Source organism: Mycetocola miduiensis, from assembly GCF_900115155.1.
Classification (GTDB): domain Bacteria; phylum Actinomycetota; class Actinomycetes; order Actinomycetales; family Microbacteriaceae; genus Mycetocola_A; species Mycetocola_A miduiensis.
Genome location: NZ_FOVM01000006.1, coordinates 110,986 through 168,072, shown reverse-complemented (window position 1 = coordinate 168,072; position 57,087 = coordinate 110,986). Strand labels below are relative to the sequence as shown.

At 66.0% G+C, this 57,087-nt stretch carries 52 protein-coding genes (2 of these 52 cut by a window edge); 28 read left to right on the top strand and 24 right to left on the bottom strand.

Annotated elements, in window-relative coordinates:
- Positions 1-1,223 carry the 5' portion of a TM0106 family RecB-like putative nuclease gene (locus tag BM197_RS11230; RefSeq protein WP_245762504.1) on the bottom strand. 2,284 nt of this gene lie to the left of the window's left edge, so 1,223 of the gene's 3,507 nt are visible here — the first part of the coding sequence; the start codon lies at positions 1,221-1,223; the stop codon falls past the left edge of the window.
- Between the two features lie 99 nt (positions 1,224-1,322).
- On the opposite strand from BM197_RS11230, the gene BM197_RS16320 reads away from it, so the two are divergent.
- The 7 genes from BM197_RS16320 (at position 1,323) to BM197_RS11210 (ending at position 9,457) form a co-directional block, all read left to right on the top strand.
- Complete coding sequence (locus BM197_RS16320) at positions 1,323-1,475, top strand: hypothetical protein (RefSeq protein ID WP_177216815.1); 153 nt, start codon at positions 1,323-1,325, stop codon at positions 1,473-1,475.
- A 73-nt stretch (positions 1,476-1,548) separates the two neighbouring features.
- Positions 1,549-1,722, top strand: coding sequence for a hypothetical protein (locus BM197_RS16315; protein WP_177216814.1), 174 nt, complete (start codon positions 1,549-1,551; stop codon positions 1,720-1,722).
- Positions 1,723-1,996: 274 nt separating this feature from the next.
- Positions 1,997-5,470 carry a DEAD/DEAH box helicase gene (locus tag BM197_RS11225; RefSeq protein WP_090711546.1) on the top strand — a complete coding sequence of 1,158 codons (3,474 nt, stop codon included), beginning with the start codon at positions 1,997-1,999 and terminating at the stop codon, positions 5,468-5,470.
- A 59-nt stretch (positions 5,471-5,529) separates the two neighbouring features.
- The gene (locus tag BM197_RS16730) at positions 5,530-5,655 is read left to right on the top strand and encodes a hypothetical protein (RefSeq protein ID WP_281247431.1); all 126 of its coding nucleotides are present in this window, start codon (positions 5,530-5,532) and stop codon (positions 5,653-5,655) included.
- Positions 5,656-5,821: 166 nt separating this feature from the next.
- A complete protein-coding gene (locus tag BM197_RS11220; protein WP_090711545.1) occupies positions 5,822-6,811 on the top strand; it encodes a Gfo/Idh/MocA family protein in 990 nt (329 codons plus the stop codon).
- A gap of 190 nt (positions 6,812-7,001) precedes the next feature.
- Positions 7,002-8,942 carry a DUF5107 domain-containing protein gene (locus tag BM197_RS11215; RefSeq protein ID WP_177216813.1) on the top strand — a complete coding sequence of 647 codons (1,941 nt, stop codon included), beginning with the start codon at positions 7,002-7,004 and terminating at the stop codon, positions 8,940-8,942.
- A 98-nt stretch (positions 8,943-9,040) separates the two neighbouring features.
- The gene (locus tag BM197_RS11210; protein ID WP_090711541.1) at positions 9,041-9,457 is read left to right on the top strand and encodes a hypothetical protein; all 417 of its coding nucleotides are present in this window, start codon (positions 9,041-9,043) and stop codon (positions 9,455-9,457) included.
- A 151-nt stretch (positions 9,458-9,608) separates the two neighbouring features.
- On the opposite strand, the gene BM197_RS11205 is transcribed toward BM197_RS11210, so the two are convergent.
- The 10 genes from BM197_RS11205 to BM197_RS11160 form a co-directional block, all read right to left on the bottom strand.
- The gene (locus tag BM197_RS11205; protein WP_090711538.1) at positions 9,609-12,170 is read right to left on the bottom strand and encodes an ATP-dependent Clp protease ATP-binding subunit; all 2,562 of its coding nucleotides are present in this window, start codon (positions 12,168-12,170) and stop codon (positions 9,609-9,611) included.
- 188 nt (positions 12,171-12,358) lie between these two features.
- Positions 12,359-13,120 carry an SGNH/GDSL hydrolase family protein gene (locus BM197_RS11200; RefSeq protein ID WP_090711715.1) on the bottom strand — a complete coding sequence of 254 codons (762 nt, stop codon included), beginning with the start codon at positions 13,118-13,120 and terminating at the stop codon, positions 12,359-12,361.
- 82 nt (positions 13,121-13,202) lie between these two features.
- Complete coding sequence (locus tag BM197_RS11195; RefSeq protein WP_090711537.1) at positions 13,203-13,874, bottom strand: NAD(P)H-hydrate epimerase; 672 nt, start codon at positions 13,872-13,874, stop codon at positions 13,203-13,205.
- A gap of 31 nt (positions 13,875-13,905) precedes the next feature.
- Positions 13,906-14,259, bottom strand: a complete 354-nt coding sequence (locus BM197_RS11190; protein ID WP_090711535.1) for a UBP-type zinc finger domain-containing protein — start codon at positions 14,257-14,259, stop codon at positions 13,906-13,908.
- A gap of 93 nt (positions 14,260-14,352) precedes the next feature.
- On the bottom strand, positions 14,353-15,168 hold the full coding sequence (locus BM197_RS11185; RefSeq protein ID WP_090711532.1) for a DUF1206 domain-containing protein: 816 nt from the start codon (positions 15,166-15,168) through the stop codon (positions 14,353-14,355).
- A gap of 175 nt (positions 15,169-15,343) precedes the next feature.
- The gene (locus tag BM197_RS11180; protein ID WP_090711530.1) at positions 15,344-15,640 is read right to left on the bottom strand and encodes an SHOCT domain-containing protein; all 297 of its coding nucleotides are present in this window, start codon (positions 15,638-15,640) and stop codon (positions 15,344-15,346) included.
- Positions 15,641-15,653: 13 nt separating this feature from the next.
- A complete protein-coding gene (locus tag BM197_RS11175; protein WP_245762503.1) occupies positions 15,654-16,088 on the bottom strand; it encodes a DUF6325 family protein in 435 nt (144 codons plus the stop codon).
- A 104-nt stretch (positions 16,089-16,192) separates the two neighbouring features.
- Entirely contained in the window at positions 16,193-16,978 is a 786-nt protein-coding gene (locus tag BM197_RS11170) for an alpha/beta fold hydrolase (RefSeq protein ID WP_090711525.1), read from the bottom strand.
- A 79-nt stretch (positions 16,979-17,057) separates the two neighbouring features.
- Positions 17,058-18,338, bottom strand: coding sequence for a YihY/virulence factor BrkB family protein (locus BM197_RS11165; RefSeq protein ID WP_218151860.1), 1,281 nt, complete (start codon positions 18,336-18,338; stop codon positions 17,058-17,060).
- A gap of 137 nt (positions 18,339-18,475) precedes the next feature.
- On the bottom strand, positions 18,476-19,030 hold the full coding sequence (locus tag BM197_RS11160; RefSeq protein WP_090711523.1) for an SRPBCC family protein: 555 nt from the start codon (positions 19,028-19,030) through the stop codon (positions 18,476-18,478).
- 106 nt (positions 19,031-19,136) lie between these two features.
- Between BM197_RS11160 and BM197_RS11155 the strand changes: the two genes are divergently transcribed.
- Entirely contained in the window at positions 19,137-19,472 is a 336-nt protein-coding gene (locus tag BM197_RS11155; protein WP_090711521.1) for an ArsR/SmtB family transcription factor, read from the top strand.
- 32 nt (positions 19,473-19,504) lie between these two features.
- Positions 19,505-19,975: an SRPBCC family protein gene (locus BM197_RS11150; protein WP_090711519.1), complete on the top strand. Its 471-nt coding sequence runs from the start codon at positions 19,505-19,507 to the stop codon at positions 19,973-19,975.
- A gap of 204 nt (positions 19,976-20,179) precedes the next feature.
- Here BM197_RS11150 and BM197_RS11145 read toward each other — a convergent pair whose 3' ends face one another.
- Positions 20,180-20,557 carry a DUF7715 family protein gene (locus tag BM197_RS11145; RefSeq protein ID WP_143095060.1) on the bottom strand — a complete coding sequence of 126 codons (378 nt, stop codon included), beginning with the start codon at positions 20,555-20,557 and terminating at the stop codon, positions 20,180-20,182.
- Positions 20,558-20,775: 218 nt separating this feature from the next.
- On the opposite strand from BM197_RS11145, the gene BM197_RS11140 reads away from it, so the two are divergent.
- On the top strand, positions 20,776-21,585 hold the full coding sequence (locus BM197_RS11140) for a class II glutamine amidotransferase (RefSeq protein ID WP_090711515.1): 810 nt from the start codon (positions 20,776-20,778) through the stop codon (positions 21,583-21,585).
- A gap of 95 nt (positions 21,586-21,680) precedes the next feature.
- On the opposite strand, the gene BM197_RS11135 is transcribed toward BM197_RS11140, so the two are convergent.
- Positions 21,681-23,015 (bottom strand): MFS transporter, encoded by a 1,335-nt coding sequence (locus BM197_RS11135; protein ID WP_245762502.1) that lies wholly within the window; start codon positions 23,013-23,015, stop codon positions 21,681-21,683.
- Positions 23,016-23,149: 134 nt separating this feature from the next.
- On the opposite strand from BM197_RS11135, the gene BM197_RS11130 reads away from it, so the two are divergent.
- Positions 23,150-24,007, top strand: a complete 858-nt coding sequence (locus BM197_RS11130) for a LysR substrate-binding domain-containing protein (protein WP_090711511.1) — start codon at positions 23,150-23,152, stop codon at positions 24,005-24,007.
- A 146-nt stretch (positions 24,008-24,153) separates the two neighbouring features.
- Here the strand turns inward: BM197_RS11130 and BM197_RS11125 are convergent, their stop codons facing one another.
- The 3 genes from BM197_RS11125 to BM197_RS11115 form a co-directional block, all read right to left on the bottom strand.
- The gene (locus BM197_RS11125; RefSeq protein WP_090711509.1) at positions 24,154-25,917 is read right to left on the bottom strand and encodes a BCCT family transporter; all 1,764 of its coding nucleotides are present in this window, start codon (positions 25,915-25,917) and stop codon (positions 24,154-24,156) included.
- 187 nt (positions 25,918-26,104) lie between these two features.
- A complete protein-coding gene (locus BM197_RS11120; protein ID WP_090711507.1) occupies positions 26,105-26,764 on the bottom strand; it encodes a GntR family transcriptional regulator in 660 nt (219 codons plus the stop codon).
- Between the two features lie 13 nt (positions 26,765-26,777).
- The gene (locus BM197_RS11115) at positions 26,778-27,305 is read right to left on the bottom strand and encodes a VOC family protein (RefSeq protein ID WP_090711505.1); all 528 of its coding nucleotides are present in this window, start codon (positions 27,303-27,305) and stop codon (positions 26,778-26,780) included.
- A 228-nt stretch (positions 27,306-27,533) separates the two neighbouring features.
- Between BM197_RS11115 and BM197_RS11110 the strand changes: the two genes are divergently transcribed.
- The 3 genes from BM197_RS11110 to BM197_RS11100 are packed head-to-tail and all read left to right on the top strand — an operon-like array spanning position 27,534 to position 32,333.
- Positions 27,534-29,726 carry an alpha-ketoacid dehydrogenase subunit alpha/beta gene (locus BM197_RS11110; protein ID WP_245762501.1) on the top strand — a complete coding sequence of 731 codons (2,193 nt, stop codon included), beginning with the start codon at positions 27,534-27,536 and terminating at the stop codon, positions 29,724-29,726.
- Between the two features lie 21 nt (positions 29,727-29,747).
- Complete coding sequence (locus BM197_RS11105) at positions 29,748-31,007, top strand: dihydrolipoamide acetyltransferase family protein (RefSeq protein ID WP_090711501.1); 1,260 nt, start codon at positions 29,748-29,750, stop codon at positions 31,005-31,007.
- An 18-nt stretch (positions 31,008-31,025) separates the two neighbouring features.
- On the top strand, positions 31,026-32,333 hold the full coding sequence (locus BM197_RS11100) for an MFS transporter (RefSeq protein WP_090711499.1): 1,308 nt from the start codon (positions 31,026-31,028) through the stop codon (positions 32,331-32,333).
- 177 nt (positions 32,334-32,510) lie between these two features.
- On the opposite strand, the gene BM197_RS11095 is transcribed toward BM197_RS11100, so the two are convergent.
- From BM197_RS11095 to BM197_RS11080, 4 genes are all read right to left on the bottom strand, one after another.
- Complete coding sequence (locus BM197_RS11095) at positions 32,511-33,482, bottom strand: acetylxylan esterase (RefSeq protein ID WP_090711497.1); 972 nt, start codon at positions 33,480-33,482, stop codon at positions 32,511-32,513.
- 201 nt (positions 33,483-33,683) lie between these two features.
- A complete protein-coding gene (locus BM197_RS11090) occupies positions 33,684-34,574 on the bottom strand; it encodes an SMP-30/gluconolactonase/LRE family protein (RefSeq protein ID WP_090711495.1) in 891 nt (296 codons plus the stop codon).
- A gap of 34 nt (positions 34,575-34,608) precedes the next feature.
- On the bottom strand, positions 34,609-35,658 hold the full coding sequence (locus BM197_RS11085) for an NAD(P)-dependent alcohol dehydrogenase (RefSeq protein WP_090711493.1): 1,050 nt from the start codon (positions 35,656-35,658) through the stop codon (positions 34,609-34,611).
- 251 nt (positions 35,659-35,909) lie between these two features.
- On the bottom strand, positions 35,910-36,833 hold the full coding sequence (locus tag BM197_RS11080) for an aldose 1-epimerase family protein (protein ID WP_090711491.1): 924 nt from the start codon (positions 36,831-36,833) through the stop codon (positions 35,910-35,912).
- 176 nt (positions 36,834-37,009) lie between these two features.
- On the opposite strand from BM197_RS11080, the gene BM197_RS11075 reads away from it, so the two are divergent.
- The 6 genes from BM197_RS11075 to BM197_RS11050 are packed head-to-tail and all read left to right on the top strand — an operon-like array spanning position 37,010 to position 44,768.
- A complete protein-coding gene (locus BM197_RS11075) occupies positions 37,010-38,365 on the top strand; it encodes a purine-cytosine permease family protein (protein WP_090711489.1) in 1,356 nt (451 codons plus the stop codon).
- Between the two features lie 34 nt (positions 38,366-38,399).
- Positions 38,400-39,953, top strand: a complete 1,554-nt coding sequence (locus tag BM197_RS11070) for a hydantoinase/oxoprolinase N-terminal domain-containing protein (RefSeq protein WP_090711487.1) — start codon at positions 38,400-38,402, stop codon at positions 39,951-39,953.
- Positions 39,950-41,050 (top strand): S-methyl thiohydantoin desulfurase family protein, encoded by a 1,101-nt coding sequence (locus BM197_RS11065; protein ID WP_090711485.1) that lies wholly within the window; start codon positions 39,950-39,952, stop codon positions 41,048-41,050. Before BM197_RS11070 ends, BM197_RS11065 begins: the two co-directional genes overlap by 4 nt.
- Positions 41,047-42,216: an S-methyl thiohydantoin desulfurase family protein gene (locus tag BM197_RS11060; protein ID WP_090711483.1), complete on the top strand. Its 1,170-nt coding sequence runs from the start codon at positions 41,047-41,049 to the stop codon at positions 42,214-42,216. The genes BM197_RS11065 and BM197_RS11060 overlap by 4 nt, the downstream gene beginning before the upstream one ends.
- 9 nt (positions 42,217-42,225) lie before the next feature.
- Positions 42,226-43,263, top strand: a complete 1,038-nt coding sequence (locus tag BM197_RS11055; protein WP_090711481.1) for an S-methyl thiohydantoin desulfurase domain-containing protein — start codon at positions 42,226-42,228, stop codon at positions 43,261-43,263.
- 14 nt (positions 43,264-43,277) lie between these two features.
- Positions 43,278-44,768: a PucR family transcriptional regulator gene (locus BM197_RS11050; RefSeq protein WP_245762500.1), complete on the top strand. Its 1,491-nt coding sequence runs from the start codon at positions 43,278-43,280 to the stop codon at positions 44,766-44,768.
- A gap of 122 nt (positions 44,769-44,890) precedes the next feature.
- Here the strand turns inward: BM197_RS11050 and BM197_RS11045 are convergent, their stop codons facing one another.
- From BM197_RS11045 to BM197_RS11035, 3 genes are read right to left on the bottom strand one after another with little or no spacing between them, the layout of a single operon-like run.
- Positions 44,891-45,907 carry an L-idonate 5-dehydrogenase gene (locus tag BM197_RS11045; protein ID WP_090711477.1) on the bottom strand — a complete coding sequence of 339 codons (1,017 nt, stop codon included), beginning with the start codon at positions 45,905-45,907 and terminating at the stop codon, positions 44,891-44,893.
- 13 nt (positions 45,908-45,920) lie between these two features.
- Positions 45,921-46,685: an SDR family oxidoreductase gene (locus BM197_RS11040; protein WP_090711475.1), complete on the bottom strand. Its 765-nt coding sequence runs from the start codon at positions 46,683-46,685 to the stop codon at positions 45,921-45,923.
- A 13-nt stretch (positions 46,686-46,698) separates the two neighbouring features.
- Positions 46,699-48,081 (bottom strand): GntP family permease, encoded by a 1,383-nt coding sequence (locus BM197_RS11035; protein ID WP_090711473.1) that lies wholly within the window; start codon positions 48,079-48,081, stop codon positions 46,699-46,701.
- Between the two features lie 118 nt (positions 48,082-48,199).
- Between BM197_RS11035 and BM197_RS11030 the strand changes: the two genes are divergently transcribed.
- The 4 genes from BM197_RS11030 (at position 48,200) to BM197_RS11015 (ending at position 52,204) form a co-directional block, all read left to right on the top strand.
- Positions 48,200-48,901, top strand: a complete 702-nt coding sequence (locus tag BM197_RS11030; protein ID WP_090711471.1) for a FadR/GntR family transcriptional regulator — start codon at positions 48,200-48,202, stop codon at positions 48,899-48,901.
- A 160-nt stretch (positions 48,902-49,061) separates the two neighbouring features.
- Complete coding sequence (locus BM197_RS11025) at positions 49,062-50,537, top strand: 3-hydroxyacyl-CoA dehydrogenase (protein ID WP_177216812.1); 1,476 nt, start codon at positions 49,062-49,064, stop codon at positions 50,535-50,537.
- Between the two features lie 37 nt (positions 50,538-50,574).
- Positions 50,575-51,384 (top strand): enoyl-CoA hydratase/isomerase family protein, encoded by an 810-nt coding sequence (locus tag BM197_RS11020; RefSeq protein WP_218151859.1) that lies wholly within the window; start codon positions 50,575-50,577, stop codon positions 51,382-51,384.
- A 1-nt stretch (position 51,385) separates the two neighbouring features.
- Positions 51,386-52,204 (top strand): enoyl-CoA hydratase-related protein, encoded by an 819-nt coding sequence (locus BM197_RS11015; protein WP_090711465.1) that lies wholly within the window; start codon positions 51,386-51,388, stop codon positions 52,202-52,204.
- Positions 52,205-52,216: 12 nt separating this feature from the next.
- Here the strand turns inward: BM197_RS11015 and BM197_RS11010 are convergent, their stop codons facing one another.
- Positions 52,217-52,951 (bottom strand): IclR family transcriptional regulator, encoded by a 735-nt coding sequence (locus tag BM197_RS11010; RefSeq protein WP_177216811.1) that lies wholly within the window; start codon positions 52,949-52,951, stop codon positions 52,217-52,219.
- 163 nt (positions 52,952-53,114) lie between these two features.
- Here BM197_RS11010 and BM197_RS11005 point away from each other — a divergent pair, with 163 nt between their 5' ends.
- The 4 genes in view from BM197_RS11005 to BM197_RS10990 are tightly spaced (at most 44 nt apart) and all read left to right on the top strand, a layout consistent with a single transcriptional unit that may run on beyond the window.
- The gene (locus BM197_RS11005) at positions 53,115-54,518 is read left to right on the top strand and encodes a TIGR00366 family protein (RefSeq protein ID WP_090711460.1); all 1,404 of its coding nucleotides are present in this window, start codon (positions 53,115-53,117) and stop codon (positions 54,516-54,518) included.
- Positions 54,519-54,562: 44 nt separating this feature from the next.
- Positions 54,563-55,978: a phenylacetate--CoA ligase family protein gene (locus BM197_RS11000; protein WP_090711457.1), complete on the top strand. Its 1,416-nt coding sequence runs from the start codon at positions 54,563-54,565 to the stop codon at positions 55,976-55,978.
- Positions 55,975-57,057, top strand: a complete 1,083-nt coding sequence (locus BM197_RS10995) for a zinc-binding dehydrogenase (protein ID WP_090711454.1) — start codon at positions 55,975-55,977, stop codon at positions 57,055-57,057. The genes BM197_RS11000 and BM197_RS10995 overlap by 4 nt, the downstream gene beginning before the upstream one ends.
- Positions 57,054-57,087: the beginning of a thiolase family protein gene (locus BM197_RS10990; RefSeq protein WP_090711452.1), read on the top strand. 1,190 nt of this gene lie beyond the right edge of the window; the window shows 34 of its 1,224 coding nt (coding positions 1-34); its start codon is at positions 57,054-57,056; its stop codon lies beyond the right edge, outside the window. The genes BM197_RS10995 and BM197_RS10990 overlap by 4 nt, the downstream gene beginning before the upstream one ends.

The window sequence follows — 57,087 nt, the reverse complement described above, 5'->3', positions numbered from 1 at the left end:
GTGCGCTCATATGACGCGTAGTGATAGATATGCAGGTTCGGGAATGTTCGCCGACGCTCGGCGACGAAGTCGAGGAAGGTGCGCAGGGCGACCCGTTCCTCGGCGAAGGAATGTGCCCAGAACGCGGTGAAGGTCTCGGAGACATCGACGAGACCGAAGAGGTAGTCGAGTCCCCACGAACGCCCATCGCCTTCGGTGTAGAGCGGGTCACCCTCGAAGTCGAAGAAGATGTCGCCCGGGTCTGGTTCGGGCAGCGCGGCCAGAGCCTGCGCGTTGAACACGCGCACGGGCGGCGGCGTGTGGTCCTCAGGCGAGGTCGGCCCTTCGAGCTGCAGCTTGGCCTGCAGCCGCAGACCGGCCAGAGTGGTTCCGCCGATACCGTCGACGTCGACGGTCGAGTCAGCAAGGTCCTCGATCGTGGTGATGCCGGCATCCGCCAGCCGCGTTCGTTGGGTGACGCGCAGCCCGCCGACAAGGAGCACGTCGCGGGTGGCCTGGATCTCGGCTTCGCACGTCTCACAGCGCCCGCAGATCGCGTACCGCGGATCACGCCATTGGACGACGTCGTCGTTCGGGTCGTCGAGTCGCTCGTTGATGATCCGTTGCAGGCGCTGCTCGCGCTTGAGGTAGACGGGCAGGATATCGCTCACCCGGTGCTCGCTCGTCATCCCGTTGCCGAGAAGGAGCTGCACCGTGTCGGCGGGTTCGACGCCGAGCTGGCGCAACTGCTGCACATATGCGGCCAGCTGGAGGAGCGCCGTGACCTTCGCAGAGCGGGCGAGCTTGGTGTCCTGGACCAGGTAGCGGCCGTCTGGTTGCCGCACGATGAAGTCCGCGAAACCGACGAAGCGTCCGTCGAAGAACGTGGCCTGGAAGACGACGTCTGCACCGCGGTCGAACGCGCGTTTCGTCGCGGTCACTGCGTCGGCGAGCGCCTCGCGGGTCATCTCGTCTGGGCGTTCGATCTCGGCGACGCCCGCCCCGAACTGCGCCCGGTATGCAGCCAGAACGCGGGCCTCGTGCTCATCGCCGAGTCGCCCCGTGCGGGCGAGCATTGCATCGACGACCTCGTCGACCCGCTCGGTGCGCCCCAGCTTCGCGTCGAGTTTGCGGAGAAAGGCGAATTCGCACTTCGAAGCCGTGGTGAGATCGCTTGCGCTCGTCACGAGCGAGCGGGTGGTGACCAGCGCACCGCCGAGAACAGGGTCGTCGAGGAAGAACAAGGGAACTCCAATGGTCGGGCAATTCGAGGCTAGCGCCAGCCGCTGACAGTGGGCCGTTTTACCCTTCCGACGACGTCGAATCGGGCGTACCGTTAAGGCATGAACACCAGCGACAACGCCGTCGTCGAAGCGACCGGAACGCCTTTACCGAAGCGGCGCGGCCAGCCGGCAGACGGCATCCCCGATGGGTCCGGATCCGACGGGCACCCGGACTCCGACGACGACACCGCGTCCGGCGGACCAGCACGCTGAACCCGGTTAGCACATCCGACCGGATGCCGCCCCGCTCTATCGCGAGCGCCGCCCAGCCGCGTACGGTGGGGCCATGACTGACAACGAGCAGACCGAAAACCCGAAGCCCCGCGACCGTTCACAGCACGACGACACCACAAACCGACCGGGCCAATCGGCCGAGGGCATCCCTGACGGATCAGGCACCAACACTGAGGCGGGCGACGACACCGCCGAGGACACCGCGTCTGGCGGCCCAGCGGACTGACCAGGAGGCGGGCGGCAAAGCCGTTCACGATGGAATGCTGACGTAACTGTCAGCCGCCGCGCCCGCTTCGTTGAGGCATGCGGCGCAGCCGCAGCCCGCCCCCGGTTCCTTGAGGGATGCGGCGCAGCCGCAGCCCGCGCCCGGTTCCTTGAGGGATGCGGCGCAGCCGCAGCCCGCCCCCGGTTCCTTGAGGGATGCGGCGCAGCCGCAGCCCGCGCCCGGTTCCTTGAGGGATGCGGCGCAGCCGCAGCCCGAAGGATGAGAACATAGAAGGATGTCGCCTGCCGCCGCACCCCTGGTGGATGTCACCGACATCATCCGCCTCGTCGGCAACGGCGCGTTCAATCGCGCCACCGCCTACGCCCGCACCGGGGCCGTCACCGCCATCGACTGGGACGAGGAGTCGAGGAGCCTCACCGCTGAGGTTCACGGAACATCTCCGCGCCCGTATCGCTGCCAGGTCAGCCTCGCGCCGGCGCGCAAGGACTTCAGCAGGCCGACCTCGTCGAGCTGTACCTGCCCGGTGCACCTTGACTGCAAGCACGTCGCAGCGACCCTCCTCGCCAGCAACGCGCTCGCGGTGAAGAGCATCGCATTGCCGCCGTCCGGTCTGACGGATGCCGGCGGGAACGATCGCGCCTGGATCGACCGCCAGATGCACGCCGCGGACGAATGGTACGAGGGCGAGACGACCTGGCCGAGCGCGACCAGGTCTGCCAACGAGCCGAACGACGATGCCGCGCAGCCCGCATGGAAATCGGCCGTCGGGGCCCTGACCGGACAGCCGTCGGCATCCGGAACCGTGCCGACTCCGATGGGTCTGCAGTTCGAACTCCGCGAGCAGACACCCCGCTCGAAGCACCGCTGGAACGGCCCTACCGCCCGCACCGCCAAGTCGACCTCGGATGCCGGCGAATACCGGCTCGGCGTGCGGCCGGTGATCCGCAACGACAAAGGCAACTGGGTTCGCACGAACGTCGGCTGGAACACCTTTAGCTACCAGGTCAACCGGCTTGGTCTCGACCCGGCCCAGCACCGCTGGTTCAGCCAGTTCGCCGCCCTCCACCGGGCAGCCCGCAACGTCTACACCGTCGGCCAGGACCTTGACTGGCTTTACCTCGACGACTTCAACAGCCCGCTGCTCTGGAACCTTCTCGCCGAAGCGACCTCTCTCGGGATCGAACTCGTCGCCAGCCGCAAGGACGGCATCGTCACCATCGGAGCCGACGCCTCGGTCGGTCTCGACGCCACCGCTGACCCCGACCTGCGTCTCGACGCCACGCTCACGATCGACGGCGTGCTGCACCCCGCGGAATCGGCCGGGCTCCTCGGCGACCACGGCATCTATGCGTACTCCCTCGAACCGGCCGCCCATTTCACCCTCGCTCCCACCGGCAAGCGCCTGACCGATGAGCAGAAACGACTCGTCGGTCGCGCCAGCAGCCTCGTCGTTCCCGCCGCAGACATCGACGAGTTCCTCACCGGCTTTTATCCCCGACTGCGCCACAGCATCCCGATCACGTCGACGGATGCCTCGGTCGAGTTCCCGCCCGCCGTGCCGCCGGTCCTCGTGCTCTCCGCGATCTTCTCCGCCAAGCACACCCTCGCCCTGGCGTGGGACTGGGAGTACACCGAAGGAGCCAGGAAGACGCGGATGCCGCTCTACGCGACAGCGCACGACTCGGGTCTCCGCGACCTGCAACTCGAGCACGCCATCGCTGAACGGGCGCGGGCGATCACCCCGCTTGAAGCGCAGACCCTGGTCGGCCTCGACGCTGCCGAGTTCACCGACAAGATCCTGCCGGCGATCGAGTCGACCGAGGGGGTCCGCGTCGACGTGACAGGCACGCGCCCGGACTACCGGGAACTGACCGAGGCGCCGAAGCTCAAGATCACCACGGTGGAAACCGACCAGCGTGACTGGTTCGACCTCGGCGTCGTGGTGACGATCGAAGGGCAGAAGATCCCGTTCGGGCCGCTGTTCAAGGCCCTGTCGAAGGGGCAGACGAAGCTGCTCCTCGTCGACAACAGCTACCTGTCTCTTGAACACCCGGCGTTTGAACAGTTGCACGACCTCATTGAGGAAGCCCGGTCGCTCGCCGAATGGGATACCGGCATGCGGATCAGCCGGTACCAGTCGAGCCTCTGGGAAGACCTCGAGGACCTCGCCGACGAATCAGAACAGGCGGCATCATGGCAGGCGGCCGTGAGTGGCCTGCGCCAACTCACCACCGTCGAGTCCACCCCACTGCCTGAAGGCATCCAGGCAACCCTCCGCCCGTACCAGCTCGACGGGTTCGCCTGGCTCGCGTTCCTGTGGAAGCACCAGCTCGGCGGTATCCTCGCCGACGACATGGGGCTCGGAAAAACCCTGCAGGCCATCGCACTCATGAGCCATGCGAAAGAGGTGACCGCGCCGGAGAAGCGACGCCCGTTCCTCGTCGTCGCGCCGACATCCGTCGTCTCGAACTGGCACATCGAAGCCCAGCGTTTCGCCCCTGACCTCGACGTGCGCACCATCACGGCTACCAGGGCCAAAAGCGGACCGGTCGTCGACGTCGGCAACGTGGATGTCGTGATCACCTCGTACACGCTCTTCCGGCTCGACTTCGACGCCTACAACGAGCACGAGTGGGCCGGGCTCATCCTGGACGAAGCGCAGTTCGTGAAAAACCGCACGGCGAAGATCCACCAGTCGGTGCGCGATCTGAACGCTCCGTTCAAACTCGCCATCACCGGAACCCCGATGGAGAACAACCTGCTCGAGTTGTGGTCGCTCTTCGCGATCGTCGCTCCTGGACTGTTCCCTTCCGCACGCAAGTTCCTCGACGAGTACGCCAAACCGATCGAGGCCGGCGACCGGCCGGAGCTCCTCACCCGGCTGCGGCGTCGCATCCGCCCGCTGATGATGCGCCGCACAAAGGAACTCGTCGCCACCGACCTGCCCGCGAAGCAGGAGCAGGTGCTCACCATCGACCTCAACCCGAAGCACAAGAAGCTCTACGACACCTTCCTGCAGCGGGAACGGCAGAAACTGCTCGGCCTGATCGACGACCTCGACAAGAACCGGTTCATCGTGTTCCGTTCGCTGACCCTGTTGCGGATGCTCAGCCTCGACGCCTCCCTCGTCGATGAGTCGTACGGGAACGTGCCGTCGTCGAAGCTAGACGCCCTGTTCGAACAGCTAGACGATGTGCTCGCTGAGGGCCACCGGGCGCTGATTTTCAGCCAGTTCACGTCGTTCCTCGGCAAGGCGGCAGCCCGCCTCGACGCCGCCGGCATCCCGTACGCCTACCTCGACGGGTCGACGACGAAACGAGCGGATGTCATAGCCAGGTTTAAGGAGGGCGTCGCCCCGATCTTCCTCATCAGCCTCAAGGCGGGTGGTTTCGGGCTCAATCTCACCGAAGCGGATTACGTGTTCCTGCTCGACCCGTGGTGGAACCCGGCGACCGAGGCCCAGGCGGTCGACCGCACCCACCGGATCGGTCAGACCAAGAACGTGATGGTCTACCGGATGGTCGCCAACGGCACCATCGAGGAGAAGGTGATGGCGCTCAAAGCGCAGAAGGCGAAACTGTTCAACGCGGTCATGGACGATGACGCGGTCTTCAGCTCTGCGCTGACCGCCGACGACATTCGTGGCCTGCTCGAAGAGCCCGAGGCGCCGACGGCGATCGAGAGCGCTACGGCCGATTTCGCCGCGGCGGATGCCGCCAAACGGTCACGCTGGACGGCGGCCGACTGAGCCCGTGTCGCCCCTGTTGGGGTAGAGACAGGCGGCGCGTGCTTTCTTACACTTGACGGATGATGACGGCGACGGCAATGGAACGAGCGGACGACCGCTGGTACGACGAGTTCCACCTCGACTATGACCCGACGTTCGCCGGCGAGTCGAGCTTTACGGCTGAGGACTATCCGTCTCCTCGCTGATCCACCTCCCGCTGATCGAGTAGCCCGCTGATCGCACTTCGGCAAGCTCAGCAACCGGCGACGACGGAGCGTGTGCCGATACCCACGAACCTTCCCGGCACTCCCCGCGAACCGACACAATGGAGTCCACGACCCGCATCGACGCGGGCCTGCCCGAGAGGATCCCATGACCACCATCGCAATTCTCGGCGCCGGGTACATGGGGCGGACGCACGCGGCGGCATTCACAGCACTCGGGCACGACATCCGTTACATCTACGCCCGGCACTCCGGCGAGACGTTCGCCGGGGCCCCGGGCGCCCGTCTCGTCACCGATGTGACCACCGTGCTCGCCGATCCCGATGTCGACGTCGTGTCGATCTGCACGCCGACGACAACGCACCGTGACCTCGCGGTCCGAGCGCTCAACGCGGGTAAGCACGTCTTGCTCGAGAAGCCGGTCGCCCTGACCATCGCCGACGCCCTCGCCATCTCTGCGGCGGCATCCGCCAGCGACCGCACTGTCATGGTCGCCCACGTCGTGCGTTTCTTCGAGGGTTACCGCCGTGCCCGGGCGGATGTGGAGGCCGGCCGGATCGGATCGGTCGTGTCGGCCCGCGCGCGCCGGCTGATCACCAAGCCGGAGTCCGCCTGGTGGTACGACGAGGACGAGTCCGGCGGCGTCGTCGTCGACGTCGGCATCCATGACTTCGACCAGATGAACCTGTTTCTTGGCACCCCGGTGACCGTCACAAGCACATCGAACGACCCTCTCGGCCCGATCGAGACGACGATCGAATACCGTTCAGGAGCGATCGGCCAGGTGCTTACCTTCGCCGGTGTTCCGGCGGGAGCCCCGTTCACCACCTCGCTGAACCTGGTCGGCACCTTGGGGCTCCTCGACTACGAATTCGCAGCGGATGCTCCCACCGCGACGGGCGGACCATCGGGCGTCAACACGTACCGGCTCGCAACGGCGGGCGGAAGCGAGGCCGAGACGCTGTCGTCGCTTGATCATTATGAACGGCAGATCGAGTACTTTCTGGAGTGTGTGCGGACCGGGGCCGACCCTGTTTTCTGCCCGATGGCATCCGCTGTTCGCGCCCTCGAGGTGGCACTTGCCGCGCGCCAGTCGCTCGTGACCGGCGAGACCGTGCCGCTCGAGGAACGCGCCTGAACCGGAGATTTTGCCCACCACGCCGTCGAGCGCGGCGGGCAACCGGCGTGTCGGCAAAGACCTCCGCTTGACCCAACACTGGACGCCGCCACCACGCGCACTCCAGACTCAACAGGAGGGTGGGATGCCACCCGCCCACCGCAGAACACTCACCACCGAAGATCCACCACGCGCACTGAGAGGACCCACATTGACGTCGATCCGCCGAGGCACCCTGACCATCCCGACATCGACGTGGGGCCCATCGAATCCCCTGCCTGACATTTTCGGCAGCGGCGACATCCATGCCCAGTCGGGTTTCGAGGACGCCGAGGACATCGACGGCGAAGGCGTGGACGAACGCTCGAGCCGGGCGCAGACCGCTCTGCCCTACCTCGACCAGGACGGGTACCTGGCCGAAGAAGAACCGCAGGAGCATGCCACCGTCGTGCTCGAGAACGATCACCTGACGGCGACGTTCCTGCCCGGGCTCGGCGGGCGGCTGTGGTCCCTTCTCGACCGGGCCACCGGCCGCGAGTTGCTGCACCAGAACGAGGCGATCCGTTTCCGTAACCTCGCGCTCCGCAACGCGTGGTTCGCCGGCGGCGTGGAGTGGAACATCGGCATGATCGGGCATTCCCCGTTCACGAGTTCACCCGTGCACACCGCAGCGCTGAGCGGCCCGGACGGTGAAGTGGGGCTCCGCTTCTTCGAGTACGAACGCATCCGCAACGTGAGTTTCCGCGTCGACGCGTGGCTGCCGGAGGATTCGCACGAGCTGTTGATCCGCGGCACGATCGTCAACGATTCACCGCACGCGACGCCAATGTACTGGTGGTCGAACATGGCTGTTCCGCAACTCGAGGCAACACGGGTGCTCGCCCCAGCGGCATCCGCCTGGAAATACGGGCACGAACGGGTGCTCAGCACGGTTCCGGTGCCGGCCGTGGATGGCGGCGACATCACCTGGCCGGCGCGCACCCTCGAAACGGTGGACTACTTCTTCGACACGGCAGGCACGCGGATGCCGTGGGTCACCGCCGTGGACGGCACCGGTTTCGGTCTCGTCCAGGCATCGACCGCGAACCTGGTCGGGCGCAAACTGTTCCTCTGGGGCCAGGACGCGGGCGGCCGGCACTGGCAGGAGTGGGTGTCGGGCGCCGGTTCGTACTGCGAGATCCAGGCGGGGCTCGCGCGCACCCAACTGGAATACCTGCGGATGCCCGCCGAGACGGAGTGGTCGTGGGTGGAAGCGTACGGCGCGCTGCAGGTCGACGTCGCCACGGCCCAGTCGGAGGACTGGTCGGCGGCAACCGGCGCCGTGGCCGAGAACCTGGCGAGCCGTGATCTTCCCGGCCGACTGGAAGCGCTCCGGGATCGCGACCAGTCCATTGAGCTGCTCGTCGAGGTGCTTCCGGACGGCTCCGGGTGGGGCGCCGTCGAGAACGCGTTGCGCGAGTACCTCGGGCAGGGCGCGATCGACGCCGAACGCACTCCGTTCCCAGCGGATGCCGTCGGTCCGGCCGAGGAATACTGGCTCCGTCTGCTGCGCGGAGAGCCCGCCACAGCGACCGAACTGGATCCGCAGCATCCGCCGCTCTCCTACCAGATCGACCCGCGCTGGGTTCGGGTGCTGCAACACCACGACGACTGGCTGGCGCTCCTGCACCTCGGCGTGATCGCCGCCGCGCAGGGGTCGTTCGCCGAGGCCGGGGAGTTCTGGCAGGCATCGGTCGACCGCACCCGGAACGCGTGGGCGCTGCGCAACCTCGGGGCGCTGGCCGCCGACCGCGGCAACACGGCTGAGGCCGTGGTGTTCTACCGTTCTGCCCACGAGCTCGCGCCCGAATTGCTGCCGCTGACCCGCGAACTGCTCGGGGTGCTGCACGACGACGGACGCCCCGCCGACGTGCTCGAGCTGGTTCAGTCTCTTCCCGCCGACCAGCGCGACGACGGCCGGGTTCTCATCGCGGAGGCGCGCGCGGCGCTTGCGACCGGGGATCTCGACCGGTGCCGCGGCGTCCTCGACCGGAACCTCGAGGTGCTGGACCTGCGGGAGGGCGATTCGCTGCTCGAGGAGTTGTGGAACGAGTACCAGGCGGCGGCAGGTTCAACTGACCCCCTGCCCTCGCGGTACGACTTCCGAATGTGACGCGAGTTGCTGCCTTTGAGGGGGTACCGGGCTCGTAGAACCGCCTCAAACCCAGCAACTCGCGGAGGATTCCCACCCACGAGTGCGAGCATGAACTCATGACCGTCACGACATCCAGACCGCTGGCCCAGCGGCTGCGCGAAGCCGGACTCGGCTGGATCCCCGAATCGGGCGACCAGTTCTGCCTGGACACCGCCGAGTTCGAGGGCGAAGTGTTCACCGTCAGTGACATGACGATCGAACCGCACGACTATGACACCGGAACGATCCTCGGTTTCAACGGCACCACCGAGTGGGCGCTCGACTCGGTGGCGCTGGAGAAGACGTTGTGGCTGCCGCGCGAGGACCAGCTCCGTGAGCTTCTCGGCTCCACATTCAGCTTTCTGCTCCACGTCGATTACATGTGGGTGGTTGAGATCGATCTCGGCGGGCACAAGCTGCGTTTCGATGCCACGACGGCTCCGGATGCCTACGCTCTCGCTGTTCTCGGAGTGCTGAGCGCGCAGACGGCCTGACCTCCCGTCCGCAACTTCGGAGATTTCTCGAGAGCGGCGCTCTATGCACCCGTTCGAGCGCATGCGGAGCAGAATCTCCGAAGTTGGGGAACGCCACCCCGACACGCAAAAGGACCGCCACCGCTAAGCGGTGACGGCCCTTTTTCGCGAGCTATGCAGCCAGAGACGGCTCCAGCACGTGAGACTCGACGAGCAGCTCATCGCCCACGACGGACACCGCGATCGACGAACCCGCCGAGAGTTCCGTGTCGACCATGAGCCCGGCAATCCGATCCTCGACCTCACGCTGGATCACCCGGCGCAGCGGGCGCGCTCCGTACTCGGGTTCGTAACCGCTCGTCGCGATCCAGTCGACGGCAGCATCCGAAACGTTGAGCTCAACACCCTGCGCGTGAAGCCGCGATGCCGTGCGGGTGAGCAGCAGCCGCACGATGTCGTGCAGCTGCGCCTGCTCCAGCTTGCGGAACAGCACAACCTCGTCGATCCGGTTGAGGAACTCGGGGCGCATTGCTTCACGCAGCTTGCCCATCACCCGGTCGCGAAGCGCCTTCTCCGAACCGAACCCGCTGCCGTCAGCGGAATCGGCAACGAAGCCGAGCGCACCGCTGCGGCTGGCGAGGAACTCGGAGCCGATATTCGAGGTCATGATGACCACCGTGTTGCGGAAGTCGACAGTGCGACCCTGACCATCGGTCAGACGACCGTCGTCGAGCACCTGCAGCAGCAGGTTGAACACGTCGGGGTGGGCCTTCTCGATCTCGTCGAGCAGGATCACCGAGTACGGGTTCCGGCGCACGCGCTCGGTCAGCTGCCCGGCCTCGTCGTAGCCGACGTAGCCGGGAGGGGCACCGACGAGGCGCGACACCGTGTGCCGTTCGCCGAACTCGCTCATGTCGAACCTCAGCATCGCGCTGTCGTCTCCGAAGAGCGACGACGCGAGCGCCTTCGCCAGCTCGGTCTTGCCGACACCGGTGGGGCCGAGGAACAGGAAGCTGCCGACCGGACGGTTGGGGTCACCCATGCCGGTCCGGTTGCGGCGCACGGCTTTCGCGATCGATTCAACAGCGTCGTGCTGGCCGATCACCCGTTCGTGCAGTTCGGCCTCGAGCGAACCCAGCCGCTGCCGGTCGCCCTGGGTGAGCCGAGTCGCGGGGATGCCGGTGGCACGCGAGATGATCTCAGCGATCTCCGCCTCCCCGACGATCGCGGGAACCGAAGCGGATGCTGCGGCATCCATCGACTCCACTGCCGCGATCTGAGCGGTCAGCGCTTCGATCTCGTCGCGCAGGCGTGACGCTTCTTCGTAGCGTTCAGCGACAACCGCCGCATCCTTCGACGCTTCGAGGGTGGCGACGTGCTCGCGGAGCTCGGTGGTGTCGATCTTCGCGACCTGGCGGAGGCGCAACCGGGCACCGGCCTGGTCGAGCAGGTCGATGGCCTTGTCGGGCAGGAACCGGTCGGTCACGTACCGTGCAGACAGGTCCACGGCGGCGCGGAGTGCCTCGTCGGTGTAGCTGACGTCGTGGAACTCCTCGTAGCGCTCGCGGAGTCCGCGCAGGATGATCTCGGCGTCGTCGACGCTCGGTTCGTTCACGTTCACCGGCTGGAACCGGCGCTCGAGGGCGGCATCCTTCTCGATCCGTCGGTATTCCTTGAGCGTTGTTGCGCCGACGACGTGCAGCTCGCCGCGGGCCAGGCGTGGTTTGAGGATGTTTCCGGCGTCCATGCCGCCGCTTTCCCCGCCGCCACCGGCGCCGACGACCGTGTGCAGTTCGTCGACGAAGACGATCAGCTCACCCTGGTGGGTGGAGATCTCGTCGAGCAGCTTGGTCAGCCGCTCCTCGAAGTCGCCGCGGTATCGGGTGCCGCCGACCATCGAGGCGAGGTCGAGCGCGATCACGCGCTTGCCGCGCAGCAGGTGCGGCACATCCTCGTCGACGATGGCTTGGGCGAGTCCTTCGACGACAGCCGTCTTGCCGACGCCTGCCTCACCGATCAGCACCGGGTTGTTCTTCGTGCGGCGGGAGAGGATTTCGATCGTCTGTGCGATCTCGTCGGCACGGCCGATGACCGGGTCGAGCTTGCCGTCGCGGGCGCGGGCGGTGAGGTCGGTGCCGAACTGGTCGAGCATCGGGGTGGCGGATGCTGTCGATTGGCCGGGCGCCTCACCCGCGGCTTGCGCGGCGCGAGCGGATTCGTATCCCGCCTGGAGCGACTGCGGCGTGATGCCGAAGTGAGCGAGCAGTTGACCGGCGGGCATCTCTTGGTTGGCCACGAAGGCGAAGAAGAGATGCTCGGGGTCGATGTAGGTTGAGCCGAACGCCCGGGCGACCTGGTATGCGTCCATCAGGGCACGCTGGGTCGAAGACGTGAGCGAGGCAGACTGGACGTTCCGGTCCGCCTTCTCCGGCAGTCGTTGCTCGACTGCCTCAGCGAGCGCCTCGGGGTCAGCCCCGAGCGATTGGATGGCATCCGCGACCGGAGCCTTTTCAAGAAGCACCCGAAGCACGTGCAGCGCGTCGACCTCGGAGTGGCCGTGCTCCACGGCGAACCGGGCAGCGTCGGCAAGCACCTCCTGGGTGCGGCGGCTGAGCAGCCGGGTGATGTCGATCGTCCGCCCGGACTGCGCGGCGCGCTGTCCTTGTAGGTAGCGGGCGAGGAATTCGTCGAACGATTCGCTTTCCGAACCGGTCGGACCGAAGAATGGGGGCATGTGTCCTCCTGGAACTTGAGTGCCTTCGACTCAACTCAACGGCAGCACCCTAGCGTCTATTCCCGCTCGATTCCAAAACCTGAGCCTCGGCGGCTCAACTCCGTTTCACGTCGGGCATAATTTCACCTGTTTCGGACGGATTCACGCGGCGCAGCGGGTGAACCAAACCGGAACGAATGTATAGGTGCTCAGTCCACCGGCAGCAGCGTTGGCCGCTTCGGCTCCCGCCCATCGCCTGAAGACCGCCCGGTGACCCGGCGCCCGATCCAAGGCAGCACGAACTCGCGGTAGTACGCTGCGGTATTACGGGAACGCGACCCAGAGCCCGCCGACGCTACTTCCTCCACACCCCACTCCTCCGGCACCGGAACACCCAATGCGGTGAGCACGTTCGACGCGACCCGGGCGTGGCCAAGCGCGTTGAGGTGCAGCTTGTCGACGGACCAGTAACGGATGTCGGTGAGCGTCTCGTCCGCCCAGTTATTGACGAGCGTGACCGGGGTCGGTTTCAGGGCGGTGAGGACGGCATCCGCCAGCAGGTCGCCGCGCTTCTGCATCAGGGCGCCCATCGGGAGGTGCCGCGACGGGTTCGCGCCGGCGAGGACGACGACGTGGAGACCGGGCTGTTCGAGGGCACGGTCAACGAGCTTCACGGTTTCGTCGACAACCCAGCTGATGGCCACCCGGGGGCGCATGATGTCGTTGCCGCCGCCGTTGAAGGTGAGCAGGTCGGGGCTCAACGCGAGGGCGGGTTCGAGTTGCTCGGCGATGATCGGTCCGAGCTTGCGCCCGCGGATTGCGAGGTTCGCGTACCCGATCGGCTCGTCGGCTGCTGCCTGCAGCCCCAGCGCCACGAAATCCGCCCACCCGCGCAGGCGCCCGTCGGGCAGTTCGTCGCCGACACCCTCGGTGAAGCTGTCGCCGAGCGCAACGTAACGCGAGACGGTCATGTCGTGATCCTCCGAACGGATGCCGCCGGCTGGCCGGATGCCTGCAGGCAGCACCCTCCATTATGGGGGTGTCACGACAGGATCAGCCCCCTGACGCGACGCGGTCGAGTTCCGGTCCGAGCCCGATATCGACCACGACAAGCCGGCCCACGTAGTCGACCGCGGGGGCGATGAGCAGCCCGGTCTTGCATGCGCCGAACGTCACCGTCACGTCGGCCGGCAGCACGGTCGGATCGGGCACGGACCCGTCGTCGGGGTGCACGCCGCTCGGAAGGTCGACGGCAACGACGACCGGCGGATGCTCCTCCGCCAACACCGGAAGGATCGCGGCGACGATCTCACGCGCCCGTCCGCGCAGGGCCGGCGTGGCGCCCGTTCCGGTGCCCAGGATGCCGTCGACGACCACGTCGGATCCCCGCCCGAGGGACGCCACCGCATCCGTGTCGGTGTCAGCCGGTAGCATCCGCACGCCGGCGTCGATCGCGGCCACACGACCTCCCTCATGCATACGGTCGGAGGTGGGGACGACGGTGACGGTGTTGCCGAGCGCGGCGAGCTCAGCGCCCGCGAAGAGGGCGTCGCCGCCGTTGTTGCCGGGGCCGACGAGCAGCAAAATCTCGCCGGGAGCGTCGGGAGCCAGGAGCAGCCGGATCTCACGGGCGAGCGCGGCCGCGGCGCGGGCCATCAAGGGAACCCCAGCGGCGAGCAGCGGTTCCTCGGCAGCCCGGATCTGGGCAGCTGTGTACGCCTCCATCAGGTGAACGCTTTCATCTGGAACGCCCGCATCAGTGCGGGTGGGTCAGGTCGCGCCAGTTGTCCGGCACCCGCCCGGTCGGCCCGGGCGACGGCTGGTCAAGGGGGCGACTGCGCGGTTCAGCGAGCTTCGGCCCGAAAAACCTCAACTTTCTGCGGTAGTCCCAGAACCAGTCCTCACCGGGTTCGAAACTCTGCACCACCGGATGCCCCGTCTCGGCGAAATGCGCCGCCGCGTGTTTCGATGGCGAACTGTCGCAGCATCCGATGCGGGCACACAGCGCGCACCGACGCAGGTGCACCCACCACCCGTCGATGGCTTCACAATCTAGGCAGATGGTGGTGACCGGCACAGCCTTCGGGTTGATGTCCTCATTCTCGGTCATGCTTCCCCTCCCGGTGAGTGGGAGCATACTCCGGGCGCGCCGAGGACGAAACGCCGCGCTTGAGGTCGACCAGGCGCTGAGGACGGTTCGGGCCTACAGCCGCGCGAACTTGGCCCGAGCGAAGCAGTACACCCCGTAAGAGATCAGGCCCAGCGCGACCAGGGTGAGCAGCACAACGCCGAGCGGAAGGGCGACGAGCGCTTTGAGAGCGCCGTCCAGACCGGTGGCTTCGCTGGCATCCGAGGTGAATGCGGCGACACAGAAGAGGATGCCGACGACAACGATCGCGACGCCCTTGGCGATGTACCCGACTCGGCCGAGCACGGTAACGGCACGACCGGTCGCGACCGAGGGCAGGTTGATGTCCTCGAGGAACTTCTTCTTCGCCCCCTTCACGATGAAGTAGACGCCAACGCCGATAACGCCCAGGCCGAGAACTGCGACGAGGAACACGCCGCCGGGTGTCGCGAGAAGCTTGGCGGTGAGGCTTTGCGTCTGGCCGGAGCTGTCGGCCGACCCGCCCATCGCGATGCTGGCTGCCGAGAGGCCGATCGCGAGGTATGCGACCGCCTTGCCGCCTTCCTTGCCGCGGTCGGCCCACGCGTCCTTGTTGTTCCCCCGCACGAGGAACGTCTCGAGCCCCTGGAAGAGCCCGAGCGCAAAGAGCCCGATGGCGACGGCCCATAGCAAGAACAGCCCGCCTGGACTCGACGCGAGTTGCCCGAGCGCTCCGCCCTGGTCCGCCTCACCTCCGGAACCGAACGCGACGCCGAGGGCGATACCGCCGATCAGGATGTGCAGGAGGCCGTTGACGGCGAACCCGACGCGCACCATGAGCTGGAAGGCGTGGTTGTCCTGCAGGCGAGTGGCGGCAGATCGCGCGGATGCCGTGGAAGATACGTGTGACATGCAAATCACATTAGAGCCGCGCAGCCACGACAGGCAGGTTTATCAGCACCCCTTGCGCGCGCGAGGCTGATCGTGCTGTTGCGGCTACGAGCCGAGCGACCGTGCTTTTCATGACGGAGCGGCCCGCACCATCCGGTGGGGCCGCCTGATCCGGTCGAGTATTCCGAAGCGGTTCTCAGCCGGCGAGAATTTTCGCCTTCTGCGCCTCGAACTCGGCGTCGGTCAGCACCCCCTGCGCCTTCAGCTCGCCGAGACTCTTGAGCTGTTCCAGTCGCTCGGTGTCCGGGTCCGCTTGCGGCATTGGTGCGTCGTAGGCCGGTTGGGCGTACTGCTGCTGGGCGTACGCCTCCTGCTGCGCCTGCTGTTCCTGCGAAGACCACCGCGCCTGTTGACGGCGCTGAACACGACCACTTACCGCGGTTGCCGTGCCCGCGACGACCGCCGTTCGAGCCACTCCTCGTAACAGTCCCATGTCTGGTTCCTCCTCAACTTCTCAATGCGGCTTCTGCCGCGTCGAGCGCGGCCATGATGTCCTGGGCCGGGATTCGCGCGCTTGCGATCACGTCGCCACCGGCTTCGCGCGCGGCCGCAATGAAGGGAATCGCCCAGACGTTCTCGTAAATGAGCAGCGCTGCGACGGTCCCGGGGTTCATCGCGTCAGCGGCTGAGGCAATGTCGTCATCATCGAGCAATCCAGACTGCACGGACGCCAGCGAGGCGAACCCCTCCAGCTCGACGCTGGCTTCTTCGGACCATTCGATGCCGGCCACCGAGCCGTCCTCGTCCTTAGCGATGATCAACAGGTCGTAGACCCAGATCACTCTCCGCTCAACCAGATCCATCAAAGCTTCGGCGGTCTTGCCTGTCGCTTTCTGGTCCAGTGGAAATTCGATCAACACGAAGTCGATCGGGCCGTGCACATCCGTCGTTGCCACGAGACATCACCTCTACACTTTTGTCGGCTAGGAACCTGACCAGTGTCTGTCCCCCCATAGGCGCAGTCCTCACCCAGCCCGGATGATCTTCAGTGCGCGGGCTGCAGGAACTCCAGTGCCGCCGCCCGGAGGTCCTTCGACGTCGGGGCGTTGAAGTGATTGCGGCCGGGGATTTCGTAGAAGGTCCCGCGCGGCGCTGCGCTGGCCAGGGCCCGCGACTTCTCGAGGATCGCGTCCTCCGTCCCCGTCGCGAACAACACCGGCTGTTGCGGCGGGTTGGCCGGGTCCGGCTGGGCGCCTCCGCGCATGCCTTCGACGAGCGAGATCAGCGCCGCAAGATCGTTGCCACGGATGCCGCTGGCCATCTTCACGTAGGCAGCGGTCAGTTTGTCAGTGGGAACGTTGCCCGTCTCAAGGAACTCGCGGGCCTGGTCGACACGGAACCGGGTGAGCGGGTCCCCGTCTGGAATGCCGCCGAGTACAGCGCGGGTGATCCGGTGAGGCAAGTCCAGGCAGGCCTGCCAGCCGACACGGGCGCCGAGCGAGTAACCCACGAATAACGTCTCGTCGAGCAGGAAGGTGTCGAGCACGTCGAGCAGGTCGTCGACGAGCAGCGGCATCGTGTACGCCTCAGGTGTGTGTGGTTTACTGCTCGCACCGTGCCCCCGCTGATCGATGGCGATTACTCGGAATCCGGCCCGGCTCAACACACGGGTCCAGCCCGAGTGGTGCCAGTTCAGCAGCCCTGCCGACGCGAAGCCGTGGACGAGAACGACCGGTTGCCCGCTGGGATCCCCGAACTCATAGGTCGCGATACGGATGTTGTCCCGCGTGAGAACGAATCGGGGGTCAGGCGAATCAGGAACCAGGGGCATGGTCCCATTATTGCGGCGGACATGCGACGTGCGCCCCACCGGTCGGCGGGGCGCACGTTCGTGGCGTCAGGAACAGCGGTCAGCGCTGGGCGTCGTCCGCGGCCTTTCGTGCCTCGGCCTCGCGCTCCTCGGCTTCGCGACGCTCCGCGTTACGGAGCCTCTCGGCCTTGCGACCTTCAGCGGTCTTGCCTTCAGGGTGACCGGCCTGCGCGGTGCCACCGGGGTCGCCGGCATCCGTGCCGTCATCGGAGTCGCGGTCAGTCGCGTACTCCTCAGGTTTGCGTGACTCACCTTCGGACTCGCGCAGCTGGCGACCGCTGTCGACGATCTCCTCTTCTTTCTTCTGCTTCTTCTCGCTTCCCTTCGTGTCGCGGGGTGGAAGCTGCAGGGTTTCCTCGGCTTCGATCCCGCCCTGAAGCTGGCGACCGCGCTCCATTTCAGCGTCGAACTCGGCACCGAAGAGCAGCGACAGGTTCACGATCCAGAGCCACAGAAGAACCACGATGACACCGGCGATGCTGCCGTACGTCTTCTGGTAGTTCGAGAAGTTCGCCACGTAGAAGAAGAAAGCGAGAGACGCGAGAGCCATCACGACGAGGGCGATGAGGGCGCCGAGTGACATCCAGCGGAACTTCGGCTGTTTCACGTTCGGCGTTCCGTAGTACAGCACCGCCACCATGAGCACCGCGAGGAAGGCGACGATCGGCCACTTGGCGATGTTCCACACGGTCAACGCCGCGTCACCAAGTCCGATGACGTTACCGATGGCCTCCGCAATCGGTCCGGAGATGATGAGCAGCAGCACGATGGCCACCGCGATGACGAGCAGCACGACGGTGAGAAGCACGACGGCGGGGCGCAGCTTCCAGAACGGCCGCCCCTCGTCCACTTCGTAGACCGTGTTCATAGCCTGGCTGAACGCGCTCACGTAGCCGGATGCCGACCAGATCGCGCCCAGGAGACCGACGACGAGTGCGAGTCCTGCCCCCTGCGAACTGGCGAGTTGCTCGATGGGCTGCCGCAGGGTTTCTGCCGTGGACGCGTCTCCCAGACTTTCGACGACCTGGAGGAGCATTTGCGTGGTCTGCTCAGCCTGGCCGAAGAGCCCGATGAGCGACAACAGCGCGAGCATCGCGGGGAAAATCGCCAGGACCGAGTAGTACGTCAGCGCTGCCGCCAGGGTTGTGCACTTATCGCTGCCGAACTCGTGCAGCGTGCGCTTGAGCACGTATCCCCATGACGGCTTCTTCACATCGGTGGGATCGTCCGGCTTGCGCGGATCCTCCGGGCTGGGCGCATTCTGCGCCTTCGCCACGCTGTCTTCACGACCCTTGTCGTCGGTTTTCTGATCCGTGCTCATGGTCGTCCCTCCGAATGTTCCCGGCCTTAATGGGAGCTTCAAGGTTGACGGTACGGTTCGAATGAGGCCAGAGGGTCGACGGATGCCACCGGCGTAGCTATAGTGCGGCGCGCTCCTCGAGCTCGCCCCCCGTTCTCCTAACGTGCGGCGGGCTCGGCCCGTTCGGCCCGTTCGGCCTGTTCGGCGTGCTTGGCCTGCTTGGCCTGTTCGGCGGCGTCCACGAGCCGGTCGAGCGTCTGGCTCCAGCCGTCGCGTGGGCCGTCTGTCTCCCACGATCGGACGCGATCCGGAGACCAGGAATCCGGGAACGCGAGGGTGAAAACCATGTCGGTCCGCTGCCCGCTGTCGCCCAGCACCACCGTCGCGAGCGGAGCGTCCTCAAGACGCGCACGGTCGATCTCGGGCCATCCTCCGACCGCGCCCCAGTAGAAGGCGAGCCGACTCGGCCGCGAGATTTCACTGTAGATGCCGCCGGTGAGGTAGCTCGTCGCCGGGTCGATCACCATCCGCTGTCGCCACGCGCCTCCGACGGCAAGGTCGACCTCGATCGGCTCTGACGGTGTCGGCTGGGACGGGTTGAAGAACCAGTCGAGGTGGGCGGGATCGGTCCAGGAACGGAAGACGCTCTGGCGGGGGGCATCGATGGATCGGGTCAGGGTGAATCCCCGGTGCAGATCGTAGGTCGCGGTCATCGGTACAGTTCACCTGCCCAACCGCCACGCGTCAACCGTTCACCGTTCACCGTTCACCGAAACTGCAGCATTGAACTTTTAGGTTCAGTGATCTACACTGAACCACATGGTTCATGATGTGGTCCTCGACCGGGTTTTCTCAGCGCTGTCGGATGCTACGCGGCGCGCGATCATCACCCGTCTTGGCGAAGGTCCCGCGACGATCGGTGAACTTGCTGAGCCTGCAGGCATGACGCTGACCGGCATGAAGAAGCACGTTCAGGTGCTTGAGGACGCCGGCCTCGTGGTCACCGAGAAGGTCGGCCGGTCGAGGCAATGCCGGATCGGCGCCGAACGGCTGGACGACGCCATGGCGTGGATCAGCTTCTATCAGCGGCTCTGGGAGCGTCGACTCGACGGCCTGGACGCCTACTTCACGCTCCAGAAGGGACGAGAGAAATAACTGAGCAGTCCAGCAAGACCGACACTCTCGAGATGCGGATGACACGGCTCCTCCCCGCGACACCCGATGAGGTTTTCGACGCCTATACCGATGCCGAGAAGCAGAAGATCTGGTTCAGCATCCTCGATGAAAAGCCCGGTGTCGTGGAGATCAACGTCGACCTGCGGGTCGGTGGCACCCAGACGGCGGTCTGGGGTCAGGATGCCGACACCCTTTTCCACGAGACGCAGACCTTCCTCGAGATCGACCGTCCACACCGCCTCGTCACCGAATCGACCGGCGGAGGCCCCGACGGATCGTCAATGACCACACGCATTGAGGTCACCTTGACCACACGCATTGAGGTCACCTTCGAAGCGCACCGCGACGGATGCCTCGTCACGATCGTGCAGAGCGGTTTCCCCGCCGTCGAGGTCCGTGACTTCTTCAGCACCCAGGTCTGGGTCGGCGCGTTGGACCGCATCGAGGCGTTCCTGACCCGAGGAGCCCGCGATGTCCGGTAAGGCGACTGCCGGCAAACCCACCTCTCAACCGGACGCGAACTCGGCCCGCCACCAAGGCAGCAGCCACCGTTGACGACTACATCGACGGGTTCCCACCTGCACAGCAGGCCGCGCTCCACCGCGTCCGCGACGCCATCCACCGCGGCGATCGTAGCGAATCGACCGCCGGCCGACACGACCGGCTGAGCTCCGATGTCGGCCCGTTCATGTCCCGCGCCCGAGGGTCTGCACGAACGCGTACCCTGCGCTGCGGCCGATGACTGAACCAACCGGCCAGCGGTTGGCGGTGGCACGTGAGAGGCGCATCATTTTCGCGGCGTTGCCGTTGCGCGCGCATTCGCGACAGCATCCGTCGACCACCATCTTCCAGAGATCCTTGATCTCGACGAACGGCAGGTCGGCGACCACCGCCTGCGTGGTCAGCTGCCCGGATGCCATGCCGATGAACGAGTACCCAGCCTCACAATCGGCGACGTCGCACGGGCAGGGGCCGGGATCGATGACGAGTTCGCCCTCAACCGCCAGGGAGTTGATGCAGCCCTCGTCGTCCTCGACGACGGCTGGTGCCACGAGTACCTTCATGATGTCCTCCATCGATATTGATATGTTCGTCCGGCACATCTCAGGTATACGACGACCCTCCGACATTGCCCGCAGCGAGAGTTCAGGATGCACAAACGGCTCCCAGCGATGCCCAAAGGTGCTTTTGCGCATCCTGAACGGTGAAGCCGCTCGAGCGGGTTGCCCCTGCGGAAGCAAGCGAGAAAACTGAACACGAAGAGTCGTAAGGGGGTCGCACAGTGTGTCGACTACTCGGCTATGTCGCCAGCCGCCCCCTCGCCGCCGTCGACGTGCTCGGGTCATCCGGATTGAAGGCATTCACGTCGCTCGCCTCGCTGCATGGTGACGGCTGGGGCCTGGCCTGGCGTGGCGCTGACCAACTCACGCATGCGGTTTCGCGTCCGGATTCCGCGGCGACGGATCCGCTCTATGCGGAACTCACCGGACAACCGCTCGGCCCCGCCGGTCTCGTGCACTTGCGCCGGGCGACCGGAGGACTTCCTGTAGTGCCGGAGAACACGCATCCGTTCACCGACGGCGACTACGCGTTCGCGCACAACGGCAACATCACGCCGATCGCGCGACTCGAAGAGCTGCTCACGCCGGCCTCGATGGCGAAGCTCAGGGGCGACACCGACAGCGAGCGGTATTTCCGATTCGTTCTGCAATGCATCGCCGAGAGCGACACCGAGGCAGACGGGGTGACGCGCGCGCTGCACACGTTGGTGCAGGAGTTCCCGAACGTGAGCCTCAACGCGCTGCTGCTGACGCCGACTGCCCTGTTCGCGATCCACATGAACAGCGGGGCGACCTCACCGCCGCGCGCGCTCAGCGAGCTGTATCCATCGGATGCCGACATGCCGCACCGGCACGCGACTGAGTATTACGCGATGTACTACCGCGTCACGCCCGACGCCGTGCACGTGATCTCGAGCGGCCTCGACGAGCCGGGCTGGATGCACGTGCCGCCCGACTCGGCTGCCATGATCGACCTTCGCACCCGCGAGTTGACGCGGCTCGCATTGCTGCCGGTGAGCCCGGGTGCCTGAACCCTGCGCGCCCCGATCCGGCCGCGTCATCCGTTCCGGTCAGAACCACCCGGCGCAGCGCATGAGCGGGTCCGGGACGAGTGACCTCGCGCCCGTCAACCCAGCGGCGGCCGCGTCGCGATACTCACCGACGGTACGAAACGGCGCAACCGCACCTGCAACCGCAGCTGCCTGCGCCGGGCCAGTACGAGCGCGACGATCACGGCGGCGAGCGCCGGCACCCCACCTGAGACGACCATGCCGGCGTGGGCACCGAACTTTTCGATGATCACACCCATGAGGGGGCCTCCGATGGCCTGGCCGCCAAGCAGCACGAGAACGTAGAGCGACATCACCCGGCCGCGGATGCCGATGTTGCTCGACATCTGTACCAGCGAGTTGGATGCCGTCAAAAACAGCAGGCAGGCCACCCCGACCGCGACGAGGCACGCCGAGAACAGCGCGATCGTCGGCATCAGCCCTGCCACGGCTTGCAGCAGCCCGGTCAGGCCGACGCTGATCACGATCGTCCGGAGCCGGATCGACGAACGCCGGGTGGAGAGCAGTGCTCCGGTCAGCGCGCCGAGGGCGACCATTGAGTTGAACAGCCCGTAGCCGCCGGGTCCGACCGCGAACACGTCATCGGCATACGAAGCGAGGAGCACGGGCATTGTCAGCCCGAACACCGCAAAGACGGCGATGAGGATCACCGGGTAGAGGATCGTGGGCTTGGCGACGGCGTAACGCAGCCCTTCCCTGAGCTGGCCTTTCGCGCGCGGTGACGGCGCGACCCTCGACATCTGTGCGGTGCGGAGCATCCCGAGCATGACAATGACGAAGAGGCAGGCGATGCCGTTGAGCAGGAACGCCGGGCCGGCGCCGACGGTCAGCAACAGAACACCGGCGATCGCGGGGCCGATCATGCCCGCCAGTTGGAACACCGACGAGTTGATGCTGATCGCGTTGCGCAGATTCCGGTGCCCGACGAGCTCGGTGACGATCACCTGGCGGGCCGGGTTGTCGACGACGGTCACGAGTCCGGTCGCGAAGGCGATCGCGAACACGTGCCAGGCCTCAACCACACCGAGAAGCGTCAGCACAGCCAGGCCGATACTCAAGACCGCGAAGAGTGCCTGCGTGATGATCAGGAGCATCCGTTTGCTGTGCCGGTCGACGAGAACACCACCGAGCAGACCGAAGAAGAGCATCGGGGCGAACTGCATGGCCACCGTGATGCCGACCGCCGTCGCGCTGCCGGTGAGTTCCAGGACGAGCCAGTCCTGCGCGATGCGCTGCGTCCAGCCCCCGGTCATGGCGAGGAGGTTGCCGACCGTCCAGATTCGGAAGTTCGGCACACCGAGCGCGATGAACGTCTTGCGCCAGGGCAGGCGGCCGGTCTGAAGCGAGAGCGGTTCGGTGGGCGGGAAGGCGGTCGAGTGCGCGGAGGCCACGGATGTTCTCCTGAAACGTTGGAATGCGGATGCCACTGGCAACGCTAGCGAGGAGACCAACATTCGGACCCCCAATGCGTACTATTAGTGCCATTGGTCTGTCGAATGACGCTGTTCGATGAAGGGGAGGGTCCGTGTACGACCCGGTGCTGTTGAAAACGTTCCTCGTGGTCGCGGAGACCCACAGTTTCACCGCGGCGGCGCAGCGGCTGGGCATCAGCCAGCCGACGGTGAGCCAGCAGATGGGCAAGCTCGAGAAGGCGGCGGGACGGATGCTCATCATCCGCGACACGAGGGAGGTGCGGCTCACCGACAACGGCGATGCGATGGCTGGCTTCGCACGGACGATCCTCGCAGCGCACGCCGCTGCGGAGAGCTACTTCAACGGTTCTGCGATGCGCGGACGGTTGCGGTTCGGAACCGCCGACGACCTGGCCATCACGCAGCTGCCGAAGATCCTGCGGCACTTCCGGCAGCTGTACCCCGAGATCAACCTCGAGCTGACGGTCAACCAGAGCGGCCCGTTGCGCCGGCGGCTGGAAGCAGGTCACCTCGACCTGATCTTTGTGAAGCAAAGCTCAGGTGAGGCGACCGCGGGCACCCGGGTCGCGAAGGACACCATGGTGTGGATCGGGCAGGAGACCCTCACACTTCGCGAGCGCGCTCCGGTCCCGCTGATCGCATACCAGGCGCCCAGCCTCAGCAGGCAGCTGGCAATCGATGCGTTGGAAGCCGCCGGGCGCACCTGGCGAATCACCTGCAACACTCGCGACGTCAACGGCGTACTTGCCGCGGTCCGCGCCGGTATCGGGGTGGCGGTGTTCCCGCATTCATTGATCCCATCGGACCTCGTCAAGGTCAGCGACCGGTTCGAACTGCCCGAGCTGGGCGACGTCGACTATGTTCTCGAGGCGAACCCCTCAGCGGCGAAGGAACCGGTGCAGGCACTGATGTCGGCGATCGTGAGCCGTGGAGTGCGCCGGGAGGCGTGAGTACGGCGGGCCCAGCGTGGGTACGTTTTCACCCGATCCGGACCGGTACACCCGGCGCACCGCGTGCATCCGTCTGGAGCGCGTGAAAACGCCCTCGCCCGCTCGCTTGAGGGAGCCAAGGGATCGAAGCGTGCGGGCGGCGCGCCCTACAACACCCCGGTCGGCGGTTCGGCCCGCTCCGCCGACTCAGCCGACTCCGCGGCCGGCGTCCCCGTAGAAGTTGTTGCGGACGTCGCTGGCCCCCGGTGTTGGCGCCGGCGGAAGATCGACATCCGCCTCGCGCCCGGAGCCGGTGCCGGAGCCTCATCCGTGTCGAGCCCATAGTGGTCGCCGATGTGCTCGAGAAGGGCAGCTCGCTGAGCTCTCTCGAAGGCTCGATGCTCCCGGCCGAAGGCGAGCCCCGTCGCCCAGCAGATCAAGAGCATCACGACGCTGAACGGCAGGGCGATGATGATCGCGGCCGTCTGCAACGCCTGCAGCCCTCCGGCGATCAGCAGCGCGATCGCGAGAGCGGATGTCACGCAGGCGAAGAACGCGCGGATCCAGCGCTTGGGCTCCACCTGGCCGCCGCTGGCGAACATGCTCATCACGAGCGCGCCGGAGTCGGCCGATGTCACAAAGAAGATGGCAATGAGGATGATCGCGCCGATGGTGAGAACCGAGCCTGCTGGCAGCTGGTCGAACATTGCGAACAGTGCGCCTTCAACGTTGACCGTGCCGTCTTCGCCGACCAGCCCGCCCGGGCCGTTGAGTTCGGAGTACAGCGCGGTTCCGCCCAAAACGCTGAACCAGAGGAAGGTGATCAGGGTCGGGACGAGGAGAACCCCGGTGACGAACTGGCGCACGGTGCGGCCGCGCGAAATGCGGGCGATGAACACGCCGACGAAGGGTGCCCACGAGATCCACCAGCCCCAGTAGAACGTCGTCCAGGTTGCCTGCCAGGCTTCGCCCTCGGCACCGGTGAACGCTCCGACGCTGAACGACAGCCCGACGAAGCCCTGCAGGTACGCGCCGATCGACTGCACGAAGTCGCGCAGGAGGAACTGTGTGGGGCCGACGACGAGGAGGAATAGCACGATCAGCCCGGCGAGGACGAGGTTGATGTTCGACAGCCATTTCATGCCCTTGGCCACACCCGACAGCACCGAGAACAGCACACCGCCGGTGATGATCAGGATGAGGATGATGTTGCCGAACTCGGACGCCGTGATGATTCCGGCGCTCTCCAGCCCGGCGCTGATCTGAACCACGCCGAGTCCGAGTGAGGTGGCGACACCGAACAGGGTGCCGACGAGGGCGATCACGTCGATGAGGTTGCCCCATCCACCCCGGACCCGTTTACCGAGCAGCGGCTCGAGAGCCCAGCGAATCGATACCGACCGGCCCTTGCGGTGGATCGCGTAGGCGAGGGCGAGCCCGATGACAACGTAGATCGACCAGGCGTGAACTCCCCAGTGCAGGTAGGTCTGCGACAGCGCCTGCGAGGCAAGCTGGTTCGCGGTGCCTTCGACACCCGGGCGCGGGTTGGCGAAGTGGCTGAGCGGTTCACCGACACCGTAGAAGACCAGGCCGATCCCCATGCCCGCCGCGAAAAGAAGCGAGAACCAGGAACCCATCGAGAACTCGGGCTCGTCATCGTCTTTGCCGAGCTTGATGTCACCGAACCGGCTGAAGCCCACCCACAGGCTGAAGACGACGAAAAAGGCCGCGATCAACACGTAGTACCAGTTGAAATTGCTGACGATGCTCGACTGGATGCCGGCGAACAGCGCCTCAGCCGACTCCGGGAGCAGGATCGCAAAAGCGACGAATAAAAGGACCACGATCGCTGCAGGCCAGAAGACCCACGTCGCAACTTCCGGGGTTTTGGTGCTTGTCGTGCTCGGGCCGTTACTGGTTTCCGTCGGCATAGCGCCAGCCTACGACCGGGCACGAGGCCCCTCAAGCTGTGGTAGTGCTGCGACCGCTTCACGCCGTCCGGACCCGACTGCCCGCTCACCGTGCGCGGCTTCACGCAGTCCGGCCGAGAACCCCCGTTGTGCCGGATGCTTCGGTCCGGTACGAGTGACACGTCGGTGAACTGGCGGACCCGAGGGCCTACAAGAAGAGGTCGCTTCGGCCCTCCAGCTCGATACGAGTTCGTCGGATGTGGCCAAGGATGGTCCGCTCCGCCTCGTCGACGTCACGTCGTTTGATGGCTTCCATCAGCAATTTATGCTCGGCGTGGATCATCCAGTTGCGTTCGCTCCCGATCGCAATCGAGAACGCGCGGCGGTAGGGCTGTGTCGTGTTCCACAGCCGCTCAATCAGTTGGTTCAGCGAGTCCATCCGTGACTCGGAGTACGTCAGAAGATGGAACTCTCGGTCGAGCACCAGAAAGTTCTCGACATCCGTGCCTGCTTCCATGGCGTCAACCAGTTCGGCGAGCCTCTCGAGTTGTTGGGTTCCGAGGCGGGGGATGCTCTCGGCGAGAGCGAGCGGTTCGATTCGTTCACGGATCTTATAAGCGTGGACGCACTCGTCGAGGTCCAGCTTGGACACCCACGCGCCACTGTTGGCGACTATGCTCACCAGACCTTCTGCTTCGAGGATCCGAATCGCTTCCCGGACCGGCAGGCGGCTGGCGCGGTACCGCGTGGCGAGTTCTTCCTGCAGGATGCGCTCGCCGGGGGCGAGCGAGCCATCCAGAATCGCCCCCCGCAATTCGTCCGCGATGCGCTGGCTCGCTATGGCCGTCCTGGGCTCCGTCGTTGTCATGCGAATATCTCCCTCAGTCCTTGGGGTGCCACAACAACGTCGTCGCAGTCGCCTCGTAGTGCTTGCCGCCGGGGAAACTCACCAACTCGAACTGCATCCCCCATGGGGACAGAAAGTAGATCCAACGCTGGCCCGCACTTGGCCCTCCGCTGCTCGTCGGCTTCCCGAGGACCTCAACCCCGGGGACGCTTCGCAGATACTCCACGGCCACGTCCAGATCGTCGACGTAGAACGCCACGTGGTGGCCGCCGATGTCACTATTGCGTGGCTGCGCAGGGTTCTGGTCTTCAGCTTCGAACTGAAAGACCTCGAAGTTGGTCCCGTTCCCGCAGCGGAAGAATCGCAACTCACGCATCACCGAGCTGTTCGCGATGTTGAGGTGCGTCGACATCCATTCACCGTTCGGCTCGAACGGGCCGACGGAGTAGACCAACTCGCAACCGATCACGTTCACGAAGAACTCCGTTGCCTGCTCCAAATCGGGCACCGTGAACCCAATGTGCTCTGGGCCAGCGAGACCGGGAATTCCGCGTTTCACCATGCCACCACCTCTCCGACCGCCGTCCCGGCACGACGCCGGGCTGTCACGAGGCTATCCCAATTGGATCCGATGGCAGAGCTGATTCTCCGGAATGTATCCAATGAGACCGAAAACAGGCCTGTATACGACCGTTTAGGACGGTTGTGGCGACGCTCACGTTGCAAATGTATCCAACCAACGGTTACGATCCTGACAACACCAATGCCGAACAATCAACGGAGATCGTCAGTGCCTCGTAAGCAAACGCTCAAGCCCAGCACGCCCCTCGTCGAGTTGACGGCCACGCCGAGCGACTGGGATTCCGCCGACGCGTCACTGCTTGAGACGATGCTCGTGCAGTTGCACCTGATCCGCGCCTTCGAAGAGCGGGTGCTCGAGCTCGCCGCCGATGGGCTCGTTCACGGGCCTGCTCACAGCAGCATCGGTCAGGAGGGAGGGGCAGTCGGCTCCGTTCTGGCCCTCGACGAAGGCGACGTCATCAATGGCTCACACCGGGGCCACCACCAGTTCCTCGCGAAGGCGCTTCAGCACGTGCAACGCGAGGGATTCACTGTCGAAGGCCCCATCTCCACCGCCGTCGGTGAAGTGATCACCAGCACAATGGCTGAGATCCTCGGGCTGAGTACCGGCTACTGCAAAGGCCGTGGCGGTTCGATGCACCTTCAGTGGATGGAAGCGGGCGCGATGGGGACCAACGCGATCGTCGGCGGAGGCGTGCCTCAGGCTGCAGGATTCGCCTGGGCGAGCAAGAAGGCCGGCACCGAAAACATCTCCGTCACCTACTTCGGGGACGGTGCAGTCAACATCGGCTCGGTACTCGAAACCATGAACCTGGCGGCAGCGTGGAAAACACCGGTCTGCTTCTTCATCGAGAACAACCGCTACGCGGTGTCTACCCATGTCAGCGAGGTGACGGCGGAGCCTCGGCTTGCCGCACGAGGCCTGGGATTCGGCATCCCCTCCTGGCGCGTCGACGGCATGGACCCGCTTGCCGTCCATCTCGCAATGGAAGCTGCGGCCGAGCACATGCGAGCCGGCAACGGCCCGACGATCATCGAAGTTGATGTCTACCGGTTCTTCCACCAGAACGGTCCGTTCCCTGGTAGCGCATTCGGATACCGAACCAAGGAAGAAGAGCAGGAGTGGCGCACGCGTGACCCGCTCGACATGGTCGCCGGCGAACTCCTCCGGCGCGGCATCGTCAACGCCGATGCCATTGAGTCGCTCCGCGATCGGGCACGTGCGCTCATGACGGACGTCAGTCTGGGCCTGATCGAGCCGGACCCTGACAAGGGCGGCGACAAAATGCGAATCCGCCCGGAACTCTGGCCCAGTCCGGACTTTCGCGACGTCGGCGTGCGCGGTGACCTCAGCGAATTCGCTGGCGCTCGCTACGCGGAGCAGGCGACCTTCACCGGCGCAACGAAGCAACGCAAGTTCGTCGACAGCGTCGCCGATGTGATGAATCGACGGATGTCGGAGGACCCATCAATTGTCGTCATGGGCGAAGACATCCACCGGTTCAACGGCGGGACCAACGGTGCAACCCGTGACCTTGCAGCAAACTTCCCCGATCGAACGCTTGGCACGCCGATCAGTGAGAACGCCTTCACGGGGCTCGCATGCGGACTAGCCCTCGACGGCCGATACCGGCCGGTGGTCGAGTTCATGTACCCGGACTTCATGTGGGTCGCAGCCGACCAGGTGTTCAACCAAATCGGCAAGGCCCGCCACATGTTCGGCGGGCAATCCGCTGTGCCCCTCGTTCTGCGTACCAAAATCGCCATGGGGAGCGGCTACGGCTCGCAACACCTCATGGACCCGGCCGGCATTTTCGCCACTGCGCCCGGATGGCGGATCGTCGCACCTTCCAACAACTTCGACTACGTCGGCCTGATGAACGCTGCCCTGCGCTGCAACGACCCGGTTCTCGTCATCGAACACGTCGACCTTTACCAGCAGCGCGACGAAGCCCCCACCGACGACCTGGACTACTGCATCGAGGTCGGCAAAGCATCCCTGCGCCGGGAGGGCGCTGCACTCACCGTTCTCACCTATCTGAACATGGTGCAGCACACGCTTGACGCGGTAGAACAGACCGGCGTCGACGCGGAGGTCGTTGACCTTCGCTGGCTCGACCAGGCGAGCATTGACTGGGACCTCATCGGTGAGAGCATCCGCAAGACGAACAACGTACTGATCGTCGAACAGGGGGCCAGGGGCACCTCGTATGGTGCGTGGCTGAGCGACGAGATCCAGCGACGCTACTTCGACCACCTCGACCAGCCCATCCAACGCGTCACGGGCGGTGAGGCGTCGCCCAGCATCTCCAAGGTCCTGGAACGTGCCGCAATCGCCGGAACGGATGAGATCGCCGACGCTCTGAGGACCGTCAACGCCAACCAAGGCGTACGGGACTAGCGGACGCCGGAAGGATTCACCATGCCTATTACTGTTCGAATGCCTGAAGTGTCGGCGAACGCAACCCACGCGGTACTCCAAACGTGGGAGAAAAGGGTCGGCGACGCGGTATGTGTCGGCGATGTGCTCGCGTCGATAGAGACGGAGAAGGCGGCTGTCGACTTGACGGCCGACGCCGACGGCACGTTGGCCGCGGTTTTCGTCGATGACGACTCCGAGGTGGAAATCGGGGCCCCACTGGCCCGCATCGACCTTCCCGGCGAGGACGCGTCCGCGGGAGCGTCGACGGCCGCGGGAACTCCCGCGCCGGCCAACCCGCCGAAATCAGAACCCACCGCTGAGCCATCCGCCCCGGCCGCGACCGCGCCTGTTACTCGGTCTTCCGGCTCTCGGCTGTTCGCGAGCCCCATCGCCCGCAAGCGTGCCCGCGAGGCTGGCGTGGATCTCGCCGGCCTCACCGGCACCGGTCCTGCCGGTCGAATCGTGCGAGCCGACGTCGAGCGCGTCATCTCGGCCCCCGTGCCGACATCTGACCTGGCTGCTCCGGCTGACGGCACCGGACCTGTTCCCACTGACCCCGCGCCCTCGGCGGGTTCGGAGTACACGGACATCCCGCACAGCCCCATGCGTCGGGCAATCGCCCGCCGGCTCACCGAGAGCAAGCAGTCCGTGCCGCATTTCTACATCACCATCGATGCCGCCGTGGACGATCTACTCGCCCTGCGCTCTGAACTCAACGAGGCGGTGCCGGAGGGCGACAAGATCTCCATCAACGACCTCGTCGTGAAGGCCTGTGCCATCGCCCTCCAGCAAGAGCCGGCAATGAACGTCATCTGGACCGACGACGCAACCCGGCAGTTCGCGGCATCCGACATCTCGCTGGCTGTGGCGACCGACACCGGACTGCTGACCCCTGTCCTGCGGGGAGTGGAAGCCCTGTCGATCGTGGAATTGAGCCGGCGTACCCGATCGGCCGCACAACGCGCCAAGGGCGGCCAGCTCCGGATGGCCGACCTCGAGGGCGGCACCTTCACCGTCACAAGCCTCGGCATGTTCGGGGTGAGTGAGTTCTCGGCCATCATCAATCCGCCACAAGCGGGGATCCTGGCTGTCGGCGCGGTGAAGCCGGCCGTGGTCGCTGTCGACGGCCGTCCGGAAGTGCGGAGCGTCATGCGCTGCACCTTATCGGTCGATCACCGGGCCGTCGACGGAGCTCCCGCGGCGCGCTGGGCCGCAGCCTTGCAGCAACTACTTGAAAATCCTGTCCGTATCCTTATCTAGAGCGAAGGAGCTCTCACATTGACTACGCCCACCATCACGCCTGAGACATCTATCTCGAGGCCATCACTCGCGTCCCGAGTGAAATCGCTCTTCGCGAGTACCGCCGGCAACCTGCTCGAATGGTACGAGTGGAGCGCATATGCGGTCTTCTCGCCGTTCATCGCAGCGGCGATGTTCGAGCCAACCGACCCTGGCTCGGCCCTTCTGGCGACGTTCGCCGTCTTCGCTGTGGGCTTCCTCATGCGGCCGATCGGCGGCTGGGTCTTCGGCCTCATCGGTGATCGACGCGGTCGCAAGTTCGTCCTCCTGATAACCATGCTGATGATGGCCGCGGCGTGCTTCCTGATCGGCCTCACGCCCGGATACTCCGAAATCGGGGTTTGGGCATCCGTTCTCCTGCTCGTGCTCCGCTGCCTGCAGGGCTTCGCCCACGGTGGTGAATCGGCGGCGTCGACGACCTATGTGGCAGAGATCGCTCCGAAGGAGAAGCGCGGCCTGTGGACCTCTGCCGTGTTCATCGCCATCACCGGTGGAAGCGTCCTCGCATTCCTCATCGGGGCCATCATCACGAGCATCTTTGGTTCTGAAGCCGTCGGCGAATGGGCGTGGCGCGTGCCCTTCATTCTCGGCGGCCTTCTCGCATTGGTCGTGCTGTGGCTCCGCCGCAACATGAACGAGAGCGACGTGTTCGAAGAGGATGTGGCCGATTCGGCCCTGAACGCGACGCCTCCAACGACGCGGGCTCAGAATGTGCGCATCGCCCTGAAGATGATCTTCTTCACTGCCGGCGTTACAGCGGTCAACTACACGTGGGGTTCGTACATGACGACCTTCGCCATCACCCAGCGCGGCATGGACCCGAGCACGGCGTACTGGATGAGCGTTATCGCGCAGTTGATCTGCTGCATCTCGATGCCGTTCTGGGGCATGCTCTCAGACCGGTTCGGTCGCAAGCCCATGATCTTCATGTTCGCGGTCGCGTCCATCGCCCTGACCATCCCGCTGACCAGCCTCATCAGTGACCAGGGGTGGACGTTGCTGGTTGCCGTCGGAATCGCGCTCACGCTCTGGGCGATCCCGGGATCGATCTACTCGGCCGTGCTGGCGGAGAACTTCCCGACCCGCGTCCGTACCAGGGGTATCGGCATCGCTTACGCCCTGTCGGTTGCGCTGTTCGGCGGAACCGCGCCGTACCTGAACCAGTTGTTCGTGTCATTCGACCTGGGCTGGATGTTCAGCGTGTACATCATGTTCCTCTGCGTGCTCACGATCGTCGCGACATTGTTCATGAAAGAAACGAAGGGCATCGACCTCAAGGACGCCTAGTCCCGCCAATTGATGAAGGTCCCCGGCGGATTCGCCGGGGACCTTCATCGTTTCGGAAGATGATGCGTGAGTGCGGGGTCGACCGCACATTTTCACTCGCTCCGGACGAAAGCATCCGCCGCACCGGGTGTTCCGGTCCGCAGCGCGTGAATCGGCGCGGAAGAACGCAGGCAGCTCCTACCTCAACATCCCCGCCAGCGCCTCGGTCGCCATCACCTCGTCGAGCACTCCCCCGCCCTCGTGGCCGTTGTACGGCCAGACGGCGATCTCCTTCGGTCCCGCGTACTCGTGATACGCCCCGAACACGGTCGATGGCGGGCACGTCGGGTCCATCAGCGCGGCCGAGAACCAGGCCGGTGCACTCGCGCGCCGGGCAAAGTTCACCCCGTCGAAGTACGAGAGCGTTTCATGCACGGCAGCACTCGCTTCGCGGTGCACGGCGAGGTACCGCCCGATCTCCTTGTACGGGTCCCGGTCGGTGATCACCGTCGCCCGGGGGAAGTCGCAAAGGAAGGGGACGTACGCAACGAGAGCAGCGACATCCGGCACCAGCGCCGACACGGCGAGCGCGATTCCGCCGCCCTGGCTCCCGCCGAGCACGGCCAACCGTGCACCGTCGACGACCGGCAGCGACCGTGCCGCCTCGACCGCCCGCACGGCGTCGGTGTAGACCCGCCGGTAGTAATAGCTCTCCGGGCTCTCGATCCCGCGGGTCATCACGCCAGAGGTCGCCGGTCCCGAACCGACCGGGTCGGGCGTCGAGCCGGTGCTCCAGCCGGAGCCCTGGCCGCGGGTGTCCATGATCAGGTGCGCGTAGCCGGCGCTCGCCCACAGCAGGTTCTCGAACTCGTGACCGCGCCCGCCGCCGTATCCGACGAACTGCACCACCGTAGGAAGGGACCGGCCGGATGCCACGGTGCCGGCCGGGACCCGCAGCCACGCTTTGACCGGATGCCCGTCGAACCCGGCGAAGGTGACGTCGTACAGGTCGATCGTGACCAGCCGTGAGTCGACCTGCTCCAGTTTCACGCCCAGGTCATGAACGCGGGAGCCTTCGAGCGTCCGCGCCCAGAAGTCGTCGAAGTCGGTCGGGTCGGTCTGTGCGCTGCGGTACTGCCGCAGTTCGCCCTCGGGAAGGTCGGTGTACATAGGCCTAGCCTTTCAGACCGCTCTGCGCGAGGCCCTCCACGAACTGCTTTTGCGCCACAACTGGGTGTCCGCTGCCCCGCTGCGAGGGCTTCGATCGGCGCAAATGGCGCTCCAGCCCGCGCGTGAGGCGCTTTTGCGCATACTGAAATGTTCAGAGAACCGGCCGACCTACGCGCCGCGGGGATGCTCAGCGCAGGCCGATCAGCCCACCGGCCACCTGGCATCCGTCACCGTCGTCCGGATCCGGTACAGGCTCGACGTCGCCGTCAGGTAGAGCTCGGTGCCGTCCGGGCCTCCGAAGCTCACGTTCGAGACCACCTCAGGCACCGGCAGCTCGAGCACCAGCTCTCCGTCGGCGCTGAGCACCTGCAGGGCCTCGCCCGACGACGTCCAGATACGGCCGGCGGCGTCCACGCGCAGTCCGTCAGCTGTGCCGGAGGTCGTGGCGAACAGGCGCCCGCTCCCGGAGCTCACAGCGTGAGCATCGACGCCATAGGCACGAATGTGCCCGGCGTCTTTGTCCAGGCCGGTGTCGGTGACGTAGAGCAGGCTCTGATCCGGCGAGAACGCCAGGCCGTTTGGGAAGACCATGTCGGTGATCACCGGTTGTGCGACACCGGTTGTGGGATCGAAGCGGAAGACGAAGCATCCGCCGTACTCCTGCTCGCCCGGATGCCCCTCACGACCACTCTCCTGGATTCCGTAGGGCGGGTCGGTGAACCAGATCGCCCCGTCGGATGCCACGACGACGTCGTTCGGGGAGTTGAATCGTCCGCCGTCCCACCGGTCGCACAGCACCTCGACCACGCCGTCGACCTCACGCTCGATGGCCCGGCGGCCGTGGCTGCACTGAACGACGCGACCCTCGAGGTCGAGGGTGCGGCCGTTGGTGTACTCGACATCGGTGCGGTGAACGCGGGTATCCCCGGTGGCGCGGTCGAAGTCGAGAATGCGGTTGTTCGGGATGTCGCTGAACCTCAGCGACATCCCGGCGGGGACCCACTGCGGACCCTCCAGCCATTCCCCTCCGGTCCAGAGCTTCTCGAGCTCGCCGGCGAGCAGTCCATGGGGGTCAGGTGTGGTGGCGTCCATGGCATCCATCATGGGTCCCCGCTCGCGTTGAGCTCTACCCCGCGATCGTCGCCGTGTCGATGACGAACCGGTACCGCACGTCGCTCTTGACGACCCGCTCGTATGCTTCGTCGACCTGGTCGGCATCGATCACCTCGATGTCGGCACCGAGGCCGTGCTCGGCACAGAAGTCGAGCATTTCCTGCGTCTCACGGATGCCGCCGATGTTGGAGCCGGCGAGGCTGCGGCGTCCGCCGACGAGGGAGAAGACCCGGAACTCCTGCGCGTTCTCCGGCAGGCCCACGAACACCATCGACCCGTTGAGGGTGAGCATCGACAGGTACTTGTCAATCGGAAGGTCCGCCGACACCGTGTTCAGAATCAGGTCGAAGCGCTTGGCGTTCTTCTTGAACGTCTCCGGGTCGCTCGTGGCGAAGTAGTCGGTCGCGCCGAGCTTCAGGCCGTCCTCCTGCTTCGAGAGGGTCTGGCTGAGCACCGTCACCTCGGCGCCGAGCGCGGCGGCGATTTTGACGCCCATGTGGCCGAGCCCGCCCATCCCGACGATGGCGACCTTCTTGCCGGGCCCGGCGCCCCAGTGCTTGAGCGGCGAGTAGGTGGTGATGCCGGCGCAGAGCAGCGGAGCGGCGACGTCGAGGCCGATGCCCTCGGGGATGCTCAGAACATAGTTCTCGTCGGCGACGATCTGGGTGCTGTAGCCGCCGTAGGTGTCCTCACCGGAGTACTCGCGCCCGTTGTAGGTGGCGACGTTGCCCTTGAGGCAGAACTGTTCTTCACCGGCGAGGCAGTTCTCGCATTCGCGGCAGGAGTCGACGAAGCATCCGATGCCGACGCGGTCGCCGACCTGGTGCTTCGTGACATCCGCGCCGACGGCGCTGACGATGCCGGCGATCTCGTGCCCGGGCACCATCGGGAAGATGCCAGCGCCCCACTCGGCGCGGGCCTGGTGGATGTCGGAGTGGCAGATTCCGGCGTAGGCGATGTCGATCTGCACGTCGTTCGGGCCGACGTCGCGGCGTTCGATGGTGGAACGCTCGAAGGACGCTCCGGCGGATGCTGCGACGAGGGCGGGCACGGTGGTGGACATTCGGTACCTCCGGGAAGTGTGGTGGGCGGCCGCATCTGCGCTGCCGTCGTTCAATCTACAACGGAACGCCCGAAGAACCCCAAGCCTTGACGCGCCCAACCGGCCCAGTCGCTCTCGCCGGTCCCGAGAGCACCACTTCCGGTCGCGGGCTCCCCGCGCGCCTGATGCCCTCGACCGGAACCGATGACTTGGGCTACCTCTGTGCGCCACCCGCGCCTCGCCTCTCTGGCGCTCCCTCCAGCTAGCGGGCACTACAACGCCGCGATGCTCCACGACGCGAAGGTGACGCCGCCCGGCTGCAGCACGAGCAGATCCTCCCCCGAGTTGAACGCGTCGGGCGGGCACGTCATCGGTTCGACGGCGAGGCCGATGCGGCTGGGCTTCGGGGCTTCCTGGTCAGCGGTGTGCACCTGCACCCACTTGCACGACGAGTCCCAGCGCATCCGAACGCCGGTTCCGGATGCCGCGGTGACCTGCACCTCAGCGGTCCGGTTCTCGTCGCGAACAAGTCCGGTGAACGCGTGGTCGATGAAGGTGTCACCGATGACGCGGGGGGTGCGGAAGTCGAACGTCCCGCCTGACTCGGTGGCGACATCCGCCAGCCCGATCGGAATCAGCCGGTCCTCGGTCACCGTGAGCACCTGCTCGGCCGGGAGGAGGAGGGTCCAGTCGTCGACGGTTCCCTCGCCGGCGACGAGGTACGGGTGGGGGCCGGTGCCGAATGGCGCGGGCACGTTGCCGGTGTTGCGGGCGGCGACGGTGGTGTGCAGGCCGTCCGCGTCGAGCTGGAATTCGACCCGCACCTGCACGCGGAACGGGTAGCCGTCCTGGGCCTCGATCGTCGTGGCGAGCAGCACCCGGTCGTCGGCCTCGTCGAGCGCGATGAAGTCGTGCCAGGCGACGAGACCGTGCAGGGCGTGCCCGCGCTTCGGCTCGGTGAGGGCAAGCTCGTAGTCCCTGCCCTCGAAGCTGTACTTGCCGTCGACGATACGGTTCGGCCACGGCGCGAGGGTCGCGCCCCGAAACGCCGGACGCACCTCGTCGGCGTCGAACGGCACGACAAGCTCACGACCGTCATACTGCAGCGAGCGCAGCGAAGCGCCGACACTGGCGATGGTGGCGGTGTATGCGCCACTGGTGAGCTCGAACTGCGTTCCGGAAAGAGGGATGGTCATCCCCATATTCTGCCCGGAGTTGCGCTCCGCCGGCTTCACTCCACCGGCGGCGCCACGTGGTCACCGCATGTGCACAGTGCTGGTTGACGCGCCCAAATGCTGCACAATGCACATTTGCCTCCCGTATCGCCCGCCGTATGGTGGCTGAAACCCCTACCCCTCTTTTGGAGATTCCCATGGCCCGCATGGCACACGCAGACGACTTTGCTCTCAGCCGAGTCCGTCCCGACGCGCAGAAACCCTGGTTCGGCATCGCAGTTCAGCGGTTCGGCCAGGTGTCGGCTCTCTCGCAATTCCTTCTGGGAGCCACCCTTGGCTACAGCATGACTTTCGGTGAGGCCTTCCTTGCGCTCCTGCTGGGCTCCATCATTCTCGAAGTGATCATGTGCATTGTCGGCATCATCGGGCAAAAAGAAGGGTTGAACACCGCTCTTCTCGCGCGCTGGACCGGCTTCGGCGAGATCGGCGCCTCCCTCGTCGGACTCGCGATCGGCATCAGCCTCATCGGCTGGTTCGGCATCCAGAGTGCGATTTCAGCGGAATCGCTGGACGCCCTCATGCCCGGCATCATGCCCGCCTGGGCCTGGAGCCTGCTCTTCGGCCTCGCCGTGACAGCGATCGTCGCCGTCGGCTTCAAGGGAATGCAGTGGCTCGCCAACATCACCGTGCCACTCTTCCTCGTCCTTGTCGGCTGGTCCATCATCAGCGAGCTCAGCAACCATGACATCGGCGAACTCCTCACCGGCCCGGCCCCCGGCCCGGCGATGAGCGTGTGGCAGGGAACCGGCATCGTGGCGGGAGGCCTGATCGTCGGTGCCATCATCACCGCCGACATGACCCGGTTCAACCGCTCGCGGGCCGACGTGATCAAGCAGACGGTGGTCGGCGTATCCCTCGGCGAGTTCGTCATCGGCCTCGCCGGTGTGCTCCTCGCTCACGCGGCAGCATCCGGCAACATCGTCGCCATCGTCACCTCCTCGGTCGGCTTCGTCGGACTCATCATCGTCATCACCGGCACGCTCAAGATCAACGACTGGAACCTGTACTCGTCGACACTCGGCCTCGTCAACTTCATCTCGACCGCGTTCGGCAAGAACCTCCACCGGGTGACCACCACGATCGTCCTGGGCGTCGTCGGCTCCGTGCTCGCCGCGGCCGGCATCCTGGGCCAGTTCGCCGACTTCCTGATCATCCTGGGCGTGGCGTTCCCGCCGATCGCCGGCATCATGGTCGCCGAGTACTTCATCGTGAAGCGGTGGCGGTCGGAACTCGACGCCACCCGCGAGAGCGGCCGGCTGCCAGCGACCGCCCCACGCATCGTCCCGGTGACCATCGTGATCTGGGCTGTCTCCGCGGTCACCGGCTACGTCATCACCTGGGGTATCCCGCCGGTGCTCTCTCTCATTCTCTCCATGGTGCTGTACGTGATCGCAGGCAAGCTCGGCCTGGTCCGCGGCGTGGGCACCGCCAAAACCGCTCAGGCGGATGAAGTCACGGCCGATCCCCGCACCGCTGACACCATCGCCAACTGAATCCCTGCACCAACCGAAAGCGAATATCACCTCTATGCATATCGGCATCGACGTCGGCGGAACCAACACCGACGCAGTTCTCATGGACGACACCCGCACCCTCGCGGCCGTCAAGCACGCAACCACCCCGGATGTCACGACCGGCATCGTTCAGGCGATCGGCGACCTGCGCGCCGGTCACCACTTCGACGGCAGTGAGATCACCGCCGTCATGATCGGCACGACGCACTTCATCAACGCGCTCGTGCAGGCCAAGCGACTTGCACCGACCGCCGCGCTCCGGCTCGGTCTGCCGGCAACGCAGGCGCTCCCACCGCTGGTGGACTGGCCCGCCGAACTCGTCGAAGCGATCAGTGCGAGAAGCTATCTCGCGCACGGCGGCTACGAGTTCGACGGCCGCCCGATCTCGCCGCTCGATCCAGAGGAACTGCGGGCGCATGCCGCAGACATGCGGGCGAATGGCATCCGTTCGGTCGCTATCTCGTCTGTGTTCAGCCCGGTCAACCACGACCTCGAGGTCGAAGCGGCGCGTATCGTCGCCGAAGAGCTCGGACCGGACGTTGCCATCTCGCTCTCCCACGAGATCGGCCGGATCGGCCTCCTCGAGCGCGAGAACGCCACGATCATCAATGCGGCGCTGCGTGAGCTGGCGTCGGAGATCGTCGACGGACTCACCGCGGCGGTGCGCAAGCAGGGCATTGAAGCGCCCATTTTCCTGAGCCAGAACGACGGCACGCTCATGGATGAGGAATACGTTCGCCTCTACCCCGTCGCGACCTTCGCGTCGGGGCCGACGAACTCGATGCGTGGCGCCGCCATGACGAGCGGTCTCGACACCTGCGCCGTCGTCGACATCGGCGGCACCACGTCAGACGTCGGCCTGCTCATCAACGGCTTTCCGCGCGAAACGTCGAACGAGGTCAAAGTCGCCGGCATTCGCACCAACTTCAGGATGCCCGACGTACTGTCGATCGGGATCGGCGGCGGGAGCATCGTGAATCTGGAGACCGCGGAGGTCGGCCCGGAGTCGGTCGGCTACCGTCTGATGACGGAGGCGCTCGTCTTCGGAGGATCCACCCTCACCGCCACGGACGTCGCCGTCGCGGCCGGGCGCGCCGACATCGGCGACGCCTCGAAGGTGGCCCACCTTGACCCGGAGTTCGTCGAGCGGGTTCTCTCTCGCATCGCCGACCGGGTCGCTGAAGCGGTCGACCGGATGCGCACCTCTCCTGAGCCGATTCCGGTTGTCGCCGTCGGCGGTGGCTCGGTTCTCCTCTCTGATGAGCTGCCGCTCTTCGGATCGGTGCACCGTCCCGAGAACTTCGCGGTCGCGAACGCGATCGGCGCATCCATCGCACAGGTGGGTGGCGAGATCGACAAGGTGTACGCGATCGAGCCCGGCCGCCGGGAAGCAGCGATCGCTGAGGTGCGCGCCGAAGCCGTCGACAAGGCGATCGCCGCGGGGGCCTCCCCCGGCTCGGTGAGCATCGTCGACTTCGATGAGATCCCGATCCCGTACCTGCCCGGCAACGCGACGCGCATCCGGGTGAAGGCCGTCGGCGACCTCGACATGGCGGTTGTGCGATGAGCTGGACAATCACCCCTGACCTCATTCCCGGACTCGCCCGTGGCGCTGCGGTGCTCGGAACCGGCGGAGGCGGCGACCCGTACATCGGTGGCCTGCTGGCCGCGCAGGCGCTCCGGCAGCATGGCGACGTGACGGTTGTCCCGCTCCGGGACGTACCCGACGATGCCGTCGTGCTGACGGTGGCGATGATGGGTGCGCCCACCGTCATGGTGGAGAAGCTTCCGAGCCTCGATGAAGTGGTCGCTCCCGTCCACGCACTCGAAGCGTCTCTGGGCCGTGCTGTCACGCACATCGCCTGCGCCGAGGTCGGAGGCGTCAACTCGACCATCCCGATCGCCGCCGCGGCCGCTCTCGGGCTCCCGCTCATCGACGGCGACGGCATGGGGCGCGCCTTCCCGGAGCTCCAGATGGTGTTGCCGACCCTGTATGGCATCAACGCGTCCCCCCTCGCTTTCAGCGACGAAAAGGGCAACGTCGGCGTCCTGAACACCATCGACAACAGCTGGACCGAACGAATTGCCCGGGTCGCCTGCGTGGAGATGGGCTGCTCGGTGATGATCTCCGGTTTCGCTATGTCCGGGTCGCAGGCGCGAGAGGCCCTTGTCGGCGACTCGCTATCCCTGTGCAGTGAGATCGGCGAGGGCATCGCCGCGGCACGGGAGGCGAAGGCCGACCCGGTCGCTGACACGGTGCGACTGCTCGGCGGGCGAGAATTCTTCGCGGGCAAAGTCGTCGATGTGCAGCGCGCGACGACGACGGGCTTCGCCCGCGGCCGGGCCCGCGTCGAGGGCGCCGACACAACCCTCGAACTCTTGTTCCAGAACGAGCACCTCGTCGCAGAAGTAGACGGCAACCCCGTCGTGACCACGCCGGACCTGATCATCGTGCTGGAGCACGACTCCGGCGAGCCCATCACCACCGAGGGGCTGCGCTATGGCCAGCGGGTGCGTGTCATCGCGGCACCGAGCGACGAACGCTGGCACAGCGCGCAGGCGCTCGCCATGGTCGGCCCGGGGTACTTCGGCTACGACACCCCATCCCACCGCTTCGACGGCAGCGTCGATGCGGTCGAACCCTCCGACGAAGCTGCAGCATGAGCTGGAAACTGACAGCCGCCGATCTATCCGACCTTGCCCGCGGCGCCACCCTGCTGGGCACCGGCGGTGGCGGCGACCCATACATCGGCAAGATGCTCGTCGAGCAGGTGCTCGGCACGGGGTCGATCACCATCCTCGACCCGGACGACCTGGCTGACGATCTCTTCGTCATCCCCACCGCCCAGATGGGCGCGCCGACGGTGATGATCGAGAAGATCCCCGCCGGCTTCGAAGCGACGCTGGCCCTGCGCACGCTCGAGGACCACCTGGGGCGAAAGGCTGACGCCACCATGCCGATCGAATGCGGTGGCATCAACTCGATGATCCCTCTTCTGGTTGCCGCCGAGACCGGACTGCCCGTCGTGGATGGCGACGGCATGGGCCGCGCCTTCCCGGAACTCTCGATGGAGACGTTCGCGGTCTACGGGGTGCACGGCTCGCCTCTCGCCCTCGCCGGCGAACGCGGAGAACGCGTGATCATCGACACCGGCGACGACGATCGACAGATGGAATGGCTGGCGCGCGGCATCACCATCCGTCTTGGCGGCGTAGGCCACATCGCCGAGTACGCAATGAGCGGAGCCGATGTGAAACGCACCGCTGTTCCGCGCACCATCTCGATGGCACTCGCCCTCGGGCGCGCCATCCGCCTCGCCCGTGAAGCACACAGTTCACCATTCGAGGCCATCGCGGAGACCCTGTCGACCACCCTGTACTCGCACGTCCGCGAGCTGTTCGTCGGCAAGGTGGCGGATGTCGAGCGCCGCACGACCGACGGCTTCGCCAAGGGGCGCGCCGTCATTCTGCCGCTCGACCCATCGAGCGATGACCGGTTCGAGATCGCCTTCCAGAACGAGAACCTCATCGCTCATCACAACGGCGACGTGGTCGCGATCGTGCCCGATCTCATCTGCGTGGTCGACCACGAAACCGCGGAGCCAATCACCACGGAAGGGCTCCGATACGGCCAGCGGGTGCGCGTGCTCGGCATTTCGACGCCGGCAATGATGCGCACCCAGGCCGCCCTGCAGGCGTTCGGACCGACGGCGTTCGGCCTGACCGAGCCGTTCATGCCGGTGGAGGGCGAAACCGCCGCCGCGGAGGCGGCGCTCGAGTTCGCCGCGACGGCTCGCGGGGTCGGCGTCGCCGAGGAGGCGCACGCTTAAGCTGGGACCATGCCGACCATCCTCGAGCTCGCCAGCCTGCCCGCGCTCGCGACCGGGTTCGGGCTGCTCGGCTCTGGTGGCGGCGGGGCCACCACGATGCTCGAGCTCGCGCTGCGGAGGTCGCCGGACTGGCCGATGACCGTGCACGACGTCGACGAGCTCGACCCCTCGACGCCGTGCCTTGGCGCCGCGTTCGTGGGTTCGACCATGCTGCTCACGGAACGGCTGCCCGGGTCAGCACCATTTGCGCCGCTCATCGCGGCGGCGGAGCGTTGGCTCGGTCACCACGTGCCGGTGGTGTGCTCGCTCGAAGGAGGTGGCCTCAATGGTCTCGCTCCGTTCACCCTCGCCGGTGACCGAAAGATCGTCGACGCCGATCTCACCGGACGCGCGGTTCCTGGACTCGATCAGATGTCGCTCCTCGTCGACGGCGTGCCGGGCATCGTCGTGACCTGTGACACCGGAGCCGGCGGGGTGGCACTCGTGCAAACCGATCGCGCCCTCGACATCGAGCGCGTCGTCCGGGCGTCGACGATCCAGGCGGGCGGTGCCGGCGGCTTGGTCTTCGCCGGCTTCACCGTGGGGGATCTGCGGGAGCACGCTATCGTCGGCAACGCCGCCCGCGCCCTGAGCATCGGCACCGCCTACCTCGAGGCCCGCTCCGGGCCGCTCGAAGGACTCGCAGCTGCCCTTGGAGGGCGGCTTCTCGCCGAGGGCAGGATCACCGCGATCGATCCGGATGCCGTCGACCAGCACGTGACCGCGTTCGGCATCACCGGAAGCGCCGGGGAGGTGCACAGGCTGGTGGCGCGCTCGGAGAACCTCGCCTTGATGACCGACGGGCGCCTCGAGGCCGCCGCGCCGGATCTGATCGTCGTTCTCGACGCCATCTCGCGTGACATCCTCGAGGTGACCGATCTGTCGAGGGCGCGGCATGTCGCCGTGATCAAACTCGACGGGCCCGCCTGGTGGTCGCGCTCTCCTCACCGCACGCGGTACGTGACGCCGTCGGCGTACGGGTTGGACGGATTGGACGGCGCCGCATGACCGACAGTCTTCGAATGAGCGCCCTTCTCGCGCATCCGCAGAACGGCGGTGTCCGTGCGATCGCCGGCCCGGAAGACGCCGAGTGGACGGGAGTCGTCGTCGAGACGAACGAAGACGCGCTGCCCGCCGACGGAGGTGGCCGGCTGGCGATCCTCACCGAACTGCCGCCAACGCGACCGTGGCAGCAGGATGCTCTGGTTCGCCGCACCCGCGACCGCGGCTTTCGCGCCCTGGCCATCCCGCACGGCGACAACTTCGGCACCGGCACGCGTGCCCTCGCCGACCGGCTCGGGCTCACCCTCCTGCACGCCGATCGGCCGATGCTGCTCGCGAAAGCGTGCTGGCAACTCGTCGAAGCGCAGGACGCGCTCACTCTCGGCTACGTCCGCAAGGTTGCCCAGTCGATCGAGTATCACGCCAACGATCTCACTGACCTGTTGCGTCATCTGTCGTCGAGCGTCGGGCACGGCGTTGCCCTGATCGACGCTGAAGGCGTGCTACTCGAGGTCGGAGGGCAGCTCGCACCCGAGGTGCACGCGGCGATCGACTTCGCACCCTGGGTCGATCTCACCCGGATGCCGGCCGGAACGGCAGCGTCGGTGCGGGTCGACAGCCCCAGCCGCGAGGGCCTCCGCCTCGCCTTCTTCGGCGCGGGCCTCGACGAGCGGCAGGTGAGCGCCCTCGCTGTGGCCGCCGAGGTGGCCATGCCCGCGGTCGCCGCGCGCATCCTCATCGATGAGGTTGCCGAGGTGAGCGACGCGTCCGTGTCATCCGGGGTGCTCCGCGATTTTGTCGACCTGCGCGGCACGCCGGACCCCGAGGTCGAACGCCGCATGCTCGAACGCGGCTGGCGGACGACCGGGTACCACCTGGCGTTCCGCGTCGTCGGGCGCAGCAGGGTCGATGCCCTGCAATTGCTGCGATTCGTCATGGGAGAACTCGGCCGCATCCCCGTCGACTCCCACGCCACGACGACCGGGCGGGGCCTGAGCGGGTGGTTGACGTTCTCGGAGCCTCCCGCCGCGTCACAGGTTGAGCACTACGTGGCGGCCTTGCGGGACCTGCACGTCGCAGCCCGGCGCTCGTTCAACGTCGCGACGGGCGTCGGGTCGCTGGCGAGCGGATCGGCCGGCCTCACCACATCGCTGAGCGAGGCAGCAGACGCGGCCCGCATCGCTGTGAACCGTTCGAACACGGGCTGGTTCGTCCGCGTCGACGGGCTCGGGCTCGAGCAGTTGCTGCTCGCGTGGACGGGCAACGACACCTTCGTACCTGCAGCTCGTTCGCTGCTCGCTCCCCTCCAGTCGGGCGGCGGCGAGCTGCTGACGACGCTGTCTGCTTACCTCGATCACGAGTCGGCGGTTGCGCCGACGGCGACAGCGCTCGGTCTGCACCGGAACACGGTCGCAACGCGCATCCAACGTGCGCAGGAGCTGCTCGGCGTCGACATGAGCGACCCGGAAGTGCGGCTGGCGCTGCACCTCGCCTGCCGCGCCGTTCGGTGACCGCTCGCTCGCACTCCACGCGCTGGAAGGAGCGAAGTGTGACCTCTCGCTCGGGAGGTCATCACTTCCGGCCGAAAACATCCGGCGTATCGGATGACCGCGTCCGCAACGAGTGACCTCGCCTACTGCGCTCCCGGGAAGGTCACGACGACTTTGCCCGACCGCTCCGAGTCACGTGCGACCGCGAAGGCCTCGCGCACCTCATCGATCGGGAAGCGGTGAGTGATGATCCGGGCGATCCCCGAGTCTGCAGCGAGGAGCTCGATCGCCTCGTCGATCTCCTCGAAGAAACGGAACGAGCCCAGCATTGTCACCTCCTTGGAGATGAATGGAGCCAGATTGATCGGGCGTGCCTCGTTCGGAACCATGCCAACCTGAACCAGGATGCCCCGGCGGCGCACCGCGGCGACGGCCGCCGAGATCGCGACCGCGGCGCCCGAGCACTCCAGCACGACATCGAACGCTTCGACGGGAAGCTTCTCAGCGCCGACCTGCACGACAGCGTCCGCTCCGAGTTCGGTCGCACGAGCGAGCGGGCCGGCCAGCACGTCGCTGACCGTCACGTGTGCAGCACCGCGCGCCTTCGCGGCGACGAGTGCGAGGAGGCCGATCGGGCCGGCGCCCGACACCAGCACCTGGCGCCCGGTCAGGTCGCCGGCGCGGGTCGCGCCGTGCAGGGCCACGCCGAGCGGCTCGGCCAGCGCTGCATCCACAACGTCGAGACCGGCGGGAAGCGGCCGGATCATTCCGCGTTCGACGACGAGGTACTCGCTCATCCCGCCCTGGGTGTGCGGCGTGGTCGCCGCACTTCCGAGGTAAGAGCCTCCGGGCCAGAGGTGCGCGGCATCCTCGATCCCATCGACCGGGGTGCCGAAACGGGCCGGGTGCACGGTGACCGGGTCGCCGGCCTGCAGCTGCCCGGAGGGGTCCTCATCCACCCAGCCGGAGAGCTCGTGGCCGGGGATCAGGGGTTCCCGAACGACATACTCGCCGTTCGCACCCTCGAAGTGATAGTGCAGGTCAGAGCCGCAGATCCCCACGGCGGAGACCCGCACCCGCACCTGCCCCTCACTGGGAACGGGGAGGGGCAGGTCGACGACGTCGAGCTGGTCTTTGCCTTCGATGATGGCTGCGCGCATGGGTGTTCTCCGATCAGACGACGGCGGTCATGCCGCCGTCGACGAAAATGTTCTGTCCAGACACGAAACTTGAGGCGTCCGAGACGAGGTAAAGCAACGTTCCACGCAGCTCGCTGAAGTTCCCCCAGCGGTGGGCGGGCGTGCGGTTGACGAGCCAGTTGTTGAAGGTCTCGTCCTCGACCAGGGCCTTGTTCATCTCGGTGGCGAAGTAGCCGGGCGAGATGGCGTTGACCTGGATGTCGTAGCGGGCGAGGTCCGCCGCCATTCCCTGGGTGAGGAGGGCGAGTCCGCCCTTGGAGGCGGAATACGGGGCGATGGTCTGTCGCGCCAGCTTTGACTGAACCGAGGCGATGTTGACGATCTTGCCGGAGCGACGCTCGACCATGCCGGGCACGATGAAGCGCGAGACGTAGAACGCACTGGACAGGTTGCTGCTGACGATGGCATCCCAGTCCTCGACGGCAAACTCCTCGAACGGCGCACGGCGCTGCACGCCGGCGTTGTTTACGAGGATGTCAGGTACCCCTTGTTCTGCGACGAGCTCACCGACGGCGTCCTTCACGGCCGCGGCATCCGTCACGTCGAAAGAGACGGAAGCGGGCCGTGCCCCGGTGGAGCGTTCGATGGCATCCGCCGTCTCGGTGAGGGCCGCGCGGTCGCGGCCATGCAGGATGACGGATGCCCCGGCCTCGGCCAGTCCCTCAGCAAGGGACCGGCCGAGACCACGAGACGAACCGGTGACGAGCGCCAGACGACCGGTGATATCGAACATGCTCATGGGGTCCTCCGGATTAGAAGATCGCGTAGATCGCGAGGATCAGGACGAATGCGACGACCGATTCGAGCGTCTGCTGCACGGTCCAGGTCTTCAGCGTGGTCTTCACATCCATGTTCATCAAGCGACCGACCAGCCAGAAGCCGGAGTCGTTGACGTGCGAGGCGAACACCGAACCCGCTGCGGCGGCCAGGGTGATGGCGGCGGTGTCGATGAGGCCGAAGTTGCCGGCGAGCACAGCGGGCGCGAGGAGGCCACCGGTGGTGACGAGCGCGACGGTCGCCGAACCTTGCGCGACGCGAAGCGCGACGGCGATGAAGTAAGCAGCGAAGATCAGCGGCACACCGAGGCCCGAGAGTGAGTCGGCGAGCGCGTCACCGATACCAGAGGCGCGCAGCACCCCACCGAACATGCCGCCGGCGCCGGTGATCAGGATGACGGAGGCCACAGAGCCGAGGGTCTGGTCGACGAGCTTCTCAAGTGCGGTGCCGTTCTGCCCACGTGCCTTGCCGAGAACGAGCAGGGCGATCAGGGCAGAGATGAGCAGGGCGACCGGCGAGGTGCCAATCATCTGCAGCGCCTGGACCCACATTTCTGAGGAGTCCACGATGCCGGCCGAGGCGAGTGCGCCGAGGCCGGTGTTCATCAGGATCAACACCATCGGAAGCAGCAGGATGCCAACGACGGTGCCGAATTTCGGTGGGTTGGCGATCTCGTCGTCGTCCTTGAAGCCGAAGAGCTCGGGGACGATCATCGGGTAGCGCTTGTTGACGATCTTGGCCCACAGGTAACCGCTGATGTACCAGACCGGGAACGCGATGATGAGACCGATGATGAGGACGACGCCGAGGTTGGCGCCGAAGAACTCCGTAGCGGCGACCGGTCCCGGGTGCGGGGGCAGGAAGATGTGCATCACGGAGAATGCGGCCGCGCCGCTGAACCCGTAAAGGAGCAGGTTCTTGCCGCCGATGCGCCGGGCAACGGCGAACATGATCGGGAGCATCACGATGAGACCGGCATCGAAGAAGATCGGGAAGCCGAGGATCAGCGAGGTGATGCCGAGCGCGAAGGCCGCGCGCTTCTCACCGAAGATCGAGACCATCTTTTCGGCGACGACGCGGGCGCCTCCCGAGGATTCGATCATCCGTCCGAGGATCGCGCCGAGACCGACCAGGAGGGCGACTGCTCCGAGCGTGCCGCCGAAGGAGGTGACCAGGACGTCGTTGACGATCTTTGCCGCGGGAATGCCCGTTGCAATTGCGGTGAGCAACGACACGACCACAAGCACCAGGAAGGCGTGCAGTCGGACCTTGATCACCAGGAACAGAATGAGCGCTACCGCCACGGCCGCGATGGCCAGTAGGGGTCCGGTGCCCAGGGTCTGGGTCCAATCTTCCATGTGTTTCTCCGTTGAATCGCTTGCTGAAATTGCGCGGACGTCGCGCGAGCCTCGATAAAGGTACTACTTATTAAGCCTCTAAGATAATACGTATCGATTCGGCGGCAAGGGAGCGGCGATGGCGACGGGAATGCATGGAGACGTGCTCAATGAGCTGGGGCGACGGATCGCGGCGGGGGACCCTCGGCCCGGGACCATACTGAAACTCGCGCAGCTCGAGCAAGATCACTCCGCGTCTCGCACCGTGATCCGCGAAGCGATCCGCGTGCTCGAGAACATCGGCATGGTGGCAGCCCGTCGGCGGGTCGGAATTACCGTTCAGCCCCGGGAGCACTGGGACGCGCTCGATCCGTCTCTCATTCAGTGGAGCCTGCGCGGACCTCTCCGCCATCAGCAGCTTGAGTCGTTGATGGAGCTGCGCGTGGCGGTCGAGCCGATGGCGGCGTCACTCGCCGCGGAACGCGCCACAGTCACTCAGCGCGCGGAGTTGCTGCGCTTGGCCGAGCAGCTCAACGACTTGGGTCAGCAGGGTCTCGGACAGACCGAGGAGTACCTCGGGGCCGACATTGCGTTCCATGGGCTGCTGCTAACGTCGTCGGGCAACCCGCTGCTGGCCGCGATGGCGACGCCGATCGCGGAGGAACTCGCCGGGCGCACAAAGCTTGGACTGCATCCGACCGTTCCCGCACCAGGCACACTGGAGCAGCACCTCGTCCTAGCGCGGGCCATCGCGTCCGGAGACCGGAAAGAGGCCGAAGCACACTCGCACGCTCACCTGCTCGGGGTCTGGAGGGAGATCGCCGAGGGCAACGGGCCATAAATACGACGTGAGTCGAATCGCCCCGGGCTGCCCCGCAAGAAACAAACGATTCCGCTCTCCGGAACGATCTTCCGTGGCTATCCGTTGTTGAGGCGCGGCAGCCTCCCTAGTGTGGGAACCGGTCGCCGCGATGGCGGCTGCAGCAGACTGGGTGGGTCACATGATCGTTGGTGTTGTCGGGGCAGGCGCGATGGGGCGCGGCATCGCACAGGTGTCGGCCGCCGCCGGACACGACGTGCTCCTGTTCGACATGAACCAGGACGCCGTCAGCTCTGCACTCGCTTCGATCTCCGACAGCCTCGCCCGCGCAGTGGCACGCGGCAGGGTCACCGCCGCAGATCGGGACGCAACCATCTCACGCATCCGCGGCGCTGAGTCAATCGACGCATTCTCCGACTGCGGACTCGTCATCGAAGCCGTCGTCGAACGCCTCGACGTGAAGCGCAGCGTCTTCGCTCAGCTTGAATCCGTCGTGGCACCGGATGCCATCCTCGCCAGCAACACCTCGTCGCTCTCGATCGCATCGATCTGCAGCGAACTCACGAGCCGCGAGCGGCTGATCGGCCTGCACTTCTTCAACCCGGTCCCCGCCATGGCCCTGGTCGAGATCGTTCCCAGCCCATACACGTCGGACCGGATTCTTGGCCGGGCGCGCCAGTTCGTGGACAGCATCGGCAAGACCGGCGTCACCGTGCTCGACTCCCCCGGCTTCCTCGTGAACCTCGCCGGTCGCGCCTACGTCACCGAGGCGCTGGCCATCCTCCAGGACGGCATCGCAACCATCGAACAAATCGACCGGATCGCGAAAGAGAACCTCGGCTTCGCGCTCGGCCCGTTCGAACTCATGGACCTCACCGGGCTCGACGTGAACTACCCGGTCTCGGCGAACCTCTTCGAGCACAATTTCGGCGACGCTCGCCTGCGCTCCACCTGGTACCACCGCTACCTCCACGACGCCGGCCTGCTCGGGCGCAAGTCCGGACGCGGCTTCTACGACTACACGACCGAAACCACGACGACGGATGCCGCGCGGCTCGAGAGCGGAGCGGTAACGGTTGCCGTGGCCGGAGATCACAACGGCCGGCTCGCTGAGCTGTGCGAGCGTGCCGGCATCCGGACGGTCCCCCGCGAAGACGCAGACCTGATCCTCATCGCACCTCTCGGAAACGACTGCTCGCACACCGCGCAGGCACTCGGCATCGACCCGAAACGGACGGTCGGCATCGATTTCTTTCTCGCGGATGCCCCGGTGCAGATTCTGATGGTCGGTCCAGGGGTCTCGAGTGAGCACGTCACAGCGCTGACCGCCCAACTCACGGCACTCGGCGACGTCGAGGTCATCCGTGATTCGCCCGGCTTCATCGCCCAACGCCTCCTCGCCGCCGTCGTGAACCTCGCGAGCGAGATCGCGCAGCGTGGCATCGCAACACCGGGCGACATCGACACCGCCGTGAAGCTCGGCCTTCGGTACCCGTACGGCCCGCTCGAATGGGGCGACCGGGTCGGCCTCCAGACCATCGCCACGATTCTCAGCGGCATGTACGCGACCAGCGCCGACCAGCGGTACACGACCAGCGCCTGGCTGCGTCGACGTGCGACCGCTGGCCTCTCGGCACTCACCCCCGATTTTTCCTGAACGAATCTCACCGCCGCACCAAATGAAAGGGACAGCGATGTCTGCCTACGACTCCTACGAACACCTCCTCACCGAAATGGTCGAGGACGGCATCCTCCGTGTGACGATGCACAGCCCCGGACGGCTCAACGCCGCCCACGCAGGCATGCACACCGAGCTGGCGAAGATCTGGCGCGACATCGACGCTGACCCCGACGTCAACGTCGTCATCCTCACCGGCTCCGACGGCGCATTCTCGGCCGGCGGCGACCTCGACCTCGTGAAGGACATGTCCGAGAACTTCGACACGCTCACGCGGGTGTGGAAAGAGGCTCGCGACCTGGTCTACGGCGTCATCAACTGCGAGAAACCCATCGTTTCGGCAATGGAGGGTCCGGCCGTCGGCGCCGGACTCGCCGCCGGACTCCTCGCAGACATCTCCATCGCCGCGAAGGATGCCCGCATCATCGATGGCCACACCCGCCTGGGCGTCGTCGCCGGCGATCACGCCGCCATCATCTGGCCGCTGCTCTGCGGCATGGCGAAGGCCAAGTACCACCTCATGCTCTGCGAGACGGTTACCGGTGAAGAGGCCGAACGGATGGGACTCGTCTCACTCACCGTCGACGGACCCGAGGTGCAGGAGAAAGCCCTCGAAGTCGCGCGCAAGCTGAACCGTGGATCGAAGACCGCGCTGCGCTGGACAAAGTACTCACTCAACAACTGGCTGCGGATGGCTGGGCCCGCCTTCGACACCTCCCTCGCGCTTGAGTTCATGGGCTTCAACGGCCCGGATGTGCGTGAGGGCCGCGCGTCCATCGTCGAGAAGCGTCGCCCCCAGTTCGGCGCTGAAGCCGAGACGCGTTGACATGACGATCACCGGAAGCGGCGACTTGACCGCCGAGGATGCTCAGGCCGTTGAGCAGGTCCTGCTCGAGCACCCGGCACCTGGAGTCGCCCTCGTGCGCATCAACCGGCCCGAGGCTCACAACGCGCTCTCGATGCCACTGCGTCGTCGCCTCGCTGCGCTGTTTCTCGAACTCGAAGACGACGCCTCCGTTCGCGCCGTCGTGCTGACCGGAACCGGCCGGGCTTTCGCGGCGGGCGCCGACGTGAAGAGCATGATCGGCGTCTCGAGTGTTGAGATGTACCAGCGGCACACCGAGCGCCTGTGGGCGGCGGTCGGCCGGTTCTCCCGCCCGGTCATCGCCGCCGTGAACGGCCATGCCCTCGGCGGCGGGCTTGAATTGGCGATGAACACCGACATCATCATCGCCGGCGAGAGCGTGAAACTCGGCCAGCCCGAGGTGCGACTCGGCATTCTCCCGGGCGCCGGCGGAACCCAGCGGCTGCTGCGTGCCGTCGGCAAGTTCCACGCGATGCGGCTGTGCCTTACCGGTGACGCCATCAGCGCCCGGGAAGGCTACGAGATAGGCCTCGTCTCGCAGGTCGTGGCCGACGCGGATGTCGAGCGCACGGCAATCGACATGGCGACCAGCATTGCTGCACTGCCGGGTCTTGCGGTCGAGCAGATCAAGGAGGTCATCCAGCTCGGTGCGGACGCCTCGCTCGAGACCGCGATGGCGCTGGAACGCAAGGCGCTGCACATCCTGTTCTCCACCTCCGACAAGGAGGAGGGGCTCCGCGCGTTCACGGAGAAGCGCGCGCCGCAGTTCCGCGGCGAGTAAGAGCGGCAGAACCTAGTCGGCGAGCTGGTCGGCCGTTCCGATCAGCAGTTGCGCCAGCTCGCCGTCCGGGTCGAAATCGGTCAGCTCGTCGCTGCGTGCGATGAGGCTGACGGCATAGAGCTCGCCTCCCGCGCGGAACGCCGTCGCGACGCCGCCTACCTCCGAGTTCCAGCCGCCCAGGCTGACGTGCAGGTGTTGCGCCGGTTCGGCCAGGCGACGCTCGAATTCGTCGACCGGCTGGCCCCGACGCTGCAGGTCGGAGCGGATGGCGTTCGTCACGCGTGAACGGGCGGGCTCGTTCATCGAGCGCAGGAAGGCGATGCCCGCCGCCGAAACGGAGATCGGAAGTCGCCCGCCCACCGCGAGAGGTACGGCACGCGACTTGCGCGGACGGCGCACCGCGAGGAACGACATGTGCAGGTCATCGCGTACGGCGATAGCGGCGGTCATGCCCGAGCGCTCCCCGAGTTCGTCGATCGCCTGCTGCGCCCGTCCGGCGATCGGCAGGTTCGCGAGCACGGGGTAACCGAGCCGCAGGTTCTTCGGCGTCAGCTGGTACGCGCCCGAATCCGGGCTGACCTTGAGGTATCCCAGCTGCACGAGGCTGTCGGTGAGCCGCGACACCGTCGACGGCGGAAGACCGGTCGCCCGGGACAGTTGGCCGTTGCCCATCGCGCCGTTCGCGCTCGACAGGACCTCGAGGATTCGCAACCCTCGAGCGAGCGCTTCAATCGGTTGGCCGGCCACGGGTCCGATGCTATCAAGCGCGGCGTGGTTGGGCCTTCCGGCAGGCGGAACACCGTTCCGCAGCCACAGCTTGAAGCGCCAACTCGGCCGCCGTTAGCGTTGCTGCGGGCTCAATGCCACCAACCATCCGTCACCGTTCCTCCCACTTGAAACTGGAGCACCCATGTCAACGACGACACAGCTGCGTGTAAAGGAGTCGGCCTCTGAGAAGGTCGCCACCTGGTATGCGAAGTACTTTCCCGACTCCCTGATCTTCGCCCTCGTCCTGACGGTGATCGCCATGATCCTGGCGCTCATCTTCACCGACTCGGGGCCGGGAAAGATCATGGACTCCTGGTTCGTCGGCATCCCGATGCTCTTCACCTTCGCCTTCCAGCTGGCCTTCACCTACGCGGCAGCACTCGTGCTCGTCGACACTCCGAAGGTGCAGCAGGGCATCGTGTGGCTCGCTCGCAAGATCAAGACGCCGCAGATGGCGTACATCATGACCGGTGTCGTCGGTGCGCTCGTCTCGTTCGCCGGCTGGTACATCGGCCCGGTCGTCACGGCGATCTTCGCACGGGCGGTCGCGAAGGAGATGAACACCGTCGACTTCCGCCTGATCTCGGCCATCGCGTACTCCTCCTTCGTGATCTCACTGACCGGCATCTCGGGCACCATCCCCCTGTTCGTCGCGTCGGAGGGCCCGCTCACCGAACTCGTCGGCGGGCTCATCGGGCTCGAGGACACCACGTTCTCGATCATGAACCTCGTCTCGGCGGCCGCCATCGTGCTCGCAACGACCATCACGTTCTACTTCATCGCCCGCAACAAGAAGAACATCGTCTCGTACGCGGACCTGGCCATCGCATCCGCCCCTCAGCGCGACGTGGACACCGACGCGGACACCGTGATCGACGCTGACCCGATGGGCGGCAGGAACACCTTCGCTGACAAGATCAACCGCAGCCGCATCCCCATCCTCTTCATCGGGCTGCTCGGTCTCGGCTACCTCATCTACTTCTTCTGGGAGAACGGTCTCTCGGGCCTCAACCTCAACACCGTCGCGTTCGTCGCGCTGGTGATCGGTTTCCTGGTGCAGAAGAACGCCATCGCGTACGCCGCATCGTTCTCGCGGAACCTCGTGTCGACCGGGTCGATCATGCTGCAGTTCCCGATCTACGGCGGCATCGCCTCGATCTTCGCGCTCACCGGCCTCGCCGGTGTGCTGACCGACGGACTGGTCAGCATCGCGACCCCGGAGACCTACCTCACCATCACCTTCCTCATCACCGGTGTGCTCAACATGTTCGTACCGTCGGCAGGCTCGCAGTTCGTCGCCACGGCGCCGTTCTTCATCCCCGCGGGTGAGGCGTTCGGCATCGACAACACCATGACCGTCATGGCCATCACCTACGGTGACATCTGGACGAACCTGATCCAGCCGTTCTGGGCGTTGCTGTACTTCCCGATCCTCGCCGTGGGCACCAAACTCCGCGTGCGCGACTTCATGGGGTACTGCCTGCCGATCCTCATCATCGTGGGCATCATCTGGATTCTTGCGCTGAACTTCCTGCCGCTGCACTAGCAGGCTCAGCACCGCCCGGCACCACAAGAAAGAAGCACCAAACAATGCGCGAACAGATCCGACCCCCGTACTACCACGAGACCCTGGACTGGAAACATCTGACGGCCGAGTACGAACCGCCGTTCGAGTTCATGACCGGCGCTCGCCTGTGGTCGCCGGAGCGGATCGCCGAGGTGCAGCTGGCCCGCCTGCAAGCCGCCGTGCAGCGGGCCAGCGAGGTGCCGTTCTACCAGAAACTCTGGAGCGAGAACGGGTTCACCCCGTCAGACATCCGTTCGCTTGACGATCTCAAGCGGATGCCGAGCTACACGATCGACGACATCCGGGACAGCATCGAGCGCAAACCGCCGATGGGTGACTACCAGGGGCTGGGCCTCGAGGATGGCGCCCACACTCCCCTGCGCCTCTACACGAGCGGTGGCACAACCGGAACCCCGCGGCCCACGATCTACAGCCAGTGGGACCGGGAGGTCGGCGCGATCCTCTCGGCCCGCACCTTCTACATGCAGGGCGTGCGCCCGGGCGATGCCGTGATCAACGCCTGGGCGTACTCCACGCACAACGCGGCGTGGATCATGGACCACGCGCTGTGGCAGTGGCTCGGGGCGATTCCGATCACAACGAGCACCGGCAACGTGACGCCGACCGAGAAGCAGATCGAATTCGCCCGGCTCTACGGGGCGGCCTCGATCACCGCAACCTCGGACTACCTTCTCCACATCGCCGACACCGCCAGGCGGATGGGACTCGACCCGGCCAAGGACTTCAACTTCAAGACCATCCTGTCGTTCGGCGACACGAAGGCCGTCGAGGAGGCGTTCGGTGTGCCGACCTACGACTCCTACGCGTTCCACGAAGTGCAGTACGTCGCTGCCGAGTGTGAGGCGAAGGACGGCCTGCACATCTTCGAAGACGCGTTCATCATCGAAATCGTCGACTTCGAGACCGGGGAGCCGTTGCCGCCTGGGCACAAGGGAAACATCGTCGTGACGGCGCTGTACAAGACCGGCACCTCGCAGCTGCGGTACAACATCCAGGACATCTCAGCCAGCTACGAACTCGCCCAGTGCGCCTGCGGCAGTTGGCACAAGAAGCTCGACTACTTTCAGGGCCGCAGCGACACCATGGTCAAACTGCGCGGCGTGAACGTGTGGCCCGAGGCCTGCGGCAAGATCATCAGCGGCCACCCCGGTATCAACGGCGAGTACTACTGCTACGTCGAGCGCGTCCAGCCCGACGGCAAGCCGGCCCGTGACGAGATGACGATCATGGTCGAGCGGGTCGACGGTGCCGGCGATTCCGACCGGCTCCGCGAGGAGTTGGCCCAGTTACTCAAACAGAAGACTGGCGTCGCCATCGGTGTCGAACTCGTCGAGCGTGACGGGTTGCGGGAGCTCACCGGGCACGGGCACCGCGCCAAACTGAAGCGATTCGAGGACCGTAGAGGGAGCATCCGATGAGAGCGCAGGTACAGGAGAATCACGGAGAACCGATTGTGTCGCGTGAGCGGCCCGAGCCGGTGGCCGCCCCAGGCGAGGTGGTGCTGAACGTTCTCGCCGCCGGGCTCAACCATCTCGATCTGTGGCTGCAGCAGGGTGACACGGGCGATTCGCTGTCGCTCCCCCGCGTTCCTGGCACGGATGTGCTCGGCGAGGTCATCGCGCTCGGCGAAGGAGTCGCTGCCGACCTGCTCGGTGAGCGGGTACTCGTCTACCCCGGGCGTTCGTGCGGTACCTGCGACTTCTGCCAGGCGGGGCATCCGTCGGCCTGCCGTCGTTTCGAGATCATGGGGTACTCATACGACGGTGGCTACGCCGAGCAGATCGCGGTACCGGCGGGCTCAGTCGTGTCGGTCGGTGCGGACGCCCCTCTGAGCTGGGCTGCGGTTCCAGTTTCATACATCACCGCCTGGAACGCCCTCGTCGTGAAAGGCGGGCTCACCGCCGGCAAGGTCGCGGTGATCTGGGGTGCCACCGGAGGCCTCGGCAACGCGGCGGTCAAGATCGCTGAGGCGCTCGGTGCCCATGTGGTCGCGATCGTCGGCTCTGAAGAGAAGGCGCTGTGGCTTTCCTCGAGCGGTTTCTCGGGAGACATCCTCGTGCGCGGTGATGACCTGGTGAAGCGGGTGCGGGCCGTCACCGGCGGCCGTGGCGTCGACCTCGTCCTCGACCACGTCGGTTCGGCGACCTGGAACGACAGCCTGCGGATGCTCGCGGTGCGCGGCCACCTCGCCTTCTGCGGCGTGACCACCGGCTACTCGGTCGAAACTGACCTGCGGCAGATCTTCGGCAAACAGCTCACCATCGCGGGCACCTGGATCGGCGACCCCGCCGACCTTGAGGCCGTCGTGAGTCTGCTGCAGAAGCATCCGGAGGCGCTGCCCGTCGTGCAGAATAGCTTCACCCTCGACGACGCCGCGGCTGCCCAGGAGACGCTTGCCGACCCGTCCGGCAACGGAAAGACAATCCTGCGATGCCAGGCCCAGGACGCTTTCGCGCCGGCCTTCGCAACGGCAAAGGAATTCAGGAGAGACGGATGACTGAAGCATTTCTCGTAGGTGGGGCACGAA

What these genes read in the sequence shown, in the direction of transcription:
- BM197_RS11045 (WP_090711477.1), bottom strand. Translation starts at nt 45,907, where the DNA reads ATGCGCGCAGCCATCATCGAAGGCAAAGACCAGCTCGACGTCGTCGAC.
- BM197_RS11085 (WP_090711493.1), bottom strand. Translation starts at nt 35,658, where the DNA reads ATGTCCACCACCGTGCCCGCCCTCGTCGCAGCATCCGCCGGAGCGTCC.
- BM197_RS11220 (WP_090711545.1), top strand. Translation starts at nt 5,822, where the DNA reads ATGACCACCATCGCAATTCTCGGCGCCGGGTACATGGGGCGGACGCAC.
- BM197_RS16320 (WP_177216815.1), top strand. Translation starts at nt 1,323, where the DNA reads ATGAACACCAGCGACAACGCCGTCGTCGAAGCGACCGGAACGCCTTTA.
- BM197_RS11120 (WP_090711507.1), bottom strand. Translation starts at nt 26,764, where the DNA reads ATGACAACGACGGAGCCCAGGACGGCCATAGCGAGCCAGCGCATCGCG.
- BM197_RS11005 (WP_090711460.1), top strand. Translation starts at nt 53,115, where the DNA reads ATGTCAACGACGACACAGCTGCGTGTAAAGGAGTCGGCCTCTGAGAAG.
- BM197_RS11150 (WP_090711519.1), top strand. Translation starts at nt 19,505, where the DNA reads ATGCGGATGACACGGCTCCTCCCCGCGACACCCGATGAGGTTTTCGAC.
- BM197_RS11185 (WP_090711532.1), bottom strand. Translation starts at nt 15,168, where the DNA reads ATGTCACACGTATCTTCCACGGCATCCGCGCGATCTGCCGCCACTCGC.
- BM197_RS11080 (WP_090711491.1), bottom strand. Translation starts at nt 36,833, where the DNA reads ATGACCATCCCTCTTTCCGGAACGCAGTTCGAGCTCACCAGTGGCGCA.
- BM197_RS11105 (WP_090711501.1), top strand. Translation starts at nt 29,748, where the DNA reads ATGCCTATTACTGTTCGAATGCCTGAAGTGTCGGCGAACGCAACCCAC.
- BM197_RS11075 (WP_090711489.1), top strand. Translation starts at nt 37,010, where the DNA reads ATGGCCCGCATGGCACACGCAGACGACTTTGCTCTCAGCCGAGTCCGT.
- BM197_RS11160 (WP_090711523.1), bottom strand. Translation starts at nt 19,030, where the DNA reads ATGACCGCGACCTACGATCTGCACCGGGGATTCACCCTGACCCGATCC.
- BM197_RS11225 (WP_090711546.1), top strand. Translation starts at nt 1,997, where the DNA reads ATGTCGCCTGCCGCCGCACCCCTGGTGGATGTCACCGACATCATCCGC.
- BM197_RS11040 (WP_090711475.1), bottom strand. Translation starts at nt 46,685, where the DNA reads ATGAGCATGTTCGATATCACCGGTCGTCTGGCGCTCGTCACCGGTTCG.
- BM197_RS11095 (WP_090711497.1), bottom strand. Translation starts at nt 33,482, where the DNA reads ATGTACACCGACCTTCCCGAGGGCGAACTGCGGCAGTACCGCAGCGCA.
- BM197_RS11145 (WP_143095060.1), bottom strand. Translation starts at nt 20,557, where the DNA reads ATGAAGGTACTCGTGGCACCAGCCGTCGTCGAGGACGACGAGGGCTGC.
- BM197_RS11200 (WP_090711715.1), bottom strand. Translation starts at nt 13,120, where the DNA reads ATGACCGTCTCGCGTTACGTTGCGCTCGGCGACAGCTTCACCGAGGGT.
- BM197_RS11205 (WP_090711538.1), bottom strand. Translation starts at nt 12,170, where the DNA reads ATGCCCCCATTCTTCGGTCCGACCGGTTCGGAAAGCGAATCGTTCGAC.
- BM197_RS11170 (WP_090711525.1), bottom strand. Translation starts at nt 16,978, where the DNA reads ATGCCCCTGGTTCCTGATTCGCCTGACCCCCGATTCGTTCTCACGCGG.
- BM197_RS16730 (WP_281247431.1), top strand. Translation starts at nt 5,530, where the DNA reads ATGATGACGGCGACGGCAATGGAACGAGCGGACGACCGCTGGTACGAC.
- BM197_RS11050 (WP_245762500.1), top strand. Translation starts at nt 43,278, where the DNA reads ATGAGCGCCCTTCTCGCGCATCCGCAGAACGGCGGTGTCCGTGCGATC.
- BM197_RS11195 (WP_090711537.1), bottom strand. Translation starts at nt 13,874, where the DNA reads ATGGAGGCGTACACAGCTGCCCAGATCCGGGCTGCCGAGGAACCGCTG.
- BM197_RS11055 (WP_090711481.1), top strand. Translation starts at nt 42,226, where the DNA reads ATGCCGACCATCCTCGAGCTCGCCAGCCTGCCCGCGCTCGCGACCGGG.
- BM197_RS11060 (WP_090711483.1), top strand. Translation starts at nt 41,047, where the DNA reads ATGAGCTGGAAACTGACAGCCGCCGATCTATCCGACCTTGCCCGCGGC.
- BM197_RS11065 (WP_090711485.1), top strand. Translation starts at nt 39,950, where the DNA reads ATGAGCTGGACAATCACCCCTGACCTCATTCCCGGACTCGCCCGTGGC.
- BM197_RS11035 (WP_090711473.1), bottom strand. Translation starts at nt 48,081, where the DNA reads ATGGAAGATTGGACCCAGACCCTGGGCACCGGACCCCTACTGGCCATC.
- BM197_RS11070 (WP_090711487.1), top strand. Translation starts at nt 38,400, where the DNA reads ATGCATATCGGCATCGACGTCGGCGGAACCAACACCGACGCAGTTCTC.
- BM197_RS11015 (WP_090711465.1), top strand. Translation starts at nt 51,386, where the DNA reads ATGACGATCACCGGAAGCGGCGACTTGACCGCCGAGGATGCTCAGGCC.
- BM197_RS16315 (WP_177216814.1), top strand. Translation starts at nt 1,549, where the DNA reads ATGACTGACAACGAGCAGACCGAAAACCCGAAGCCCCGCGACCGTTCA.
- BM197_RS11180 (WP_090711530.1), bottom strand. Translation starts at nt 15,640, where the DNA reads ATGGGACTGTTACGAGGAGTGGCTCGAACGGCGGTCGTCGCGGGCACG.
- BM197_RS10995 (WP_090711454.1), top strand. Translation starts at nt 55,975, where the DNA reads ATGAGAGCGCAGGTACAGGAGAATCACGGAGAACCGATTGTGTCGCGT.
- BM197_RS11030 (WP_090711471.1), top strand. Translation starts at nt 48,200, where the DNA reads ATGGCGACGGGAATGCATGGAGACGTGCTCAATGAGCTGGGGCGACGG.
- BM197_RS11090 (WP_090711495.1), bottom strand. Translation starts at nt 34,574, where the DNA reads ATGGACGCCACCACACCTGACCCCCATGGACTGCTCGCCGGCGAGCTC.
- BM197_RS11000 (WP_090711457.1), top strand. Translation starts at nt 54,563, where the DNA reads ATGCGCGAACAGATCCGACCCCCGTACTACCACGAGACCCTGGACTGG.
- BM197_RS11210 (WP_090711541.1), top strand. Translation starts at nt 9,041, where the DNA reads ATGACCGTCACGACATCCAGACCGCTGGCCCAGCGGCTGCGCGAAGCC.
- BM197_RS11025 (WP_177216812.1), top strand. Translation starts at nt 49,062, where the DNA reads ATGATCGTTGGTGTTGTCGGGGCAGGCGCGATGGGGCGCGGCATCGCA.
- BM197_RS11115 (WP_090711505.1), bottom strand. Translation starts at nt 27,305, where the DNA reads ATGGTGAAACGCGGAATTCCCGGTCTCGCTGGCCCAGAGCACATTGGG.
- BM197_RS11020 (WP_218151859.1), top strand. Translation starts at nt 50,575, where the DNA reads ATGTCTGCCTACGACTCCTACGAACACCTCCTCACCGAAATGGTCGAG.
- BM197_RS11155 (WP_090711521.1), top strand. Translation starts at nt 19,137, where the DNA reads ATGGTTCATGATGTGGTCCTCGACCGGGTTTTCTCAGCGCTGTCGGAT.
- BM197_RS11165 (WP_218151860.1), bottom strand. Translation starts at nt 18,338, where the DNA reads ATGAGCACGGATCAGAAAACCGACGACAAGGGTCGTGAAGACAGCGTG.
- BM197_RS11125 (WP_090711509.1), bottom strand. Translation starts at nt 25,917, where the DNA reads ATGCCGACGGAAACCAGTAACGGCCCGAGCACGACAAGCACCAAAACC.
- BM197_RS11190 (WP_090711535.1), bottom strand. Translation starts at nt 14,259, where the DNA reads ATGACCGAGAATGAGGACATCAACCCGAAGGCTGTGCCGGTCACCACC.